Genomic DNA, 57,671 nt, shown 5'->3' with positions numbered 1-57,671 from the left:
TTGCAATTATCTTACTTTGGCACCGACCAATCGCAGGTGGGGCGCTACCTGACTGGTGAGTCGATTAGCCAGAGCCGTCTGGGTTTGCTCATGAATGGACTGCTGAAAGTGCCGATGCAATTTCTGATTCTGTTGGTGGGCGTTTTGGTTTTCGTTTTTTATCAATACAATCCATCACCCACATTCTTCAATAAGCAGGAAACCGATCGACTCAAAGAAAGCCCGTATGCCCGCGATTATCAGATTGCGGAAATAAAGCATCAAAACCTGACCGCTCAGCGTCAGCGTATCGTTGCCGACATGCAGGTTGCAGTGCAAACCAAAAACGAGGATGCTCAGGATGCTGCGGTTGCCAGCCTTCACGAAACCGATCAGGCGCTAAAAACCGTTAAAGCCGACGTTATTAAACTGATCGAAAAGAATAATCCGGCAGCCGATACGAACGATGGTAACTATGTGTTTTTGCGGTTTGTGCTGGATTATCTGCCGCATGGACTAATTGGCCTGCTCATTGCCGTCATCTTTAGTGCATCGATGGGATCGATTGCGGCAGCGTATAGCTCACTGGCATCGACAACAGTCGTCGATGTGTATAAACGATTGATCAGGAGCGAAGGGGATGATGCGCACTATCTGAACGTTTCGCGTTGGGCAACAATTGGATGGGGCGTATTCTGTATTATCGTGGCGCAGTTTGCCAACCGGCTCGGCAGTATGATTGAAGCCGTTAATATCCTGGGTTCCTTGTTTTACGGTGTTATTCTGGGCGTGTTCGTAGTGGCATTCTACGTAAAATCGGTCGGAGGCCGGGCTACTTTTTGGGCCGCTATTGTTGCCGAAATATTTGTTGCCCTTAGCTGGTATCTGAATCTAACGGCGTTCCTGTGGCTAAACGTAATCGGGTGCCTGCTGGTGGTAATTTTTGCGTGGATATTGCAACGATTCCAACGGTCCTGATCAATAAATCAAAACGGCCCGTTCACCGAGCCGTTTTGATTTACAACACTTACGCCTTTTTCTTTCCTTTTACGCCTTTTACTGCTGGCATGGCAGGCAGTTTGGCCGTATACTCTGTAATGCTTTTCTCGATACCCTCTTTGAAGAATGAGAAGGCGGCATCATTTGACGACTGACCTAACGACAGGGCTTTCTGAGCCAGTGGCAGTGCATCCGTGTATTTGCCCATCCTGGCTAGAATCTGAGACTTAACGTACAGATTACGGTACGTTTCTTTCAGCGTTATTGACTTCTCGATCCAACTCAGCGCCTGATCCAGGTTCCGGCCCTTCGAAAGATTGTAGCTGGCAGCAGCCTGCAATACGCCCGCATCGTCGGGTTTTTCGGCGACTGCCTTATCGACATTCGCGGCTGAGTTGGCGTTGACATCAACTCTCAGATCGGCACTTGCCTTCACATCGGCCCACAGGATGTTCAGTTTGGCAGTGCTGTCGGTCAGGTCGCTGAAACCAATAGTAAAGGTTTCCAATTTCTCACTGCTAGCCGTTGGTTTGAGCTGAACCCGTAAAACGTCTTCCTCGGGTTTGTAGGTTTGCTCGGTAACCGCCTTGTTACTGTTAAAAATTAATGTCCAGTCACTTTTTTCGGGAATTGACATGATCGCATAGGTTCCGGCGGGCAAGGGTTTTCCATTGATCATTACATCCGTCGACGTTGTGAAAGCAGTTGCCCCGTTCGCTCCTGTTCGCCAGACTTTGCCCGTCGGTACGTAGGCATCCGTAAAGGGTGTGCGACCTTTCAGGCTCGGGCGCGAATAGTTGATGGTAATGTCGGTGGTACCAATGGTTTGGCTTATCGTGGCTCCTGGGCTGGGTGATGGCAATTTAATCTGGGCAGTGGCTAATTGTGCTACTAAGCAAAGTGTAGCGGCTGTAACTGAAAGTTTGCGCATGATAGTCTATAGGGTATTACAAAAATCGGGTCCAAATTGCAGCTTTTTACGCACAAAAACCAACTAATGCATCGTTACCCCCTACTTAAGTTACTACGACAGCATAAGCCCACCGACCCTACCGAGCAAGCTATGACACAGGAGACCATTGCATTTGTTGAAGCAAATGCTGCCTGTTTTGAACGCTCGCTACTTAGTGGGCACGTAACCGGATCAGCCTGGATTGTTAGCCCTGATTGTCAGAAAACCGTATTGATTCATCATAAAAAGCTTGATCGCTGGTTTCAGCCGGGTGGTCATGCCGATGGCAATCCTGATATCACAGGTGTTGCATTTCGTGAGGCAGAAGAAGAGACTGGGCTAAAAACATTACAATTTGTTAATGCCGACATATTCGACGTTGATGTTCACATTATTCCAGCTCGTGGTGATGTACCGGAACATCTTCATTATGACATCCGATTTTTACTCGAAGCCGACCCTACAGAACCATTCGTACTAACCGATGAAGTCAACGCCGTTCAATGGCTCACGATAGCTGCCGTAAAGGCGTTAACTGATTCAGAGTCAGTGCTTAGAATGGTAAGAAAATTAACCAATAATTAATAATGTATACTCATTGCCGATTGTTCTTATGGTTGTAAATGGCATTTCGATGACTAAAAATGAGAATAGCTATGAAAACTGTAGGAATAACACTTTGGGGAGTCTTTGGGCTGCTTTTGGTAGCGCCAGCTTTTTCGCAAAACCGGGCTGAGGTTTATAACGATCCGACCTATTCTACGCACAATTATAAGCACCCGAATAAAGCAATAGAGGCTCAGCGTGTAGAAGCTAGCATCGGTACAAATGTGCCAGCTGCTACGAGTACCGACCGAATACTGGCTGACTATAAACCACAGATACACTCCAACTATGCCAGTGGAAGCATAACCGTCGACTATAAGTCGCCACGGAACACAGGCGACTGGAATTATAAGACCCAGCAATCGGTGCATTCGCAAACGACCACACATCGAGTAGGGAATGCGAGACACCGGTCGAATGCGAAAGTCGCTTAACTTTTTAAATCAGGTTTGATCCTCAAGGCTAGCCTTACAAGTTAGTCTTGAGGCTTTTTATTGAATAATAAGTAGAATTTATACGAAAAAATTACCAATTGGCTCAGGCTAAGTAAAATTGCCAAAATGGAAAATTATTGCTGGTTTTTGGTACAAATGCATGGAAAGTGTATGGAATAAAGCAAAATTTGAAGAATCAAGGCAAAAAATGATAAAAACTATAAATATAGTAGTGGTTTTTATTGTTTTGATAGTATTGGAAAAGGAATAGTTTTGCTGTACAACAAAACCACAGAAAGAGCTATGAAAATTGGATTCATATTATTAACGGGTTTGGGTTTGCTGGCTTTAGCCGGACAAACACACGCACAAAATGATCGAAAGCTACGCAACGATCCAACGTATTCTACCCACAATTATAAGCACCCGAATAAAGCAGCTACAGCCCGTCGTTGGGAAGAAAAAACGGGCGTTGCCGTTCAACAACCGGCACCGAGCGATGTTCGAGTGGCTGATTATAAAAAGGGATTACCAAATGCAGAGCCAGCAGGAGGAATTACTGTTGATCATACGCCTTCGGTGACCTTGGCTGAGCGTAATTATAAAATTCAGCGCGTGGGTGAGCCAGCTAGTTCGGAAGGACTCGTTAGGCAACGTAAACGCAAGACCGATAGCACCTCTGTTATCGGGAATGACTAAACTAAAAGAAGCGTGGGTAGGTAGCAGCCCACGCTTCTTTTAGTTTGTTGCAGACAGTCGCTTGTTATAAAGTGAAAAATTGTCATCATCAAAGCAGACAAAAACAATGTCCTGAAGAGTCGTTGGCTGTTTCAGAAACTGGCGAACCGATGTTATAGCTATATCGGCTGCGTCGTCTTTAGGGTAGCCAAAGATTCCGGTGCTAATGTTAGGGAACGCAATACTAACCAGGCCGTTTTCTGTCGCAATTTCGAGCGAACGGCGGTAGCAGCTTGCCAATAGGTCGGGTTCGCCGTGTGTGCCCCCGCGCCAGACTGGCCCTACCGTATGAATTACGTAGCTGGCGGGTAGTCGATAGCCTTTGGTCATCTTGGCGTCGCCCGTTTTGCAGCCGTGAAGAGTGCGACATTCGGCCAGTAACTCCGGGCCAGCCGCGCGATGAATCGCCCCATCAACACCTCCACCTCCCAGTAAACTTTCGTTGGCTGCGTTCACAATTGTATCAACTGCCTGCTTGGTGATGTCGCCCTGAATAATCCGGATTGTTGCCATTGTCTGGTTTATGGTATCGATTTTGGACGTACAGTCATCGTATCTGCTCCGATGGCAAAACCATATACCACAAACCGATCTACTGTTTTATGACCTTCATTGTTCGTTTCTTATCGCCCGAAACGAGGGTCATGAAATATAACCCAGCCGATAAGTTTAAGTTTGGCAGAACAAAAGCGGCCAGACCACTTGAGGTGAAGCTATTTTGCCAGATGATACGACCTGTCAGGTCAATAAGCGTAGCATTGAGCGGCACATTGGCCTCAATTTCGCCCCATTGAATGGCTAGTGGCTCGGCTTCACTAAACGGATTTGGGTAAACCAATAATTGACTGTAGACATCAGCAATTGTCGAGGCTCGTTCAAAATTCGGGATGCCATACCCCAGCATGTCGTCAGGAGTTGTGTATTGACTGCCTGAACGACGCAAACTTGCGGTTACCTGAGAGGCAGTCAGGCGGGGATGCGATTGCCAGAAAGAGGCTGCTAAACCAGCAATGAGTGGTGTCGCAAATGAGGTGCCGTTGCCCGATGCAACAGTCCCGCTGGGATAACCGACAATGGTGCCCTGACCTCGGGCGGCTAAATCCGGCTTTACACGACCGTCGGCAGACGGACCAAACGAACTAAAGGATGCCCGCTGACCGGTTTGAGTGACCGCGCCAATGGTCAAAACCGAAACCGCATCGGATGGCGCTGTCAGATAGTGCCAGGAGTTACTCCCTTCATTACCTGCCGCTACCACAACAACCATTCCTGTGGCCGTGGCAATCTGAGCAGCACGGGTTGAGAGCGCCGTTTTGCCATCCATATTCTGATAGGTATAGTTGGTCGATACATCGTCGAACTCGCTATAGCCTAATGATGAACTAATTACATCGACTCCGGCACTATCGGCATACTCAGCACCGAACAGCCAGTTAGCCTCTTCAATGCGACTTTCGGAATTAGCATCTTCAGTGCGTAATAAGATAAAGGACGCTTTATAGGCCGTTCCGTAAAGTTGGCCATCGGCAGTAGCTGCAATGGCAGACAGGCAGGAAAGGCCATGCGAATCGTCTTCATACACGCTGGTTTCTTTCCTGACAAAATCATAGGTCGCTAACACCCGCTTTTCATCGAACAGAGGTTTTAGAAAAGTCAGCCGGTTCGCATTCTGAAAGCCAGCGTCCAATACACCAATCAGCATACCTTCGCCATGATAGCCCTGCTGGTGCATTTTGTCGGCACCAAGCTGCTCAATCTGGGCCTGTGAACTACCATAATTCAACGGTTGAACTTCACCAAATTTTGAGAATTGATTCGCCGTGCTCACCGTTGTTTCGGCACTAACACGGGCATTGGTCAGTGAACGGCCGAATTCCAGCCCTTTCACAAATGATAATTTCTGAATCGTGGCGATTGTTGCATCGTTTGCTTCGACCAGTACGGCATTGAGCCAGCGAGAGGGAAACCAGATTTTAGCGCCTGTTTGCTGAAGTTGCGTCAGGTAAGTCGGATTGACCGGCAAATCGCGTTCCAGAATCGAAATATTCTGTTTTTGCCTGCGAAGAATGGACCGTTGCGACAGAAACTGGTCTGGCTTATTCACACTGTAAGGCGAGTTGGCCTTATCGCGCAACAGAACCAGGTATTTACGGGTTGTCTGGCCAAAGCTGTTGAACTGGACTACAATAAACAGCAGCAGCAACAAGCTTGCTCTATTCTTTGCCATACTGTTGGATGCGGTAAATTTGTCGGATGCCATAGTCAATCTGATATTTCCCTATACAGCCAGGACTCGATGAGCAGAATTGTAGTTGGGTGCGTTCTTTATATATCAAGCCTACCTGTCGCGCATAGACTTCCAGCCGTTTATCCTGCGATACAAGTGTTGAATCGTTTTGAGCAATTACCGTTATGGTTTCATCATACTGTTTATCGGAAACGCGATAAGGTTGCCTGCTATTGCGTAACTGATAATCATCATTTCCAGCCGAATTAAGGCGATTTCCATCCCATGTCAACTGATCGCTGACTGGAAATAGTAATTTAACAAAATCCAGACCATTTTCGGTACGAATGGCTTCATTATTGACTAATCGGGTTGACCAAACCGAATCGGCCTGCCAGGGTTGACTGACGGTTGATCGACGATAGCGCATCAGCCGAAAGGACTTGTTTCCCGTTACGTCTAGATAGGAGTCGCCAACAACTTCTTTTAGCTGGTATGTCCGCTGAACAGGGGCTGCATTCAGCGAATAGTGTTGTTCAGTTATGTCGTAAATAGCAAACTGTCCCGATTCAAGCGGAAAGTAATCGTAACCCGCCGAAACAGGTTCTAGTTGAGACGGCAGGCAACCATTGATCAGAAAAAGAAAGCCTATCGAAAGAATTATACTGTAACTACGTAGGTGCATAAAGTCAACAAAGAAATAGATCTTCGAAGGTAATGCGTAGATACGAAGCAGGCAAGAGGCCAGCAAAAAGAGCCGTTGCTGGTAAGATCAACTCAGAAGATGCGGCTCCAGGCAAAACGGATGATGAGTAGAAGGGCGATGAAACCAATTACCACATAGGTAAACGGAACATACGTAACGGCATAAATACGGGTGCGATCGATGATCCACAAAATGCCCATTACGGCAGCAATGAGCGTCAGGATGCTGGATAGCCTGCCAAATGCCGGAATGTAATTGAACGGAATTTTACGCCGAATGAGTAGTAATGTAATCCCCATCGTCAGAATCGGTAATGCCTGAATGGCCAGGTGCATATCCCAAATGCTTTGGCGTTCAAACAGGAATAAATAAATGTTGAGCGTTAAGGCAAAAATCCCCGGAATACAGGCAAGATAAACCAGTATGGCATAGGCGTAGCGCCATTTCCAGATTTCTTCCGCTGTTTCGCCCGACCAGACATTGACCAGAAAAGTGATAGCGGGCACCGCCATCAGAAGCAAAAAAAGGAACGTTGGTTGGCCCGAAATGGCCTCAAAAACGTCTCGGAGTGTCATGGTGAGTAACGTAATGGGGCAATGTACAAGAAATTATGGATAATGAACAACTGGTAACCGCAAATCAAATCAGAGTGACTATCTGAAAATTGAGATCCTGGTATCCATCGTTCATTATCCATTATTCCACCCTTTCCGCTAATTTATCACTTTGTGAATTCGCCGTCTACATTTCGCCAGATACCGAGCGGATTGGCGTTCTGTAAGGCCAGTGGCAACAACGCATCCGGAAAGCTCTGGTACGTGAACGGACGTACGAATCGTAGAATGGCGGCTGTTCCAACCGATGTACTGCGACCACCGTCAGTCGTGGCCGGGAATGGGCCTCCGTGAGTCATAGCCTCGCTAACTTCTACCCCTGTTGGAAAGCCACCAAAAAGCACTCGTCCGGCTTTGGCCTGTAATAGAGAAACCCAATCGAATGCCGACTGCCCAAGCTCATCGGTCGTAGCATAAAGTGTTGCCGTTAGCTGACCTTCGAGCGTTTGCAGACATTCGGCTAGTTCCGCTTCGGTTTGGCAAATGACAATGAGGGAAGTAGGGCCAAAAATTTCGTCGCTCAAGGTTGGGCTGCACAGAAAAATCGGTGCCGTTGTCGATAGCACAGCCGGTCGGCCTTCGGTACGGCTATCTTCTGAGGCTGTTTCCGATTCAGCCAGAACATGCACGCCGGGTATGATTCGGTTGTGCTGTACCCCTTTCTGATAATTTTGGCAAATACCCGCATTCAGCATCGTTGCTGGTGCTGATGACCGTATTTTTTCGGCGACAGTATCCAGAAAAACGGTTGACTGGGGAGAATCGAGCAGGAATACCAGACCGGGGTTCGTACAGAACTGACCAACTCCAAGCGTCACCGATGCGGCCAGCCCTTCGGCGACTTTCGTGGCATTTTCCTGAATGGCTCCCGGCAAAACGACAACTGGATTGACGGCACTCATTTCCGCATAAACCGGTATTGGTTCCGCCCGTTCCTGTGCTATTCGCTGCAATGCCAGACCACCTCCCCGAGAGCCGGTAAAGCCAACAGCTTTAACCGCCGGATGGGCTACTAACTGTTGAGCAACTTCGTTATCGGCATGAAGGAGCGAAAAAACACCGTCGGGCATTCCGGATTTCTCGGCCGCCGTTGCAATGGCCTGACCGACCAGCGAAGAGGTTCCGGGGTGCGAGGGATGGGCTTTGAAAATAACCGGACAACCCGATGCCAGCGCTGAAGCCGTATCGCCACCCGCTACCGAAAACGCCAGGGGGAAATTGCTGGCGCCAAATACTACTACCGGCCCCAGCGGAACCAGCATTCGGCGCAAATCGGGGCGGGGAAGTGGCTGGCGATCGGGGAGGGCCGGGTTAATGCGGGCATCCACCCATGAGCCTTCGCGAACGAGTTTGGCAAACATCCGGAGCTGACCGGTAGTACGGCCGCGTTCGCCCGTCAATCGGCCGGTGGGTAATCCGCTTTCAAGAACAGCACGCTCAATCAGCGTATCCCCCAGCGCTTCTAGTTCCGTAGCTATGGCCTCCAGAAAATCGGCACGTTGGTTCGGATGGAGTTGTTTATAACCAGCAAACGCCGAAGCTGCTTTTTCAACGGCATGATTGGCCTGTTCGCTGGAAACGTTCGTGAATTCATCGGTTAATTGCTCATGAGTTGAGGGAGCAAAGGCTTTGAATAAGTCGCCTTCACCGGCAACGGCTTCATGGCCAATGAAATTAGCCGTAGGTTGATATTGGAATGTTGACATTGTTCGGAGTAAGTTGGTCAAAAGTAGCGTCTAAGCGCTGGATTTCGTTCGTAGTCAAGAGTGATGGCTTTCGATAAGCTCTAAAAATAATCGTGCAGCGGGTTCAATCAGGTTGTCATTGAAATCATAATCGTCATTGTGTAAAGCGGGTGTGTTTTCGCCCGCGCCGATGCCAAACATCGCTCCCTTGTATTTCTGGGTAAACAGGCCAAAATCTTCACCCCATTTGAACGGCTCCTGTTTTTCAATAAATGCATAGCCTAATTTCAGGGCGCTGCTTTTCACCTGCTCAAAGGCATCTGGATGGTTTTGATTGGCAAAAAACGCTTCCGTATAAGCTGTTTCAATAGTAATGCCAGTGCCTTCGCAAAGGTTCGATAAAGTTGTTAATAACTGATTGGTTAAAGCCTCCATTCGCTCATTGTTCCGGGTTCTGAGCGTTAAATGAACTTCCCCGTACCCTGCCGAGATGCCATATGATTTTTCGCCAAGTGTCGTGTAAATGGGCGTTAAAAGCGCGAAGTCGTCTGAGTTTGGATCGGTGTTTTCCAGCTCTTTGCTTGTCAGCGTAAAATAAGCCATCAAATAGGCAGGATTGATGCCTTTTTCGGGCTCGGCCGAATGAGAAACTTTCCCGTTAAATGTCACGATCAGGCTTTTGACGGCCGGTGTAAAATCGCCCGGTTTACAGACAATTATCCCTTGTTTGTAGCCGGGTAAATTGTGCAAAGCATACACACGGTCGGGGCGAATAGCGGCAAAATTAGGGTCATTCAATACGGCTTCGGCACCTTTCCCGTTCTCTTCGGCCGGTTGAAAGAGAAGATATACCCGGCCTTTCTGTATGGGTTTATCGGCTAAATGAGAAGCCAGACGGGCTAAAATGGCCGTATGACCGTCGTGACCACATTTATGAGAAACACCTTCATGCTGCGATTTATAGTCGAATTCATTCACCTCCCGAATCGGCAAGGCGTCAATATCGGCTCTGATCAGGGTTACCGGACCATTCGGGTCTTCTCCGTATTGAAGAAGCAGGCCAGTGGTCCCTACTTTCGTTAGGTTAACGGGAGTAAACCGGCTGACAAAAGCCGCAATTCGTTCCTGTGTGCCAAACTCTTGGCAGGAGATTTCGGGAAAACGATGAAGTTCTCGTCTGAAATCAACAAAAATATCGGGATTCTCAACTGGCATAGGCAACGGAAGATCGGAAAATGAATGTAGCTCCGACAGAACTGTCAGAGCTACAGGAACAAATCCTAGGGCTAAACCATTGCGCCAACGCGCTCCAGAAGAGCTTTCGTTTTACGGATTCCTTCGTATTCGTCTACCTTATCGCCTTCATACTCAATTCCGGCAATGCCTTTAAAACCGCTATCTTTTACGATTTTCAGGATCCGGTTGTAATCGGTTTCTACACAATTGCCGTTATCATCGAATGTATAGGTCTTTGCCGATACACCTTTGGCAAACGGTAGCAACTCCTGCGTACCCTGGTAGCGGTCATATTCTTCCGAACAGGTATGATTTTCGCCACGTTTGATACAGAAATTGCCAAAATCAGGCAGTGTTCCGACATTTTTCATGTTCACCTGCTTCATCACGCCCGAGAGCCATTTGCCATTCGACGAATAACCCCCGTGATTTTCGACAATGACGTTGATGTTCATCGTTTTGGCAAATTCACCCAGTTTGCTAAGCCCTTCGACGGCTGCTTTGGAAACCTCCTCGGCAGTGCCATTCCCCGCTGCATTGACCCGAATGGTTTTACAGCCCAGATACTTGGCACACTCCACCCAGCGGTGGTGATTTTCGACCGCTTTGGTACGTTCTGCTGCGTCAGTAGCTCCCAGATGCCCCTCGCCATCAATCATAATGAGGTGATTGGAAATACCATTGTCTTTGCAGCGGGTCAGCAGGTCGTTCAGGTAAGTTTTATCCTGTGCTTTATCCTTAAAAAACTGGTTTACATACTCAACAATGCTAATGTCGAACTCTTTGCGGGCAATTCCCGGAAAATCCAGATTCGTGATCTTTTTAGCGAACAGGGCTTTATGGAGCGACCACTCGGCCAGCGAGATGTCGAAAAACATCTTTTTTCTGTTGATTTCGGCAAAGGCAGCGGGCGTAATAGTCAAAGCCGCCAGTGATCCGGCAGCTTGCTTTAAGAACGAACGACGATTCGTGTTCATAACGGAACGGGTTTGGTAAATGAGTTTTCGTGAACAAAAGACAGCTATCCCTGCCAAAAAACCAAGCGAGATTGCGGGACAGCATAGAGGAAAAGTAGACTTATCAGCATAGCTACCTTCACAAGGGTTGTTTTCTTTGTAATTTGCACCATTCGACTACTCTATTACCCGATGATTTCTTTCGATACCATTCGTGAAGCTCACGACAGAATCCGTCCCTATATTCACCGTACTGCTGTTTTAACGAACCATACGATAAACGACCGGGCCGGAGCCGACCTGTTTTTCAAGTGTGAAAATTTTCAGAAAATAGGCGCCTTCAAAGCGCGGGGTGGCTTGAACGCCGTCTTACAGGTAGCTGAAAATAAAGAAGGAGCGGCCATTACAACGCACTCATCGGGCAATCATGCTCAGGCAGTCGCCTTTGCGGCTCGGCAGGTAGGATTACCGGCTTATATTGTAATGCCGCGAACGGCCCCACAGGTCAAAAAAGAGGCTGTCAGAGGGTATGGTGCTGAAATTATCGAGTGCGAACCTACGCTCGATGCCCGCGAAGCTGGAGTGCGTGAGGTTATGGAACGAACCGGAGCCGTGCTCGTACATCCCTTCGACGACGACCGGGTGATTGCAGGACAGGCCACGGCTACTAAAGAGCTACTGGAGGATTTTGGCTTAGAAAAAACATTTGACACCATTCTGGCTCCGGTGGGTGGGGGAGGGCTACTCAGCGGTACGTCGCTCGCTACCCATTTTATGTCGCCGACAACCCGCGTTATTGCAGGAGAACCTGAAGGGGCAGCCGATGCCGTGCTGTCGTTCCGGTCTGGCCGCGTCGAAAAAGCGCCCTATATCAACACCATAGCCGATGGATTGATGACCACCCTCAGTGAGCGAACGCTGGGGATTATTCGTGAACACGTCACCGAAATTCTGACGGTATCGGATGCCGAAATTATTGCAGCCATGCGACTGGTGTGGGAACGGATGAAAATTGTAATCGAGCCGTCGTGTGCGGTGCCACTGGCAGCCGTGCTCAAACACAAGGATCAATTTGCAGGTCAAAAAATTGGTATCATTTTAACCGGTGGAAACGTCGATTTAGGCAAGCTGCCGTTTTGAACAGCAGAGAGTTTGTGATTAAAGATTTTGATTGACAGCCGTTCTTTTATGGCACTAAATCAGGCAAAAAGAGGTGCCAAGGTTTACCCATTACTCTAAATGTAACGGTGGCACCTCTTTTTGCCTGATTTAACGAAAAGCATAGCGTCAATCGAAACAAGTTCTGGTCGGCCAACTGACCTGAAAAGTGTTGTTACCATTTCTGGTTTACAACTAGTCAGCAGACTTCTCTACCGGGTTGGCTTTGCCCGAAGTTGATCTGGTTTTCTGCGCTATGGCAAATAAAAAGTAAGAGAGCGAAAAATATTGAGGTTTGGTCTATTGTTTAAAGGGACTATGGCCAAATTACTTGGCTGCTAAACGGGCTCCTTGTTCGGTGGAGTGGCTATGCTTAGGGCCAGTAAATAAAATTCAGGCTAACCGGCGCAGAATCAGTGCCTATGCTACCGACCTGCCGCAAGTAGTTAACTTTTTCCTGATTTCTTTTCTGCCATTCCGCCTTTTTTCTCGTACCTTTACATCCCGTAACGACCTAAACAGGTTTCAATCATGGCGGCTACGGGACCAAAATCCGCGAAATATATTTTTGTTACGGGCGGGGTAACTTCATCACTTGGCAAAGGCATCATTGCCTCTTCACTGGCCAAACTTCTTCAATCACGGGGGCTTACGGTAACGATCCAGAAATTCGATCCTTACATCAATATTGACCCCGGCACGCTGAATCCATACGAACATGGCGAATGCTATGTCACCGACGACGGGGCTGAAACAGACCTTGACCTCGGCCACTACGAGCGGTTTCTCAATCGTCCAACATCGCAGGCAAATAACATCACCACCGGGCGAATCTACAATAACGTGATTACCCGCGAACGGCGGGGTGATTTCCTGGGGAAAACGGTTCAGGTAGTGCCACACATCACCGACGAAATCAAGCGCAACATTAAGTTATTGGGCGAAACAGGTGAGTACGACATCGTAATTACTGAAATTGGGGGTTGTGTGGGCGACATCGAATCGTTGCCTTTTGTAGAAGCTGTCCGGCAGTTGAAGTTCGAACTGGGCGAAAAAGATACACTCGTTATTCACCTGACGCTGGTGCCTTATCTGCAATCGGCGGGCGAACTGAAAACAAAGCCAACGCAGCACTCAGTCCGGATGCTGCTCGAAAACGGGGTTCAGCCCGACATCATTGCCTGCCGCACCGAACACCCACTTCCTCAGGATATTCGCCGGAAAATTGCGCAATTCTGTAATGTGCAGGTTAGCTCAGTCATTGAAGCGATTGATGCCGAAACGATCTACGATGTGCCGCTGCTGATGCAAAAGGAACGGCTGGATCAGCGTGCGTTGTATATGCTTGATCTGTATAACGACAAAGACGCGGATCTGGATGCCTGGAAGGCTTTTCTGGGACGGCTAAAAAATCCGGGTGATACCATAAAGATTGGTCTGGTTGGGAAGTATGTAGAATTGCATGATGCCTACAAATCAATTGCTGAATCGTTTATTCATGCCGGAGCGTCGAATGAGTGTAAGGTTCAACTGGAGTGGATTCAGTCAGAGACGCTGGTCGATGAGCATCATTGTGCTGAAACATTGCGCCATTTAGATGGTGTACTGGTTGCCCCTGGTTTTGGGGAGCGGGGTATCGATGGTAAAATCAATGCCGTACGGTTTGTTCGCGAGAACAATATTCCATTCCTCGGTATTTGCCTGGGAATGCAAATGGCCGTTATTGAGTACGCCCGTAATGTGATGGGTATCGAAGATGCCCATTCGACCGAAATGGAACCGCATACGAAACACCCGGTTATCAGCATGATGGAAGAGCAGAAAACCATCACCGACAAAGGGGGAACGATGCGTTTGGGCGCATACACCTGCAAACTGAAGCGCGATTCACTGGCTCACCAGATCTATGGAAAAACGCAGATCAGCGAACGGCACCGCCATCGCTATGAGTTCAATAACGATTACCTGGATCGATTCGAGAAGGCAGGACTTCGGCCAACAGGGATCAATCCTGATACGGGACTGGTCGAAATTGTTGAGCTAAATAGTCATCCCTGGTTTGTGGGCGTACAATTCCATCCGGAGCTAAAAAGCACGGTCATGAATCCACATCCGCTGTTTGTCCAGTTTGTTAAGGCCGCCCTTGCATACAACCAGCAGAAACGCCTTACGCCCGCTCCTGTAGAAACCGCTGAGGTGGTTGATTAACCCGGCAGATTGGCGTAATTTTGCCGAAAATAGTTTTCAATCTTCGGTTTTTAGTTTTCAGTCTGATTTTCCTGACTTTTTAACTAAAAACTGAAGACTGAAAACTGAAAACTTAGAAAATGGATCGTAATCAAATTATTGGCATTGTCCTGATTCTGGCGATGCTGGTCGGTTATCAGCTTCTGGTACCGAAACCCGCGCCCGAGAAGCAGGCTGCCCAAAAAACGCAGACAACAAAACCAACAACTGGATCGGGCGTCGCTACTACCAACAACAAAGCCGAACGTAGCCCGGCAGAACTAACCCTCGATTCGGCCGCAGCCAAGGCTCAATTTGGCGACTTCGCCACAGTAGCAACTGGCGAAACCCGCGATATTGTCGTTGAAAACAAAGACATTAAAGTAACCTTCACTACGCAGGGCGGACGGGTAAAAGAGGTTATTCTTAAAAATTACAAAACGTACGAACAGAAGCCCCTGGTTCTGGTCGACGATGAGAGCAGCAAAACAGTTCTGGAACTGCCAACGAACCGGGGTAAAGTAGATGTACACAAGCTTTATTTCCAGACGACAGCACAAAGTGGTACCGTAATCGGACAGCCCCAACAAATCGTTTTTCGGGCTGAAGTAGCTCCTGGGCAATCGGTAGAGCAGGTCTATACCGTGCCTGCTGAAGGGTATGTACTGGATTATGATCTGAAACTGAACGGTCTGGCCAATACGGTTACGAACGATAACATCCGGTTCTTTTGGGAGGACAAGATGCGTCAGTACGAAAACGATTTGTCGAACAACCGTCGGGCGGCTACGATCGATTACCTCACTGCCGATGAAAACTTCGAGAAACTGACAGAGGGAGAAAGTAATCAGGAAGTTACAGTGGAAGAGCCCATTCAGTGGTTTACCATCAAACACAAGTACTTTCTGGCGGGTTTTGTGGCTAAGAACAGCCCGATGCCCAAAGCAGAATTCAAAGCCCTGGTCGATCCGGCCGATAGCAGTGTCGTAAAAACGGCGGTGGCTAACGTCACGCTGCCTATGGCTGATGTGAAGGCTGGTAAAGGACAGTACAAGTTTTACTATGGCCCTAACGATTTTCAGTTGCTGGGCAATGTAGCCCCTGAGTTCGACCAGAACGTTTACCTGGGTTATTCGATTCTGAAGCCAATCAACAAATACTTCTTTGTTCCGGTCTTTAACTTACTGGAGAAATTTATCTCGAATTATGGCCTGCTGATTATCGCGCTGGTCGTGTTTGTGAAGTTGGTGTTGACTCCGTTGACTTACAAGTCGTATGTCAGTATGGCAAAAATGCGGGTTCTGGGTCCGGAAATCAACGAGATCAAGGAGCGCGTTGGCGACGATATGGCCAAGCAACAGTCAGAACAAATGAAATTGTATCAGGAAGTGGGAGTAAGCCCGCTAAATGGCTGTATTCCAGTGCTGGCCACAATGCCGATTTTATTCGCCCTGTTCATGCTCTTCCCGAACCTGATTGAGCTACGCCAGAAACCGTTTCTTTGGGCCAGTGACTTGTCGACTTACGATGCGTTCATCACCTTCCCGACGATTCCATTTATTGGTGGCCACCTCAGCCTGTTTACCGTGCTGATGACGGCCTCGTCGATTGCCTACGCCTATTACAACAACCAGACCACGCCAACCCAGCCAGGCCCTGTAAACATGAAAGCGTTGAGTTATATTTTCCCGCTGATGTTTATGTTTGTGCTGAACTCGTATCCGGCCGGTCTGACGTTCTATTATTTTGTTTCGAACGTGGTTACGATTACGCAGCAACAACTCATTCGCCGGTTTGTGGATGAGGACAAAATTAAAGCAGTGCTGGACGAGAATCGCCGGAAAAATGCAGCTGGGCAGGGCAAGAAGCCGGGCGGTTTCCAGGCCCTTCTGCAAAAGCAACTTGCCTCTGCCGAAGAAGCCCGCAAACAGGCTGAAGAAGCACAACGGAAAGCAAAACAGAAGAAATAAAGTTTACGCTATTCGCAGTTTATGGCATTGAGCACGCTGCCCATTAACGAGCTATTTGAAAAGTGTATACTGAATACCCAACAAAAGCAACGCCCACGCGTTGCTTTTGTGCATTAACCCTGATAAACAACATGAATGGTAGGTTAAGTTGGCTTACATTGGCGGCAGTTAGTCTGCTTTGGCTTCTGAACATGCAGGTAGCTTTGGCTCAGGTTTCTCCCGATGCGTTGAAACGCTATAAAGCTGCTGTTCAGTTAGTACAGACCGGCAACTATGAGCGAGCTAAAACGGACCTGAATGCAATTATTCTGCGGGATGGCCCATTAGCGCCCTATGCTCATTACTACTATGCCGTTGCGGCATTCCGGCAAAAGAATTTCAATCAGGCCCGGTTGATGATTAAGCAGTTGATGACCCGGTATCCGGATTGGCATAAATTAGACGACGCCAACTACCTGTTCGCAGCAATTTGTATGGAAACAGGGCAGTTTGAAGATGCGCTGGAAGCCATCCAGGAAATAAAGAGCCCCACTTTGCGCGCTGACGTAACCAAGCTCGAACAGGCTTTTATCGCCCGAATCACGGATCTGAATCGACTGAAACAGTTGAATAAGGAATTCCCGGACGATCGAATCGTTGGCTTAACCTTAATTGATTTTATTCAGCGAACGGCGACGGATAAAGATGATCTGGAGTTGTCGGATCGACTGACAAACCGCTTTGGGGTTCCCGGAACTGTGGTTTCCCGAACAACGAGTACGACACCTGCGGCAACGTCGGCTACCAGCTCAACAACGGCTGTAACGCCCGTCCGAAACACTCGCTCGAAAGGGTATTATAATGTGGCGGTCATGTTTCCATTTCGGGTCGATGAATTCAATCCCGAAAAACGTCAACGTTCGAATCAATATGTATACGATCTGTATGACGGGATCAGGCTGGCAAAAGCCCGGTTACAGGATGAAGGCATCACGGTGAATCTGTTCGCTTATGATCTGGACAACGATGCCAATAAAGCGCTTGAACTGGTCAATAGCCCCGCGTTTGCGCAAACTGACATGATTATTGGGCCGCTCTATGTGGAGCCAAACCGCATTGTATCCGCTTATGCCAATCAGAATAACATACTGTTGCTAAACCCTATTGCAACGAGTAGTGAGCTGGTGGCCAATCAGCCTATGTCCTTTTTGGTGCAGCCATCTCTGAATCAGCAGGCGCTAAAAGTTGCCGAGCAGGTACGTGCGCTAAATGGTTTGCGCCGGGCCGCTATTTATTTCGGTTCCTCACGACGGGATTCATTGCTGGCACTGGCCTATCAAAATGAATTGAAACGCCAGAGTTATCAAATTGTTGATTTTCGGAAATTAACCGGCTCGGCACAGACAATGGCCGACGCCATGCAACTTACGGGAACAACTACGCCATCGCGTTCGATGAGCACCGTTACCCCTGTTTCGCTGGGTCATGTATTTTTAGCCAGTAACAATGAAGAGGATGGTGCCCGGCTCATTGATGCCTTAAGCCGCCGTAAAGTAAGTGGACCACTGATTGCCACGGCCTCAGCTTTTGATTTCTATAGAAACTCGGCCTCTACATTCACCCGCCGGGATTTATACCTGCTTTATCCTGATTTCATCGACTCTGCGCGTGAGCCGGTTACCGAGTTTCAGGAGGAATACCTGGCAAAGCGGAACACTATTCCATCGGTGTTTGCCAGTGAGGGTTATGACATGATGCTGTTTTTTGGTCGTCAGCTGGCGAAAAACGGACCGCAGCTCCGTAACCGAAATACCCTGCGTTCTGATACCGACGACTATTTACTGTCAGGATTTGATTACACCCAAACCAATGAAAACCAGATCGTTCCAATCGTGAAATATGCCGATGGGCGGTTTATAAAAGTGAAAGAGTAACAAATTGAACGTGCATTTCCCATCAAGCGGATTTCGCTCTTTCACCAATTCACTCATTCACTCTTTTAATTATGACAACAAGCGAAGAATTATTTGAGAAGGCGAAAACGCTGATACCGGGCGGGGTTAACTCACCCGTTCGGGCATTTCGGGCAGTCGGAGGCTCGCCCATCTTTATCAAATCGGCTAAAGGGCCTTATCTCTATGACGAAGACGGGCGACAGTACATCGAACTGATCAACTCATGGGGACCAATGATTCTGGGCCACGCGTTTGAACCCGTGGAAAAAGCCGTTCGGGATGCCATTCAGCATTCATTTTCGTTTGGCGCACCTACGCGCAAAGAGGTTGAAATGGCGGAACTGATTACCAGCATGGTCCCCTCCGTCGAGAAAGTGCGCATGGTTAATTCAGGCACAGAAGCCACCATGGCGGCAATCCGGGTTGCGCGTGGCTTTACCGGACGCGACAAGATCATTAAATTTGAAGGCTGCTATCATGGGCATGGCGATTCGTTCCTGATTGCTGCGGGAAGCGGAGCTATGACAATGGGCGTTCCCGATAGTCCCGGCGTAACGAAAGCAACGGCGGCCGACACACTGACTGCGCCATTTAACGATTTGGCGGCTGTAGAGAAATTACTGGACAACAATCATAATCAGGTTGCTGCTATTATTCTGGAGCCCGTTGTTGGGAATATGGGCTGTGTATTGCCAGAGCCTGGTTTTCTGGAGGGTGTTCGGTCACTATGCGATCAACACGGGGCATTGCTGATCTTTGATGAAGTAATGACCGGCTTCCGGCTGGCTAAAGGCGGTGCGCAGGAACGATTTGGTATTACGCCTGATCTGACAACAATGGGTAAAATCATTGGGGGTGGTATGCCCGTTGGAGCCTACGGTGGCCGTGCCGAAATTATGAATATAGTGTCGCCGGTAGGGCCCGTTTACCAGGCAGGTACGCTCTCCGGAAACCCCATTGCCATGTCGGCAGGGCTGGCTATGCTGCATCACCTGAACGATCACCCGGAGGTGTATACAAGACTGGAAGAAATCGGTACGGCACTGGTAACCGGTTTTCAGGCAGGGTTGCAGAAAGTTGGCCTGAATTATACGATCAACCACATTGGGTCGATGTTCACCCTGTTCATGACTGACCATGCTGTATCGAATTTTACGGAGGCAAAAACGTGTGATTTGCCGCTGTTCGGCCGGTATTTCCATGCCATGCTGAAGCGGGGTGTTTATCTGGCTCCCTCGCAGTTTGAAAGCCTGTTTTTATCCGTTGCGCTCACTGATGCTTTGGTCGCACAGATCATTCAGGCAAATGAAGAGAGTTTACAAGAGGCAATGAACGATTAACGGTGAAAGGCTGATGGATGAGTACTAGGACCGTGCCACGGTTTCTGATGATGCTCTTAATAGTGGCACGGTCTTAGTACTCATCCATCAGCATTCATCATTCTACCCATGCGATTCTCTATCATTATTCCTGTTTTCAATCGCCCCGACGAACTGCGTGAACTGTTGTTTAGTCTGACGAAACAGACCTATACAAATTTTGAAGTTATCGTTGTTGAAGATGGCTCCAGGGATAAAGCGGATGGCGTTGTAAGTGCCTTTGCCAATCAACTCGACATTCGCTACTTTTTTAAAGAAAATTCAGGGCAGGGCTTCACCAGAAATTACGGTTTTGAACGCGCTAAGGGCGATTATTTCGTCATTTTTGACTCGGATGCCCTGATTCCCCCACACTATTTTGCGGCCGTAAACCAGCGCCTTGAGTCCGGCTGGCTCGATGCATATGGTGGTCCGGATGCGGCTCACCCCGATTTTACGCCCATTCAGAAAGCGATAAGCTATTCCATGACGTCGCCTTTTACAACGGGCGGCATTCGAGGTAGTAAGAAGAATCTGGGGGGCACTTTTCATCCTCGAAGTTTCAACATGGGTTTGTCGAGAAAGGTCTGGGAAACGATCGGTGGGTATAAACTGAGCCGAATGGGCGAGGACATTGAGTTTGCTATCCGAATTATTGAGCGGGGCTTCAAGACCGGCCTAATTCCGGAGGCTTTCATCTACCACAAACGTCGAACGAATTTTGGACAGTTTTTTCGGCAGTTACGCTTTTTTGGTCGCGCGCGCATAAACATCTCGCGATACTACCCGAATGAGTTGAAACTCGTACATGCCATTCCGGCATTGTTTACCTTATTTGTATTTTCGATTCCGGTTTGGGCGATCATTAGCCCAATTCTATTTGGGCTGGCCGTCGGTGTATTGCTTCTAATTGCTTTCCTTATTTTGATTGATGCCACGCGGAAGGAGAAAAGCGTAAAAGTAGGCCTTTTGAGCGTGGAAGCGGCTTTTATACAGCTAACAGGCTATGGTATTGGGTTCATCAGCGAAGGATGGAAACGATTTTGGGAGCCTAAGGGCTTTAAAGAAACCGGAGCGACCATTGAGTATCCGTCATAGAGACAGATTTATCGAAATACTTATTACTTTGCAGGCTACAAATGTTAATCTACGCTTAACGAAAGCTTATTGCTTTACGTTATACGCATAACGTATTGACTCCTATATCCACTATGACCAAGCTTGCAAAACCACCCGGTCAAAAATTGGTTAAACGAATGAGCACACGCACCAAGGGGCTAATTGTTGCTCCGCTGGGCTTGTTGCTCTTTAGCGCAGGATTGTGCGTATTCACGATAGCGGCCGACGCAAAACACAACGGCGCTACCTTTCAGCAATGGTTCTTGTGGGGAGCCTACAGCCTGATTCTTATGAACGGAGGGCTATTGTTGTTTGGGCAGGCTGTTCGTTATCGGGCTCAGCTGGATTATCGCCGGTTTGTGCGTCGGGAACTCAAAAAACGAGACCGCGAATGGGAGCGATCCCGACCAAAACGGAAAACCTCGCCGAGTTAAGGCGAGGTTTTGTCTTATGTACTGGATAACAAGTTAATCGGATAAATAGGTATACCTTATTTGGCCAGATTATGCTGCTTTCTTCTCAGCGAATGATGCCTTGATCGCTTCAACGTCAACGTTTTTGATGACCGGCTTACGTAGCAGTTGTTTGATAGCGTTCGTCTTGTTATTCGCGATAGCGCGGTTCCGGCGGCCCTTACGCTTTAGTTCAGTTATTCCCATGACTATATCTTAGTTTACTTGTCGGTTCGAATTTTGAAGTGCAAAAGTACAGCTTTTTTAGTCAGAATTTACAGGATTAACGGATTTTTTGGTTATAATCCCTCTTTAGAAGTTCCAGGGGCTTAACAAACTGCCGAAGTTGTGTCGTTGACAAATGAGCCGCGCCGAATTCTGACTAGATTTTCTTCAGGGAATCCATTCGCAACCCATTACTACTACCACCAATTTTACAATCTTCTTCATCGGGTTCCTCTATCAGGCGGATTTTCTTGATACCTGTTCCTCATTTTAGAGTTGTTGACACTCCTTTCACTGTCACATCATTATTAATCGTTACCGAATCACTTTTGCTGAGGACAGTATCAGTTGCTGGTTTGCTTAACCTGGCAGTATACCGACAATGGTCAAGGAATTATTTCTATTTGATTGAAAAAAAATACTATAACTATTGATTTTCACATTTCTGAACTTATATCTTTGTGAGCGTTAACTTAGTGCGTTAAGTATTATGCAAAAAAACATCCGCTGGCTGATTGTTTGCCTCCTTTTTATTGCAACCGGGCTGAGTTTTCTGGATCGACAGGTACTGTCGATTGCTATTATCAAGATTCAGGAGGAGTTTCAGATTACGGATGTTCAATATGGCATGATCAATACCAGCTTCCTGATTAGCTATGCGATCATGTTTACGCTGGGCGGTTGGCTTATTGACAGGGTGGGTGGCAAAACGGGATTAGCGCTTTCGGTAGGGATTTGGTCCATTGCCAATAGTCTGCATGCTGTCATAAACAGTTTTTCTCAACTGGTAGCCTTTCGGTTTTTTCTGGGTGTGGGCGAAGGAGGTTGTTTTCCGGGAGCAGCCTGGACAGTTTATCGGTGGTTCGATAAAAAAGAGCGCGCGTTGGCCAATGGCATCGCTATTGGCGGATCGGCCATCGGAGCAGTAGTTGCTCCACCACTAACCATCTGGTTATCGGAGCATTACGGCTGGCGGGGTGGGTTTCTTATTCCTGGCCTGATAGGAATAGCCTGGGTAATTGCCTGGTTGTTAATACCCTGGAAGAAAGAAAATATGGCTTCTGGCACGGAAAGCGGGCCAACACAAGCCGATAAAGTGCCGTTTCTGACTTTGCTCAAAAAGCGCCCAACCTGGGTTTTCATTATCATTCGTTTCCTGCTCGACCCCGTCTTTTATTTTATGATGTTCTGGATTCCGAAATACCTTAGTTCGGTACGGAATGTGTCATTTGAAGAGATTGGTAAATTGTTCTGGATACCCTTTCTGGCATTGGGCGTTGCCAATGTACTGGGTGGCTGGTTTTCGGGGCAGCTCATCGCCCGAAATTTTTCGGTGAATAAAGCCCGCAAAACGGTCATGGGTATTGCCGCCTTGCTTACCCTCGCAGCACCGGCTATTGAATGGGTGTCATCGGTTGAAGTGGCGGTTGCCCTGATGTCGGTGTTTATGTTTGCCCACGGTTTCTGGATTACGAATTACATCACGTCCATCTCGGATATGTTCGGGCAGAAAGCTACCTCAACCGTTGTTGGTTTGTCGGGCACGGCGGGCGCTGTTTCGGGTTTACTGCTTAATCCGCTCATGGGAGCCATCATTCAGGAATACTCCTATCGTCCACTTTGGATCGCATCAGGATTACTTTATCCATTGGCTTTCATTTTATTGATTGTGCTGATCCCCAGCATTAAAAGCCTCTATTTAGGCGATAAACAGGAGGGATTACTACAGGATATCCCCGCGTCTGTTTAATAATCACCTTTTTTTCAACAATTGGTATACGAGAGGGGAGACTTGCTCATTTTTTAACTTAGTGCACTAACTGAATCTAATAAAGACACAAACTGAGTGTTATGGAGAATCACATACTAAATAGTGTTGCGCCGGTTCATGAAGCGGGTATTGTAAAACGAAAAAAGACACGTCCCCGAATTGGCGTGTTTGGTGTAGGCTATTTCAAATATTGGGGTCAGTTTGACGGATTATTAGACGATCTGTTGAAAAAACAGACCGTTTTTATTGAGAAAGTAGAATCGCTGAACTCGGTAGAAATCATAGATTTTGGGCTGGTCGACGATGTAACGAAAGCCTACGAGCTTGTTCCAAAACTCAATGCGGCAAATCTGGATCTGATTTTCTGTGATATGCTTACCTATGCTACGTCGAGCACGTTTGGCGTAATCATCAAAAGCATCGAAACACCGATTGTTCTGGTCGCCCTTCAGCCCGATAAAGCGATGGATTACAGTCATGCATCAACGTATCTGCAATTGTATAACGATGATATCTGTGCTTTGCCGGAGTTTGCTGGGGTAGCCGTTCGGATGGGCAAAAAAGTGCCGCAGATGATTATCGGAACGTTGTATGACGACCCCGCCGTCGATAGTGAACTCGAAGAATATTGCCGAATCGCGGCTGTTCTACATGATTTGAAAACGGCCAAAATCGGGCATATCGGTCATCCGATCGAAGCCATGCTCGATATGCACTCGGATTCGACGATGCTGACGGCTCATTTTGGCGCCCACATTGTTCAGTGCGAGGCTCATGAGATTGTTACGCAGTATCATCAGGCAACCGACGCGGAAATAGATGCCGTTAAAGAGCGTATTCTGGCTTTTTTTGATACGCCCGATCCGGTCTCCGACCCAATTTCCGAAAAACTAAGGGATTCCGATCTGCACATAGCTGCCCAGGCGGCTGTTGCACTGGAAAAATTCATTAAAGCCAAAAAGCTCGATGGATTAGCCTATTACTACGATGGCCCAGAAGGTAGCGATACGCGGGTCGTTATGTCGAATCTGATTGTCGGCAATTCACTACTCCAGGGTGCTGGGTTTCCCATGTGTGGTGAATCGGATTTGAAAACCTGTATTGCGATGCTCATCATGGAGCGGCTGGACATTGGAGGTAGCTTCGCCGAGTTCCATCCCGTCGATTTCAAGGAAGATTTTGTGCTGGTTGGGCATGATGGTCCCCACAATATCGCCATTGCCGAAGGTCAGCCAGTGTTGCGGAGCCTGAAAAAATACCACGGTAAGCCGGGTTTCGGCGCCGGTGTCGAATTTAAGATCAAAGAAGGACCGATTACGATGCTGAGCATCAACTCGACCTATGAGGGCAAAATGAAATTCATCATTGCTGAAGGCGAATCCATCGCAGGACCAATACCACCAACCGGTAATACCAACACGCGGGGTTTTTTCAAACCGGATGTCCGCACGTTCCTCAAACGATGGATCAAAGAAGGCCCAACGCACCATTTTGCCCTGGGCGTCGGCCACCATGCCGAAACGATTCAAAAGATTGCCGATTACCTGAAAATCGAATCAGTCATCATTGACGGATAAGATTGCCCTACCTCCTTAAACCCTTAATCTCTAACTTATGAACCATTTTTTATTCCATCGGCTACGGCTCCTGGTGATTGGGAGCATGTTGAGTGTTTTAGCCGTCGTACAGGTTGTGTCTGCTCAATCAACCAAAGGGTTGGTAAGTGGTAAAATCACGGCTGACGAAGACGGTGAAGCGTTGGTCGGAGCGACCATCACGGAAAAAGGAACCACAAACGGTACGACGACCGATACGAATGGTAGCTTTAAACTCAATGTATCGGGCAATGCAACGCTGGTTGTCAGCTTTATTGGCTATGCTCCACAGGAAATTGCCGTTACGAATGGCAACGGCCAACCGCGTTCGAGCATAAATGTCGCCCTAAAAACTGACCAGCAGCAATTGCAGGATGTGGTTGTGGTTGGTTATGGAACACAGCGCAAAAAAGATCTTACCGGCTCTATCGTCAACCTCACCAGTAAAGACCTGGTGCCGGTACCCTCAGCCACAAGCGTCGATCAGATGATGCAGGGAAAAGTGGCCGGTGTGCAAATCACGCAAACCTCGGGCGCGCCGGGGGGAAATGTCAACGTGATTGTTCGGGGTATCAGCTCCATTACGGGCGGTAACTCGCCCCTGTATGTGGTGGATGGATATGCCATTGGCACGGGCGGAGGAGGTTCCGATTTGAGTACTTTCAGTTCGAACTCCTATACGGCCAGTGGTATTGCCAATAGTAGCTCAACGAACCGCATCAACCCACTTAGCATCATTAATCCTGCTGATATTGAGTCGATTCAGGTGCTGAAGGATGCGTCGGCAACGGCCATATATGGCTCACGAGGTTCCAACGGCGTCATTATCATTACCACCAAACGGGGCAAGTTAGGCAAACCTACCATCAGCTTCGAACATTCGACCGGGGTTCAGGAATTGGCCAGGAAGATGAAGTTGTTAACACCTCGCCAATATGCTGAATTCGTCGCTGAAGGACGCGACAACGCCTGGGTGTTTGCGGGCGGGAAAGCGTCTGATCCGAATAATGTGCGCAGCACCGCTACCCAGGTCAAACCCGAATTCCGGAATCCGGGTCAGTTTGCTGACGAAGGCTATGGTACTGACTGGCAGGACGTCATTTTCCGAAAAGGGATGGTTCAGAATTACCAGCTGTCGGCCAGTGGCACCAGTAAGGATGTCAGTTATTACGTGTCGGGCGGCTATTTCAACCAGAAAGGCATCATCATCGGCTCTGACTTCAGCAAATTTACCCTGCGTACCAACATCGATGCCCAACTTAGCCAACGCCTGAAAATAGGCGCTTCGTTTTCTGGCGCACACTCGTACGGCGATTTTGCCCGTGCCGAAGGTCACCTGCAATTCCGGGGACTGATTTCGGCAGCGCTGGCAAGCGATCCAACTATTCCGGTGTATAATGCCGATGGAACACCTTATTCTGAGTTTTCCAGCCCAACGGGTATTCCGGTCGAAAATCCGGTGGTAATTGCCGCCGAGTTTTCGGATAAACGCAACAATACCAATGTGTTCACCAATAATTACCTGCAATTTGAACTGGCACCGGGACTTATTCTGAAAACATCGGTTGGCGTGAATTATTCCAACAATGTGACACGCTTATGGAAATCGTCGAAGGTAGGGTTGGCTACCAGTCGGACGGGGGCGGCTACAGCGGGTTCAACTGAAGTAAAAAGCCTGAACTGGCTGAACGAAAATACCCTGAATTATCGGCATAAGTTTGGCGGAAAACACGATATCGATGCCTTAGTAGGTTATACCATCCAGAAAAATTCGGATGAAATTTTGCAGGCTGGGGCAACTGGTTTTTCTACAGATTATGTACCTTTTCTGGCAGCCGGTACCGTCTCGACGGGTACGAATTACATCAGCGAATGGGCTATCATGTCGTGGCTGGCTCGGGTCAATTATACCTATGCCGGAAAGTACTTACTGACCGCAACCATTCGACAGGATGGCAGCTCGCGGTTCGGCGCAAAAAATCGCTGGGGCACGTTCCCGTCGATTTCAGCGGCTTACCGTTTGTCGGATGAGCCTTTTATGAAATCGGCCAGTTTTATCAGTGATCTGAAACTCAGAGCCAGTTTTGGGGTTTCGGGTAATAACCTGATCCCAAATTATGCCACTCAGGGATTGCTGGGCGTTGCTCGCACCGTATCGAACGGGCAGATCGTATCGGGGGTGGTGCCGAACAGTTTAGCGAATGACGAACTGACCTGGGAGCAATCCGTACAATCGAACGTCGGCATGGATTTGTCGCTGTTTCAGAACCGATTGTCGTTTACGGTCGATGCCTATCAGGCTTATAAGAAGAACCTGCTGCTGAACGTAACCTTGCCATCCGCTTCCGGCTTTAGCACGTCAGTTCAGAACATTGGCGAGGTCGAAAATAAGGGGATCGAGCTAACGGTTAACTCGCAGAACATCGGCAAAGGCCCATTTCAGTGGAATACCGATTTTAACATCAGCTGGAACCGCAATAAAGTGCTGGCGCTCAACTCCGAAGCGGCCCGAATCGTCACCTCCGATTATCAGGTCGCACAGGTTGGCTATCCGATTTCCAGCTTCCGACTCCTCAACATTTTGGGCGTTTTCCAGACTCCGGAGGAAATCAGCAAAAGCCCTATCCAGAATCCAAGAGTACAGCCGGGCGATTACAAATACCAGGATGCGGATGGCAATGGTACAATCAATACGTCGGATAAAACGATTGTGGGTAACCCCTGGCCTAAATTTACCTGGGGTCTCGGTAATCGCTTCAGTTTCAAGAATTTCGCGTTGAGCATTAGCCTGAATGGTACTTATGGCAATCAGATTTATTTCCAGGGTGGGGAAGTGTCTTTGAATGGAGCCGGGGTTCAGAATCAGTTAGCGTCGATGGCTGATCGCTGGAAGTCACCAGAAAATCCGGGTGCAGGCTTGTACAGCCGGGCTATTCGGAACGACTATGCCTTCGGCTTTAGCGCCGGAACGACCAAATACCTGTTCGACGGTTCGTTCACCCGCATTCGGGATGTTAATCTTTCCTACACATTCCCATCCACGGTCATTAGCAAATTGAAACTCCAGGCCTTATCTGTCTATGCCGATGTGACGAACCTCTACACCTTCACGAAATATCCGGGTTATGATCCGGAAGGCAGCACCGGGGGCGATAATCTGGCCAAGAGTGGCGTCGACTTTTTCTCGTATCCGAACCCACGGACCTATACCGTTGGCCTGCGCGTAACTTTTTAATCACTCCATTGATTAATTCTCCTTTTACTGCCATGAAAAAGCGAATATTGGCCATATTGTTTCTGACGGCCACTTTATCATCTTGCCAGGATTTTCTGAATCTGAAGCCAGCATACCAGATTAGTGATCAGAGTTTCTATCAGAATCAGAATGATTTTGAGACGGCCCTGGTCGGGGTTTATAGTACCTCACGGGAGCTATATAGAGGCAGTACGATTCAGTATATTGGCGAATTGTCGACCGATAACGCTGAAATTCAGTGGTCGTCGCCATCCGCCGATGAGATGCAAATGGACCAGAACGGGGTTACAGCAACCAATGCGTTTGTTCGATCGGTCTGGAATACATGCCTGTACACAATCTCGCAGTCGACCAACCTGTTGAACCGGATCGATGCGGTCAATTTCGATCAGACCGCCAAGAACCGGATTAAAGGCGAAGCACAGTTTCTGCGGGCGTTCAGCTATTTTTATCTGGTTCGTTTGTTTGGCAATGTGCCCATCACGACGCAAACCTTCAGCAGCCCGGCACAGGTAGCGGCCGCTGATTTAACGCTGAAGCCCAAAGAAGAGGTTTACAAATTGATTCTGGCCGATTTGACCAGTGCCGAAACACTCTTGCCCGCCACGCTTACTGCCGACAAAACCAGAGCCTCGCAAATGACGGTCAAAGCCCTGCTGGGTAAAGTATACCTGACTCAACTGAGTTACGATCTGGCAGCTACCAAACTGAAAGAGGTGATCGACTCAAAGCAGTATTCGCTGGTGGCCGATTATAAATCGCTGTCGACCAACGGTAATGTCAATCTGCCGGAAACGCTTTTGGAAGTCGATTATCTGTCGGGCCAGACGCTGGGCAATAACTATTCGTCGCTGTTTACGCCCGCCATTACGAGTATGGCTATCTTTCCGGGAAATGCACAGGGGTCGGGCCGTATCGTGCCAACGCTGGACTTAATCAAAGCGTATGAAAACGGCGACGCCCGTAAGGCCATATCGGTCAACGATTCGGTTTTATTGATTGGGGGCAAGAAATCATACAGTCGTTATGGATTGAAGTTTGTGGATTTTAAGGCCGTTGATCCGGGTGATGGGAGCGTTTCGTTCACGATTCTTCGCTATGCCGATATATTGTTAATGTATGCCGAAGTGCTGAATGAACAGGGCAAACCAGCGGATGCGCTTCCCTACATCAATCAGATTCGGCAGCGTGTCAAGCTACCCGTTCTGGCGGGTCTTTCGCAGGCCGATTTACGACTGGCGCTTGAACGCGAACGGCGGATAGAGTTCCTGTATGAAGGTCATCGGTGGTTCGATCTGGTCCGGACCGGGCGCGCGCAGACGGTCCTGAATGCCCATTATGCGAGTCAGAAACTTAACTTTTCGGTTCAGGATTTTGAGGTTTTATTTCCTATTCCGCAAGCCGAAATAGACCTGAATCCCAAACTGAAGCAGAATCCGGGCTATTGATCGCACAATAGATTGGTGGAAATTCGTTTGTCTATTTTTTTGTCATGCTGATGACGAGTGCATCTTAACGTAGAATCAAGAGTATATTAAACGTTACGTTGCGACCTTCACCAGCATGACAGAATTCAACCCATACCCTTTACTCATGCGTTCCCAAGCCTTACTCTTACTGTGCCTGCTCACCGTAGCCATTTTTGGTTTTACGTATTCGGAAATATCCAGTACCGATACGCCAAATCTGGACAACTCGACGCTACGAGGAAAGCCATTCAACAACATTACACTGGAAGCGTCGCTCAAACCATTCAAGAAGAACGACAAGGCTTATATTCAGCAGGTTGCTACCGAGCTTTTTACGCAATGGTCGGCTTTGTTGCGCCATACCGATACGGTTTCGGTGATGCTCTGGACATCGGATGGGTCGGAGATTCTGGATTACAAAGGCAGGCTGGATCAGCCGCTCGAATGGGCGCGTTACATCGGTAACCCCAACACCGAGCACGAAGTTGGTTCGGGACCCAAAGAATTATCGCTTCACGAACGGGCTTATGTGTACATGGAAAACCCGCCCGCATTTACGTACGGTGATTTGAAGTTCATTATTCAAACACTGAAAGAAACGGGTCAGCGAATTACCGGCAAACCCGTTCGGATTGGCGCTACGTTTGATCCGGGGCCGGAGTTTGCCAAATCAGAATTTAAGTACAAAAAACATCCGGAAATTCTGGGTGGCAACGCCATGGGGCACAAGACCATGGTCAGTTGTTATTCGACCCTGAACGCCGATGCGGATGCATATGCTGGATATCCAAAAGGTATTCCGGCCAATACGCCTTTTGGTACGTTTCTGGGTCGGCAGAGCCAGCATTTCCTGACCGATCTGGGGTACGATTTCATCTGGCTCAGTAACGGCTTTGGGTTCGGTGTCGAAGGCTGGTCATCGACGGGGGCCATCTTCAATGGGAAAGCGTTTGCGCCCGAAAAACTGGCGAATACAAAAGAATTGATTGCGGGTTTCTGGAATATGTTTCGTAAAGAATGCCCGAAATTTCAGATTCAGACGCGAGGTACCAACTTATCGACAGGGGCCGATTTAGCCCGCGACGGCGTTGATTTAAAGCAGATTTACGGCGGTCATTACAACATGCTTCCTCCGCCTAATTCGCCCTGGGCGGCCCTGGATGGTGATTTTGGCCTGGAAATGGTAGGCTACATGTCGCGAATGGCCGAGTTGCCCGACGAGCGTTATTTGTTTCGCTACTATACACATGATCCGTGGTGGGTCAATAGTCCGTGGCTGGATCGTTACGGTCAGGAGCCGCACGATATTTACCTGCCTATGTCGGTGGCGCGCATCAATGCAAAAGGCGAGATCCGTCTGCCAACGCACCTGAATTTCCTGACGGCCGATAATTCGTATGGTGAGATGCCCGCTCAGGTGCCCGATGAAGTGACGCCCCATATTCTGAAAGCGCGCTACGATTCGCCAACTGCGCCGGGCCCACTGGTTTGGGTATATCCGTTCGATGAATACCATAGCTGGGCCTACAAACAGCCCGAACGACTCCCGGAAATTTATTACGGCGACTGGCTTATCCGGCAGGCTATCAACAATGGGTTTCCGTTAAACACAATTACATCGACCGGTTCGCTCCAGAAAGTGTTAGCGTCAAAACCGGCTTATTTCAGTGAGTCGATTCTGGTTTCCATTGTGCCGGAAGCCGGTTCTTCGCTCGAAAAAACGTTGATTGATTTTGTGCAGAATGGCGGCAAACTACTCATTTATGGCCCTGCCTATCATGCCGGACCTGCTTTCCTGAGTTTGCTAAATCTCCAGAACACCACTGCTATTGACGGTGAGTTTCGGGTAAATTCAACCATAACGCTCGACGAGCTGACGAAAAAATACCCGGACAAGATTGTCCACAATGCGCTTTTTTCGGGTGGCGGCATTGCCACGCAAGTAAAGAACAAGAGCGATGCTGGTACCAAGGTACTGGCAAAAATGACGCAGGCTGCGAACGAACGCGACGTGGTTTGGGTACGCGAAAAACCGGAGTGGAAAGGCGGCAAGGTGGCTTATGTACGCGGCACCAATTCGAGCAAGTTTACGGGCGGAAAGCTGCTGACTCCTGACGACCCGGAGCAATTGTTTACAGGCCCGCTTTTGATGCGCTACGTGCTGAATCAATTTGGTCTGGATTACCGGATCGAAAAGCGAAACCCATCGGTTAAAAACCCCGTTTTGACCATTTCCCGAGGCAGTAATGGCTTTTTCTTTTCGGGTTACTGCCCCAATACAACCATTACCCATCGATTCAAACTACCGCAGGGAGCGCCCATTCTGACGGGCTACGAAACGGAGTTGGCGAATGGCTATTCGGTCTATTCCATGCCGAAAGCCTGGCATCGGGAAAGTCGCCTGTTTATTGATCAGGCTGACGGAATCGTGTCGTGTCAGGAAATGACATCGGGGGTGAAGCATATGAAACGCTGTATTCGCCTGATGGGTCTGAAAAATGCAACCGTCCGTATCTACCCGGATGAAGGCGTTACGGATGAGGGCCTGCATGTTTACACAAACACGAGCTATCCGTGGAAAAAAGGACAAACAACGTTCAAACCCGGTGACAAAAAGTACGGTAAGCATTATGTCGTGGAAAATGTAACGGGCGATCTGGTAGCGTTCTGGTGATAAACTTTTTATACGCAAAGAGCGCGAGGATTCCGCAGAGGCCGCAAAAGTTAACGTACTCTGCATAATCGTTGCGCTCTTCACGAAAAGCCTTGCGGCTTTACATTTAAACCCAACCTCCTTTCTTATGAAACGTAGTTTCTCCCTGCTGGGATTTGGGCTACTTGTGGCTATGGTTTCGTTTCATAGCATAAGACCTCAAGTCGATATAGTCACCTACACAAGTTTACGGGAAGGATTCAAAAATCCACCCATTCATGCCCGGCCCAAAGTGTACTGGTGGTGGTTGAATGGGTATGTCGATACGGTTCGATTGAAGGAAGAATTGACATCCATCAAAAAGGCCGGATTGGGTGGAGTCGATATTTTTGAAATTGGATTGCCACCCGCCAGCGATCCGAATCAGATTATCCCGGCAGGACCGGCTTTTATGAGCGACGCATCCGTAAAAACGATTCACATGGCCATTCGGGAAGCGGGTAAACTGGGGCTGGAGGTAGGCTTGAACTTGGCCAGTAGCTGGAATGCGGGCGGAACCTGGGTGAAGCCCCAGCACGCAGCCAAAACGCTTTACTTCTCCAAAACGACGGTCAGTGGTTCGAGCCAGTCGACCGTTCGGTTACCGTTTCCAGCCATCCCACCCGACAAGCAGGGCAAACCAAGGCCAATTGCGTATGGCCCGGATGGCAAACCCGCCTATCACGAAGAAGTAGCCGTAATTGCCCTTCCGGCTGGCCAGCAGGCACAACTCGACACAACGAAAATTATCAATATCTCGGCCTTTTTCGATGCTAAAAAAGAAGAACTGACCTGGAAAGCGCCAGCGGGTGAGTGGGAAGTTTATCGGTATATCTGCTCCAATTCGGGGGAGCAATTGATCCGCCCAACCCCCAATTCCGTTGGCCCTATCATCGATCATTTTGATTCGACGGCTACGCGGATGCACGTCATGTATTTCATCGACCGATTGAAACCACTCATCGGCGATTTTCGGAAGAGTGCGCTCAAAAACCTATACCTGGCCAGTTATGAAGCCAAAGAATTTACGTGGACGCCAACCTTACCGGCAGCGTTCAAAAAACTGCACGGCTACGACCTTTACAAGTTTTTGCCCGCTATTTATAATCCTGAGCATTACCAGCCGGAAGTCGCCAAAAACTTCCAGTTCGATTTCGACAAAACCCTGTCGGAGTTGATGATCAACAACCATTACCGGAAAGCGAAGGAAATTTGCAACAGCTACGGTTTGCAAATCATTTCCGAATCGGGCGGGCCGGGCCATTTACACCACATTCCGGTCGAAACGCTGAAGGCGCTGGGGGCGCTGGATGTGCCGCGCGGAGAGTACTGGTACAACCGAACGTTTTTTATGGAAAACGACAAGGATAGCCTGGTCGATATGCTTTATCTGGTGAAAGAAATTGCGGCTGCGTCGCATATCTACAAGCGAGGCATTGTTGAAGAAGAATCGTTCACCAGTTACTGGGACTGGCAGGAGGGACCATCTGACTTGAAACCTTTAGCTGACCGGGCCTTCTGCGAAGGCATGAACCGGCTGGTCATTCACGGATTTCCACACAATCCAAAGGAGATGGGTCATCCTGGAATTGCTTATTTTGCCGGCACTCATTACAATGATCGGAACACCTGGTGGCCGAAGGTCAAGCCGTTTAACGATTACCTGGGCCGTATCTCATTCATTCTTCAACAGGCTGATTTTGTGGCTGATGTGCTTCATTATTACGGCGATAATGTGCCGAATTTGATTCCACCCAAGAATACACGGTTTACGGTTGGGGCAGGGTATGATTATGAAGTGGTCAATACCGAAGTTTTAATGCGGGATCTGACCGTCGAAAAGGGCAGCTGGGTGTTGCCTGGTGTCGGGCGTTACAAGGTTCTGAGCATTGGAAATGAGGGCCGTATACCATCGGAAGCGCGGGCGAAACTCAAAAAACTGAGCGAACAGGGAGCCACATTGGTCGAACAGAAACCGGCAATGCCCGCCTTGGCGGCACTCCATATTCCACCTGATTTTAGCTATGCTGGCCAGAAAGCAGATCAACGCTATACGCCACTGGATTACATTCACTATCGGCGCGATGAACTGGATTTTTACCTGATTCGCAACACCACCAATCAATGGGTATCTAAAGAATGCCATTTCCGGCAACAGGCGAAAACGCCCGAAATCTGGGACCCAATTTCTGGATCGGTTGTGCCCATATCTGTTTATAAGCAGGAAAATGACCGAATCAATGTGCCTGTGTCGCTTCCACCTTATGGAGCTTATTTTGTCGTATTCAGCAAAACTTCGGCAACTTCTGGCCCTAAAGTCACCAATGCTGATTTTGACATACTGAACGCAACGAAACCCGCCTTGGTGTTGGATGGCCCCTGGAATCTAACCTTCCCCAAAGGTTGGGGCGCACCCGAATCGGCTACGTTTCCCAAATTAATTTCCTGGACGGAATCGGAGCAAAAAGGCATCCGCTACTTTTCAGGAACAGCCACTTACCAGAAAACATTTGACTATAAGCCCGTTGCAGCTACGGTCAGGCAGCGGGTCTATCTCGATTTAGGTGATCTGACGAAAGTAGGAGAGGTGTGGTTGAATAACAAGTCCCTGGGCATCGTCTGGACACCGCCTTACCGCGTCGATATTACTGACGCTATTAAAACGGGTGCCAACTCGTTGCGTATCGATGTTGCCAACACCTGGTCGAACCGGTTAACCGGCGATGCTATAACTGGTGAAAAATACACCAAAACAAACATCACCAAAGCTAATAAGAACCTGGTTCCCTGGGATAAATTGCCCCTGATCAAGTCAGGTCTGTTGGGGCCGGTTACGGTTCAGATCGTAAAAAACTGAGTACACAAGGCTATGAAAAAGTATGTGTGGTGCTGCCTCTTTGCGTTGATTGGGTTAATCAAACCGATTGGTTCATTAGGGCAATCTGGCCAGCTGAACGCCAAAGAGCCTGCCCGAATTCAGGACGTTATTTACGACCATAAGTTTGGTACTGCGCTTACGATGGATATTCTGAAACCCGCCAAACCCAATGGAATTGGTGTCATCTTCGTGTTGAGTGGAGGCTGGCACTCCGACATCAGCATGATTGAAAAGCGCCGTAAGCACTTCCATTATTTTACGGATCGGGGTCAAACGGTATTTCTGGTCATTCACGGATCTGCCCCGAAATTTCAGGTGAGCGAAGTCATTCAGGATGCGCACCGGGCTGTGCGTTTTATTCGGTTTCATGCTGCCGAATACGGCGTTAACCCCAATCGGCTGGGTATGTCAGGCATGAGTTCAGGCGGCCATATCTCTCTATCGATCGGTACCGGCGTAGGGCTGCCTTCGCAGCCTGATTCCATTCAGAAGGATGCCTCGGCGACCATCGATCCAGTCGATGGCGTTTCCAGTCGGGTGCAAGCCGTTGCCTGTTTCTTCCCACCCGCCGATTTGGTTAATTTTGGAAACCCTGGACGGTTGTTTGTCGAATGCGATACGGTACGTCGGTACTGGCCGCAGTTTGGTGTAGAAGGAAAGTCGAGAGACGAGAAATTGGCGATAATGCAGAAACTGTCGCCTTATCATCAGATTTCTACCGATGATCCACCGACGTTAATTTTGCATGGAACCGTTGACCCCATCATTCCTCTGGAACAGTCAGAGCGGTTTATTGCCCAGCTAAAAAAAACAGGCGTTCCGGCTCAGTTGATTATTCATCAGGGTGGTGCTCATGGTTGGGATGAGACCTGGGAGTCGGATTTAGGTGTACTGGCCGACTGGTTTGAGAAATATCTGTTGACTGAACGGAAATGATACAGCCGCTACGGCTTTAAAACTATCACGACTATGTTAAGAAAACTTTTTCTACTGATCTGTCTGCTGGGTTTATCAGTTCGGCTGATGGCTCAACGGGCCGACTCAACTACGTATTTAGCCGATATCAGAAAGGAACTGAACACGGTTTGGCCCAAAAATCGGACAATCAATCTGGTGTTTCATGGGCATTCAGTACCGGCGGGTTTCTGGCACGATCACGAAGTTCATACACTGGAATCCTATCCGAATCTGGTGCTTAAAAAATTGAAGGATCAATATCCGTATGCCGTTATCAATGTGATTGTTACCGCCATTGGGGGCGAGAATTCCATAAAAGGACAAACCCGATTTGAACAGGATGTACTGGTTCATAAGCCCGATGTTTTGTTTATTGATTACGCCCTGAATGACCGATTCTCCGAGATCGGCAAGGTAAAAGAAGCCTGGGGTCAGATGATTCAGGCAGCGCTCGCCCGAAACATAAAAGTCGTGCTGTTAACGCCTTCTCCCGACAAGCGATTAGACATTCTGGATCGGACAAACCCACTGGAGCCGCACGTTCAGCAGATTAAGCAACTAGCTGAAAAATACCACACGGGCCTGGCCGATCCTTATGCGCAATTTAAGCGGATTGCCGCTCGTGGCGACCTGGTCAACTACATGTCGCACGTCAATCACCCGAACCTGGAAGGGCACGAAATTATTGCTACTGAATTGATGAAGTGGTTTACGAAGTGACCGGATTGGCAGGGCGATAATCGTATTCAGGGCTCGCGATAACGGCAAATTTGTATTTATCGCCGTGGTAATACGATTGCTCGATTTCAACAACTTTATCGCCGGTGCAGATAACCGCACTATCCAGTACAAAAACTGGCGTTGGCTTACTCAGTTCAAAATTAGTGGTGTTGGGCTCCAGAATTTTCACACCCAATGTTTGTTGAACCTCGTTGATTTTCAGATGATAATTGTTTTCGTAGACTTTAAAATAAGAGACCTCCGTTGGTATTTTATTGATCTTTGGGCAAAGTGTCAGGGAAATGTATTTGACCTCGTCCTTGATGAGCAGCTCATCGGCATAGCGAAGTTGATGCAGTTTTAGAACAGGCCCATCAATGATAAAATGCCGCCCATTTATCTCCGATGAAATTCCATCCTGTAGCACTGTTTTCTCCAGTACTATATTCTTTGGCGTGAACCCTTCGGCAATCAGACTATCGTGAAAACCTCGCCGGGTGGCATAGATGGAACCGAGTGTGCGTAATAAATGGTGGTCTTCCGTTCGATTAAGCACATACGTTCCTTTCCCCTTTATGCGTCGGGCCCAGCCTTTGGATTCGATGGCAAGCAGCGTTTTTCGGGCCGTTGTATTGCTTATTTTAAAGGTTTTAATGAGCTCATTTTCAGACGGAATCTGATCGCCTGGCTTTAACTCACCAGTTTTTATCTTTTCAATAATGATCTCGCTAAGCGCGATGAATTTCGCTTTATCGGTTGCTAGTAGAGCCGTTGCCCGTTTTTTTTCCATCAATTCAATAGACCGGTCAATGAGCTGCAAATGCTTGAGTTGAGTATTGTTCTGTTGATCAAACAGAAGAGGGCATTCGCACGTTGGTCAGTTTGTAAATATACAATGTTCCTTCTTATGATTAAACCTGATGTAACGTGAGAAGCAGCGGATTGACGGTGTTTATATCCGTAATGAGTAAGCAATTGGCAACTTTTGTGAATTAGAAAACTTCGGGAGTTGCTTGCTGACAATCTGTTGCTCATTTTTGCTTCTATAAGCGGACAAATACCGTTTTGATTACCAACCGGAAGCGTTTATGAACGAGCAATCACGCAGAACATTCGTTAAAAGTAGTGTCGCGGCAGGCTTAAGTGCTGCTATTCCCGCAACGAGTATGGCTGAAATGGCCCCCAAAGAACTGTTTGTGCACCATGTGCTTTTCTACCTGAAAAAGCCAGATAGCGCATCCGACAAGGCCAAACTGCTGGAAGGGTTGAATAAACTGGCGAAATGTCCTACCATTAAACTAGTGCATATTGGTACTCCGGCTGGCACAACCCGCGATGTTATTGAGCGGAAATACGCCTATTCCTGGCTCTGTTTTTTCGATAGCCCTGCCGATGAGGAGAGCTATCAGAAACACCCGATTCACGATGATTTTCGAAAAAATTATTCATCGCTGTGGGAAAAAGTTGTCATCTACGATTCAATTGGGCCGAAGCGATAGAAAGTTATACTGGACGACCTTACATTTAGAGGTCGTCCGGTTCCTAAGCAGTGGCTCCCGGCACCGTATTGCCCGAATCGATTGACGGGGATGGCAGTGGCGTAGTGCCGCGTGTAAACGAAATAAGCGCGCCCATCAATACCAGACCTGTCATTGTGAGGTAGACATAATGCATGCCCAGAAGTTGAGCAACGGCGCTTTCCGGTGAAACAGAATGGGCTACGCCATATCGATTCCGGAGGCTATACCAAACAGCGGCAGCCAGAGCAATACCGACTACAAACCCTAGATTGCGCATAAAGGCAATCATACTGCTGGCAATTCCCCGCTGTGTCAGCGGTGCGGCATTGAGGGCGCTACTGCTGTTTGGCGATTGAAACAGGCCAAAACCTAAACTGACCAGTGAACTTCGCCAAACCACGTCTGTCCAGTCCCAGCTAGTATCCAGAAACGAAAAGGCGAAATAGCCACAGGCCGTAATCAGTAAGCCCGTACTCGATAACCAGCGGGTGCTGACTCTACTCGATAAATAGCCACCCAGCGGGGCAATAATGCTGAGTGTTAAAGGTCCGGCCAGCAGCACTAGCCCTGCCCGTTCGGGATTTAGTTCCAGCAATTGCTGCAAAAAGAAGGGTATAACAAACAGATTGGCTCCAGACGCAACAAATCCACAAAAGGCGGCCAAAATGGCGGCCGTAAAGGGTTTAATTCGGAATAGGCCGAGCCGTAACATGGGTTCGCTAACCCGCATTTCCCAGAGCAGAAAAAACAGGATCAGAACTACCCCGATTGACAGTAGTGCGATGACAAGAGGGTCATTCCAGCCATAATGTGGCTCAGGGCCAAAATCCAGCCCGGTCAGTAGTGTCGTAACGCCCACTAGAAAAAGACCAGCGCCAACCAGATCAAAGCGTTGTCCGGTAACTTTTGGGCTTTTGGGGAGTATTGTCCAGGCGCGCCAGATTGCCAGTAAACCAATCGGAACATTCACGAAAAAAATACTCGACCAGCCAAATTTGCCGAGTAACAGGCCCCCAATTACGGGCCCTGCACTGGAACCCGCTGCCACAACCGAGCCCATTAAGCCCAGAGCCTGACCACGCTCGCGCGGGGCGAAAGCATCACTGATAATGGCTGGTCCGATGGCGTAAATCATGGAGGCACCTAACCCCTGTAACACCCGAAAAGCAACTAGCGACCAGAGGCTCCAGGCAAGTCCACAGAACAATGATCCTACTACAAAAACACTAAACCCCGTAATGTATAGCTGTCGGCGACCAACCCAGTCCGACAATTTGCCCATGATAAGCAACGTACTGGTTGTGGTTAGCAGGTAACAAAGCACGACCCATTCAACGCTGTCGCCAGCGGCTAATTCACGGCGAATTGTTGGTAGGGCAATATTGACAATGCTACTATCGAGCGTCGACATGAACGTTCCGAACATGACTGTGCCCAGAATGATCCATTTGGTTGGAGCCGATGAGTCGACGGCAGAAGAGGGAGAGGTCACAGGCAAATGAAGTTCCATTTAGGGTTTAACTGGTGGAATAGACTGGTTGTTTGGGCCAGACTCAACTAAAATTGACGATAAAACGAGGACGAAGCTACTACTTCGCCGTTGATCTTTTATCTTGAGGGACTCTTAATCATACGCTTCAATCAACAATACAACCCAATGAAAACATCCAGACGTAAATTTCTACACAAAACAACCCGAAACGGCCTGGCGGCTCTCTCGTTGGGTGGCATCACCACTGACGTATCCAACCTGATAACTGGTCATGACGCGGCTCCGGCTGAGCCATCCCTGGAGTCTATGTTACTCAAGCCTGATCACGTTGTTCGATCGTTGCCGGAAAATATGGTTTACGGCTATTTTGGGGCTGATGTACCGTCTGTCTATAAAGTAAAAGATGGTGATGTGGTTGAAATTCAGACCGTAAATCCGTCGGGTGTTAGCCGGACCAATCCGGAAGAATTTTACGCCAAGAATCAGTTGCCTGTCGATGCACACGCGCAGGAAGTCATTGCGATCATGAAAAATGTGAAACCCGAACCATCAGGCATTCGGGGTCATATGCTGACTGGTCCGGTATACATCGAAGGGGCTCAGCCCGGCGACAGCCTTGAAATTCGCATTCTTGACCTGACCTTTCCGGCTGGTTTTGGCGTAAACAGTGTCTGGCCAGGCGGAGGTGGTATACCGGATGAGGTTAAAACCCGTGAGACGTTCGTATACCGCTATGATGCCAAACGAAAAGTCGCGTTATTAAAAGAGGGCGTCGAGATTCCACTGAGGCCATTTATGGGTGTTATGGCCTTGTCGCCACCGGCGGAAACGGGCCGCGTTAGCTCAATCCCACCCGGATTTTTTGGTGGAAATCTAGACATCAAGCACCTGACAAAAGGAACGACATTACACCTGCCGGTGTCGGTTCCGGGTGGTTTGTTTACCACGGGTGATGGCCACGGAGCGCAGGGAAATGGCGAAGTGAGTGGCGTTGCGATTGAGACGGCAATCACGCTAACGGTTAAATTTATCGTTCACAAAGGAAAAACGCTGAAACTGCCCCGCGCCGAAACGCCAACGCATTTCATTGCCGTTGGGTTGGATAAAGATTTGAATAAAGCCATGAAAAATGCGCTTTCAGAAGCCTGTGCATTCATTCGGGACGAACTGGGCTTTACGTTCAACGAAGCGTTATCGATTGCCAGCACCGCTGTTGATTTCGAAGTAAGTCAGGTAGTCGATCAAACGCTGGGTGTCCATGCCATGATTCCCAAATCGATTTTTACGAATAAGAAATTCGCCTATTGGCAGTAGCTTATATGACTTCGCTCATCGGTGTAGAGAGGCCCCACGATTATTGGTAGCAAGATTAGAAACCGTGGCACCCCTTTACACCGATGAGCGAAAGTCCTGTATTAATTGATTGGGTGTTCGTAGGTGAAAGCACACAGGCTATAAACCCCCAAAATTTATTTACTCACAACCTGAACCACGTACGTTTTCTTCACCTGTCCGTTACCTGTGTCGCTGGGTAGTTTTTCAGAAAATACAACATTTGCGGTGCCGACGGTGACGCCTTTTAGTTGAAAAATAGTTGGTTTTGACTGATTTCGTTGGAGTGTATCAACCGCTGGAGCCAACTCGGGCCGCGATACCTCGACTACTTCCTGATTATCGGACGTACCGATTAATTGCAGAGAACCGTCGCCACGATTGGACAGCGAAACTTCCTTGATTTCACCCACCTGTAACCGAATTCGTTGGCTGGTACCAGCGGTTTTAGTCGCTCTACAGGAAGCCAACCCAACCAGAAACCCTATCAGCAGAATTTTCGGTACGACTAGCCAGAACTGGTTGGTGCTGCTTTGCAAAAAGTGAAACCGTTGAGTGGATCTTGTTATCATACCGTCTATAACTACCTGATAGCATGAACAGTTTGGGAATTGCAGGCAACGGTATCATTCAGACATGAATAAAGCCAAACCAGGGAGTTTTGAGCAAAGGATTCCTATAAGCCAATATGTTTTCCGACGACATAGCCAGTTGTCCAGGCATTCTGAAAATTGAACCCACCTGTGATGCCATCTACATCGAGGACCTCGCCCGCGAAAAACAGACCTGGTTGTGCCTTGCTTTCAAGCGTTTGCGGATTCAGACTTCCGAGCGGAACGCCCCCGCACGTGACGAACTCCTCTTTAAAGGTACTTTTACCAACTACCTGGAACTGGCTATTGGTTAGCCGTTCGGTCAGGCGATTAAATAATTTGGCGGGGAGGTCGGCCCATCGCTGACTTTCCTGAATACCTGACTCGGCGGCTAGAGCCAGCCAAAGCCGTGATGGTAATCCAAACGGATTTTGTGAGCTAACTTGTTTTCGACCATTCTGCTGTCTGAAATTCTGCAAGGCCGTCCGTAAATCGTTTTCAGAGAGTGTAGGAACCCAGTTTATCCGTAGGGTGAACCGGTAGTCGACTGCTGCCAGATCGCGGGCTGCCCAGGCCGATAGCCGAAGTACAGCCGGGCCACTGAACCCCCAGTGAGTTAATAATAGAGGACCGCGTTGCTGCTGCTTCGTGCCAATCACATAAACCCCCGCATCGGGCACGGCTACGCCCGCCAGTGGCAAGAGGTAACTGGCTGGTACATTGAATGTAAACAGCGAAGGTACAGGTGTTATTAAGTCTTCGGTTTGTTGTGGGAACCAGTCATAAGCGGGTCGTTGCGGATAGCCGCCGGTAGCTACAAGTACACGGTCTGCGTAGAGGGTTTCGCCGGTGAGCAACTGGATTTGCCAGCCTGATTTGTGTATCTGTAAAGAGTTTACCCCACAACTTGTGTGAATCTGTATGCCCAGGTTTTGCGCCACATGGAGCAGGCAATCGATGATTGTTTCGGAAGTGTTTGTTTCAGGAAACATTCGTCCATCAGCCTCGGTTTTTAGGCGTACTCCATTCCGTTCAAACCAGCGTACGGTATCGGCGGCATCGAATTGATTGAGCAGTGGACGCAAGGCCTTTTCTCCACGAGGATAGTGTTTCACTAATTGACGATTGTCAAAGCAGGCATGCGTAACATTACAGCGTCCGCCACCCGAAATGCGGACTTTATTCAGGACAGTGCGGGTCTTTTCCAGAATGGTGACGGTGGCACCCGGAAACGTTTCGAGGGCGGTAATGGCCCCAAAGAAACCGGCTGCACCTCCGCCAATAACGGTAATGGCTAACGACATAATTTTTGTATGACAGAACTTTCACCGGGAGCCGTGTCAGGGTTTCTGGTGGTATTAAAACTAGCCCCGGCCTATTGCGTGTTGACGCTGTTTCGGTGAAAGTCGTGTAACAGCAGTTTGGCGTTTGTGGTTCGTCGGCTGGAAGAAGGCATTAACCAATCTATACCTTACTAATTCTTGCCGACTGACAACCGGGTTATAGTCAAACTCTGTAGTTTTACAGTTATGTTTTTCAAGCCTCGATTTAATACTAAAAACTATTCACGACAGGGATTTCGACTACGGGGCAATACCCTTGGGCTGCTATTCGTGTTTTTTCTGATCGGTTTGTTTCTTCACTATGGTGGTAAAACAAAACCTGTTGTCGCCTTCTGGAACGATGTCCGCGAAATTGTTGGCCTGGGACGCTCGCATTCAGAAAAAGAAGGGTCCAATCCTTATAAAGCTCCCGAACCTAACCCTGACGTTGCCACTGATGACCAATCGCCTTCATCGACAGAAAGTGAAGCGAGTGATAACAAAAGTAGTAGCTCGTCCGAAACGAATCGGGCTTCTAAAACCGTACGTTTCGATTTCGAGAAGCAGGTCGATTTTTTACTGCCTGTTTCTAAATCATCGGATGCTGAACTTATTCGTCATGAAGGCTACTCACTAAGTTATCGCGACGAATACAAAGATCCGGAATGGGTGGCCTATCCGTTACTTGACTATGAAACAACCGGTGATGCCGATCGGAAAAATGAGCAGTTCAGACCTGATCCTGAAGTCAGGAACGGAACCGCTCTGCCATCCGACTATACGCGTTCCGGTTATGATCGGGGGCATTTGGCGCCAGCTGCTGATTTTAAGTTTTCACAGCGAATGATGCGCGAAACATTCTTTATGAGCAACATCACACCTCAGGCCCCCGAGTTTAACCGGGGTATCTGGAGTGATCTTGAAAATCTGATACGAACATGGGCCCGGCGCGACAATGGGCTTTATGTAGTGACCGGTCCAGTGCTCAAACCCGGTTTGCCGACCATTGGAAAAGCGAATGAGGTAAGCGTTCCCCAGAAATTTTACAAGGTTATTTTATATTGCAACAAGCCAGACATTCGCATGATTGGTTTTTTGCTCGATAATGAGTCCTCCAATAGTTCGTTAAAGCAGTTTGTGGTTCCAGTAGACCAGATAGAGCAGTTGACGGGACTAGATTTTTTTCCTAAAATCCCGGATGATCTGGAGCGAAAGCTGGAAAGCAAAGGTCGTTCTGAAATGGTGGAAGAATGGTTTAGCAATTAAGCAAAAAGGCGAGCAACGGCTCGCCTTTTTGCTTAATTGCTAGGTTTTTTGCTTCTTCTTCTTCGCTGCCGGGAACAGAATATTATTCAAAATAAGACGATAACCCGCCGAGTTGGGATGTAAATTGAGATCGGTTGGTTCTTCCCCAATTTCGTGCCGATAGTCTTCCGGGTCGTGACCGCCGTAGAAGGTAAAGAACCCGCGACCGTAGGGGCTATGGATATATCGAGCCTCACCCGCAGAACGATTTTCGGCCATGATGACTACTTCAGGCTTAATCAAATTTTTCTTGAATGCCGTTGTTTGCCCCATAAACCCTTTAATGACGTTCAGATGGTTCTGGGTAAGCATCGTCGGAATAGGGTCGTACTTCGCTGAGAACTGAAACAACGTGAAATAATCATTGTGTTCACTCAGACCCCGTTCTTCGGGCTGGTTGTCAATATTCGAGAATTCGATCAGGTATGGATTGGTATATACCTGAAAGTTCCGGAAGGCAAATGTCTGACTATAATCCAGTTTACTGTTTGCATTGGGGTCTGCTGGATCGCCGTCGTAGAACGCATCGACAATGTCTGTATTTTGAGACGCCAGCGCGATATCATACGTATCGGTAGCGTTACACATGGCGAAAAGGTAGCCTCCACCAAGCACAAAATCGCGAATTTTCTGGGTAACGGCCCGCTTTAGTTGAGGTACCTTTGTAAAACCAAACTTACGTGAGATGCTTTCGGCTTCCTGCTTTTGAGCAATGTACCACGGTTGATCCTTGAAGTGGAAAAATTTGCCGTATTGCCCCGTAAAATCTTCGTGGTGCAGGTGCAGCCAGTCATATTCAGGTAATTTGCCATTCATTACCTCCTCGTCAAAAACAATGTCATAGGGAATTTCGGCGTAGGTCATAACCATCGTTACGGCATCATCCCAGGGTTGTTTCGTTTTTGGGGAATAGACTGCTACTTTGGGTGGTTTTTGCAGCTTTACCGCGTCCATATTGGCATCGGCCGCTGCAATTTCTGACAGAATCTGGGCAGATTGAGCATCGGAAATAACTTCATAGCTAACGCCCCGAATCACCATTTCGTTGATAAAGGCCTGGCTTTGGGGCATCAGGAACGAACCACCACGGTAGTTGAGCAGCCAGTCAATTTCGGTATCGTGCGTTTTTAGCACCCAATAGGCAATGCCATACGCTTTAAGGTGATTCTTCTGGGAGTCATCCATTGGAATCAGGATCTTGGAGGCCCATACATGACCCGTCAGTATCAAAATTAGGATAAGCGGTAACAGCAGCCGTTTCATTGGTTTCCCCGTTAAGAATGCTAATGGTAGTTTTGTGATAACGAAAGATAAGCAAATTTTGTGCAGAAAATTAATTGTGAATGAATGATTGGGGCATTAAACTTATAGTCTGCCCGTTGCTCAGTTACCTGTTCGTCCATTCCCTGATTGGCAAATGAATTTTATCGAAAATATTCGCGAAGGACTGCGCTCGATTGCAAGCAATCGGCTTCGTACCATACTGACCTCGCTCATTATCGCTATCGGTATTACATCGCTGGTTGGTATTCTGACGGCTATTGATGGAATACAGAATTCTGTAGCGAGTAGTTTTGCGGGCCTGGGCGCCAACACCTTTAGTATTGTTGCTCGTCAGGATGCATTTCGGCGGGGTGGGAGAGTCCAGAAACAGGATGAACCAATTGATTATCATGATGCTGTTCAATTTAAACAACGATTCCCATACGGCGCTACCATTGCCCTCTCAACGGTAGCTGCCGGTGCCGCACAGGCTAAGTTTGGCTCGAAAAAAACAAATCCGAATGTACAGGTAATAGGAGGAGATGGCGCTTATATTCCGGTGAAAGGATTCACGCTTCAGAGTGGTCGGAATTTTACGGAAAACGACCTTACTTATGCCCTTAATGTGGCCATTTTAGGAAGCGAGGTGGCCAATACGTTATTTGAGAAAAAACTAGAGCCGGTCAATCAGGTCATTCGGGTAGCTGGTAATCAGTATAAAGTTGTAGGTGTGCTGGCCAAAAAAGGCGGTCTTACGGGTGGAGACGAAGACCGCATTGTGCTTATTCCGTTAGACAATGCTCGTGCGATGGCCGGAACCCAACGACAAACGTTTAACATTACGGCCTCTGTGCCTACGGTTGCGGATCAGGACGAAGCCGTGGGTGAGGCCCGTGGCGTGATGCGGCAGATTCGGCGGGACCCATTGGGGCAACAGGATTCGTTTGAAGTTGAGCGCGCCGATGATCTAGCCAAGGAGACCGAAAATATCACCGGGTATCTTCGCATGGGAGGATTCGGGATTGGGTTCATAACCTTACTCGGAGCTTCTATTGCCTTGCTCAATATTATGCTCGTATCCGTTACAGAACGTACCCGTGAAATTGGTATCCGAAAATCACTCGGCGCTACTCCGAAACGCATTCGTGAGCAATTCCTGATTGAAGCCATTGTTATCTGTATTCTTGGCGGACTGGGTGGTATTGTTTTGGGACTTGGCATTGGCAATCTGATTGCTATGCTCATTAGCGGGGGCGAAGGTAGTTTCGTGGTGCCGTGGGCATGGATGGGCCTTGGCATATTAGTCTGTGTAACGGTAGGCCTGTTTGCCGGTATTTATCCGGCCGTACGAGCGTCAAAACTCGATCCTATTGAAGCGCTTCGGTATGAATAAGTGCTAATAAATGAAAAATTTTCGTAGCACTCTTTTGCCGTTACAGCTTTCTCCTTACTTTTGCACCCACGTTTGACAAACGCATCTCTGGAAACGGAGACGATTCTGTCGCCGGGATGGCGGAATCGGTAGACGCGATGGTCTCAAACACCATTGTCTGCAAGGACATGCCGGTTCGAGTCCGGCTCCCGGTACCATGAAGGACTGATTACGTGAACTTGTAGTCAGTCCTTCTTTTTTGTTTCCGTTATGTGTTGATGGTGAGCACATTAGCTCAATAAAATAATTAGTCTCGGTGGTTCGATAATTTCCATCCTCGTAAATCAACTTATTGGGGAATATCGAACCAATTATCTTTTGTTGCACTGGCAATTGCGATTGAGCATAATATTTAGGCAAATTTCCCAGTAAGGTACAGCCATAAGACAGGTATTTAGCGAAGGTATCTTCTTGCATATATAAAACCCGTAACGAATCACTCAATACCGTTAACTCTGCTTTGTAAGCTGCACGTTTTTGAACGTACGTATCCTTCTCAATGAGTTCATCCACGAACTTGTCTGTCAGTGCTGAAAGTCGTTTCTCTGCCAACCCTATCTGTCCTTTTAACTTGGCAATCTCAACTTCCTTCCTAGCCGCATCAACTCCAAAAGTGTCCTTCAGAATTACATTATATAGATCGATCACCTCTTTAGGAGGGACCATGCTATCGAGGAATTTGACAAAATCACGATTAGCTGTATCCGCTCGGAAGCGCTCTTTACACCCATGTTGACAGTGGTAATAGAAATGACGATCTCCATTACGGCTACGAGAAGCGCTACCCGTTAGCTTACTCCCACAGCACTTGCATTGGAGAAAACCTCGCAATTCTAGCTCCTCCCGACGTGTAGCACTCACCGAAACCTGTTTCCGCTTTTTACCATGAAGGGTATCTTGAACTAAGTCAAAAAGCTCCTCACTCATTAACGGCTCGTGGATTCCCTGAATAATTTCTTCGGGCTGATCTTTCCAAGCTTCAAGTCGAAATCGACCCGTATAAAATGGGTTTTCGAGCATACTTAGAAAGTTTGTTTTGCTGCAAATAAGTCCCTTCTTACGCATCATCAGCCTCACTTCCTCGGCTGCGTACACACCTTTTCCGTATAGCTCGAAAGCTTCTATGACAAGTGGGGCTACAGCTTTGTCAACAACGATGGTTTTGTGAACCGAATCATTTTTATACCCAATAGGAGCTCGCCATACCCAGCGTCCCTCTCGAGCAGCTTGCCGCATACCCGATTTGGTATTTAGGCTACGTCGTTCGTTATCAACTTGAGGTAAGAGCAGATTAAGCATAAAAGGGATTAATGCTTCTGGTGAATTCACATCTGTATGATTTTCAAGCGTTTGTAGCTTCACCCCGAACGACTTAAATGTCTGTAACATAGTCCAGCTCTCCATCATATTGCGAGAGAAGCGATCCGGCCGTACACAAAGAAAAAGGTCTGGCTTGATCGTTTTAGCCTTTAGTTCGCGTAGGAACTGCTGAAAAGCGGGACGGTTAAAGTTCTTAGCAGAGTGGTCATCCTGATAGTGTCCGATAATCTCTATGCCATTTTGCTGACAGTATTTACGCAGTCGCGCTTCCTGGTCCTGTAGGCTGAATCCATTTTCCTTTTGGTCCTCGGTCGAGACTCGTGTATATATGATCGCTTGAGTTTCCATTGCTTATAAAAGCATTTTGTTGATTTAACTTAAATTGCTGATACTCTACTTCCGCCAATTGCAGTAGAGTCTGGCGAATCAACTCTACTTGGTCATCAGTCATGGAAAGTCCATTTCTAGTTAATAGCCGACGACATTCTGCTATGCTTATCATTGATTTATTGGTAATAATTACTTTTGCTCAAACTCAGTTTTTGAGGGAGCATAAAATCATTCAGTCGGCAGCATCATCACTACTCGAAAACGAGGTTGTTGTGTTACCTATCATGTAAGTTATCTTTTGGTAATCACCTTTGACCATGCGTTTGGCAAGGTATTGAGCAACTTCTTTTGTTACCTCCTTAGCAACTGGTAAAACCTTTGGCTCCTGTCCATTTACCTCTACCATTAGCTCTTTTATAATGCCTATGTACCTCAGGTGTTCGACCAAAGTCCCTTCTGGATTCGTCAAGAAGCCTTTCCACATTAAATCTTTGCCATCTCCTATCCGAATTCGGCCCACGATAAAATCGGTTAAAAGATCCCAGAAATCTATTTGAACGAACGACTTAGAATCGACTTCCAAATGACTATCAGTAGAAACGACTAGTAGCTCATTCCGCCACAGTTGACAGACCCCTTCCCTATGTATGCGAAGCTGGTACTTCGCCTGAGTTAAAATGCTATCGACAATTATCTCGTTTAGGGCCTGATAAGCATTAACTTTAATAGCTTTAAGAACAGCATTGGCTTGACTACTTTGAACCACCTCTGAAACTATCATACCTTGTAGTGGGAGAGCAGCTAGACAACGGATGATCTTGCCTACGTTACCCTCTTTGCCACTCTGACCAGTACCTTGGGAAATGCTTTTTTTACTAACTCCTAGATCAGACATGCAGAGTAGGATCTTGATCCAGATATAGTCCAAGAAGGAAAATCTCGTCCGTTTTTGGGTACTACTTCGAGCGCTTAACAAGTAGTCGTCTTCAGCCCATCGAAAGATATTTCGGGAGGTAAATCCCCATTCGTCAATATCTCCCAGATGGTATTGTTCCTGACCTATTGCAAGTTTTACATTTTGAATTTTACTTTGCTCGACCTGATTAAAGTCTCTAATCTTTACTTTCATATAATTAAAACCATTATCGTGATTTATAGGTTCCATATATATGGATGTTAATGAACTATATATGGACAAAAGAGGTTATTAGAGTAGTTGCCAGTCATTTACATAAGGTTAATGAGTTAGAGCGGCCAAATTTTAAACAAAATGTTAGATAAAAAAACAACCCAAGTAGTCAATATGACTACTGACGGACAGCAGGTGAAGAGTTTACACCGAGCCTATATAAGTGAGGACATTAAATCAGATAGTTCTGTAGTCGTTCCCAAACAAGAGGTGAGTTTATCAAAAGTCTTAGCAGAAATAAACTCTAGTCAAAACAAGGGCCTTCGGGTAATTACTGTCAAACAGCTAAAGAAACTTAACTTCAAAGAAGTACCGACACTGCTTACTCCCTTCTTTCCTCAGGTTGGGGTGGCAGCTTTAGCTGGAAGTTCGGATACTGGCAAGAGTTCATTATTACGGCAACTGGCTTATTCAATTGCCAATAAAGAGTCTGAATTCCTGGGATTCCCGCTAAACCTTCGATTCGGAAAAGCACTGTATATCAGTACAGAAGACAATGATCAAGCGATGTCAGCCTTATTTAATCGTCTACCTAGTGATTCTAGTTCGGATGAGAATGCCGATGAAAACCTTGGTTATGTATTCGAGACGCCTGGATTAGCATCAGACCTCAATGACTATCTACAAGATCATCCAGTGGACTGCGTGTTTATAGATGCTTTCTCGGACATTTATGATGGTGATTTGAATGCGTTGAATAGGGTCCGCTCTTTTATTCAGATCTTTTCTGAAATTGCTCAGCGGCACCAATGTTTAATTCTTTTCCTCCACCACACCGGGAAGCGAACCGATCTCTTGGTACCTTCAAAAGATAATGTAATCGGAAGTGTAGGCTTTGAGGGCAAGATGCGGGCGCTACTTGAGCTTCGCCGGGATCCAAATGATCCAAGCCTGCGTCATCTGTGTGTGCTCAAAGGCAATTATATTGGCCAGGAGCACAAGAATGAAAGCTATGCTTTACGTTTTAACGAAGAGTCTATGACCTTCCAGAATACAGGCCAACGAGTAACCTTTCAAAATTTAGCTAAACGTAGCTCACAGGCGAATGAGGCCAAACAGCAAGCTACAGATTTAGCAATTGCTTCGTATTTTCAGGAGAACAAATCAATTCGGGAAATTCAGGCATTGTTTGAAAGCCGAGGTTATCCCTGGAAGCGTTCTACAATTCATAAGATAATAAATGATCATAAGCAATCTAAGGCGGTTGCCCAAGCTCCAATAACGTTTGTAGATACGGTCCAACCAATCAATTTAGCAAGTCAGCAAGGGCTTCGGTATGAAATGGACCCTGAAAGTCATTTTGAGGATTAAACGCTAACTTAAGTATGAAAAGGCTGATTCTGAAAATGAATCGGCCTTTTTTTGTAGCCAGCTTATCAAACAGACTTCAGCGGTCGAATTTTGTACTCTCTTGGTTAACGGACGGAAGTAAATGGATGAGCCTATTCAATACAGTATTTCATTTAGAAGTAATAAATGGTTAGCCGCATCTACTTGTGTAAATGTTATCTACCGTATCAGTACCTAGGCATTATTCATCATTTATTGCAATCTGTATAATTACAGTCTTTATCAACCCGTGACGACTTTAGTTATTGATTATAGAACATTTGCCTACGCTATTGATCTTATCGCAAATGATAGCATTCACAAGTATGAATTATTCAAAATAAGCCCAACCAGCCATGTCCGTCTGTCCGTTATCCTATACTGTTGTGGATGGACGGACAAACTCAATCATTCCCTAAACCACAGAAATACTATATTTTTGATGAACGACGTAAAGTATTTTCTTAAATCCGTAGCAATATAAAGGCACTAGGTAACTGTAAGGGTATATTCCTTCCGTCTATCCATTTACTCCTATTTTATTTGCAGTCGGGTTCAAAGGGGGACGAGAAGTGTAACCCTCAAAAGTAAGTTAACCTGCTGTCTGTCCACAAAATAACTCTAGTAATTGTGAATGGACGGACAACACCAAATACCTTATGGTTTTGTTTCATTCGTCACGGGCCAACTTCGGAAAAAATGAAGGAGTTTGCATTGGTCCCTAGACCGGATACAGATACTTCTTCTCCGTATTTATCCTTAGCCCAATCAGTTTAACATATACTAAGCCTATCTGTAACTGGTAGAGGGACTTCCCATCATTATTGCCTATAGCATAGTCAGGAGTTATCTACCTTCAACAAGCCTATATCCGCTAGCTGACAAAACATCAGTAATAACTCGTAATTGGTTTAGTATTATCATAAGCCATGCCAACGTTTCATCAGACAGGCGATGAATGAGTTACTGGAAGCTGTAATTTTTCCGTCCATTTATGAATACTAAGAGGTTACGGACAGTGGACAGCGTCAAACTTCCGCCGAATTTTGATATGCTTGGTTGCTGTATGATCTTGCTAAGTTAAGCAAGTCCACTGCGGCAATTAGACCAACTCAGTGTATCGAATTAATTTTCGTAATGGGAGATACTCCAGATTGTACATTCTAAGTTGCTCAGAACAGGATTAACACATGGTAGTTATTATAGCAAACTTGGCATTGATCACAGTGCACTTAAGGCTAGGTTTACCCATCTCTCATCATCTAAATAAGGCCCCTTTCTATTGCCAGAGGATTTACTAAATCCCGTTACGAATTACATAGTCCCCTTTCGTGTGATGATATTCGGCTCGTGTTATTCCTTAGCTAACCCTATTTGACATCAGAGTTAAACGTACAAAAAGCTTCTATAATCTTGCGCATAGAGCTCTAAGCACAGAAATACAGAGGAAAATGTACAAACTGATCAGTGGATTGACGGGTATAGCAATCTTCGACACATAATCAGAAATGCACATCTATACTCCACTGCTGTGTTTAGCTAGTTTTTGGTTTCCTTTACATTTAGTACGATGTAACTATTATTTCAGGGGGACCCATTCATCCCGGAATAACTACATATGTACGCAAAAAGAAGACTCCTAGACCAGAAGTTGAATCTGGTTTATATTCATATGATAGGTCTTAGAAGAACACCTTATGCTTAGATTGTTCAAGTGTGATCGAACTAAAGTCTAGGATGTTTATGTCGTTATGGGGAAATTATGGCTCCACCTAATTTACTGCTATATTTCTAGTCTATAGCATACTCAGAGTCTGGATATTTTTGTCCAGGCCGAAGTCTTTACTTTATATCGTTAAAGGACGTAATTACTATCACTGACGTGCAATATTAGCCCGTAACAAGTAAGATGTCCCATTGACTACTGCACTGATTCCCTAGATAGAATATAACGACAGGTAAGATTTAGCAGGAATCAATAACTTATCTGTCCGTCCGTAATATTATAGGGCTCGCGGACAGCGGACAAGTGTTACTCTGACAAATGATAACTAATTACCTAAAGAATTAGAAAAGTTTATTAGAAGCTTGGGCCGCTAGATGAACTTTTAGTACGAGCATTAATGATAGCATCCTTCTCAGCACGAGTAAATGCTTGGCCACAGGTAGTACAAATATAGTCTTCCGTATGCGCACCAAGATAGTATTCCCTATCAAAGTTTAGGTGTTCGCAGGGCTTATCTCCCCACGCTCGCCTCAACAATATTGCGTCTGATGTCTGCATAAAACATTAGTTTATGTTGATAAAAGTATACGCTATTTTATTATTACTCAGAATCTACTGGATATATATTGAAAGGGTACCTCGTTTAGAAGTCTCCCCGGCCTAAGTATTGAGGTCTACGTACCCCCCAGCCTCTGTTTTGACAAAGTGGGTCCCCTTCCGGAATGACTGCTAATATTTGTGTTGATTCACACAGATAATTATAGCGGTTTCGGGCATGTTGAACTTGTTTGACTATCTCACTGCATCCTAATCTTAAAGTATGCTCAAAGCCTTAATTCTTCTTTTCGGCTCTCGTCATCCCAACGTCTTAGTCAGCTTTCAATACCTGTTTTCTCTGGTGGAGGTACTTCATTTCCTACGTTTCACTTAATCAATTCTACTATGCAACTCAGAAAAGCCGAGCGACGGCAAATTCGCTTCAAAGTGGGGCTTCAAGGGCCCTATGGCAGCTGTAAAACTTCAGCTTTGCTCATTGCTGTATCGGGATTACACTAAAGTAGCTATGATGGATATCGAAGCTCGAGCCGCCGATTTACTAGGATCGTACAAGGTTTTGCCACTGGATTCGCAATTTACTCGACCTAAGTTATCCAGGTTTGTATAGAGGTTGAAATGGAAGTTGTTATCCTGTATTCGATTAGCCAAGATGGGAATTTATCTTGGAAACCCATGAAGCTACTACCGGGAATAGCTATACGAACTGGTCTTAGTTCACTCCCCGCCACAATGCCTTTATTCAAGCTATTCTGCAAAGTCCTTATCATCTGATTACCAAGATCAGAGCTAAGCAGAATTATATCTTGATTGAGAAGAATAGCAAGCAGACTCCTCAGAAAGTGGGACTCAAAGAGGTCACACGGGAAGGAATGGACTACGAGTTTACCCTGCTGTTTGAATTAGATGTGCGCCATCAGGTACGAGCTACTAAAGATCAAACGGGCTATTCAGTAATCAACCCAAGTTTATTCCCATGCTAGAAACAGGCCACCAGATTCTAGCATGGTGCCAATTGCGTACTTCTCGCCAACAGGTCGAGAAACTAATCCAACAGGCTACCAACATCCCTACGCTGGTAGTAAGTATCTACAACCAATATCCTGAGTTCAGCCAGGTACTCAACGTCTGCTTTGTGCAGCGTAAAGAGCGAATCAATGCCAATCAATTCTCTAACCAATCAAACAAATAAGTCTATGGAAACCCCAATGCTTCTTTTACCAACCGTTGGTCAGCACGTCATCACTCCTCAGGAAACTTCGCCTGAAAATACATTTATCGTCGCGAATACCTTGCCAACTTCGTTAGGGGAAATTAGAGACCAACACATTATCCCCGTGTATAGCAAGGACAATGAACCTCTAATTTCCCATGCTGACTTTATTGAGGCTACTTTTGAAACGCTTTATCAGTTCTTTCCACAGGAGGTTATTTTGGAGCCCTTAGTGCGTGTATCCCATCCCATTAAGGGTAGAATCCCATCAGCCCGAAACAAGCCAGCCAAAGATTTAGCGGATTGGGAAAAAACCCTTTATTATGAGCGGGCTGCTTTTGCCATTGAAATACCATCCATTCAAGGACAGGTAGGTGACAATACGTTATCCCTGACCATTGGGGGCGTGAAAGCTTACAATTTAGACAGTCTGCATAATCGTAAGGGGTCCGACGAACATTTCAAAGTTTTTATTGGCTTCCAAAATAAGGTATGTACTAACCTGTGCATCTGGACAGATGGGTATTTAGCCGATGTTCGGGTAAAGAGCGTAAAGCAATTGATAGAAACCATTCAAATGCTGATTCAACGCTATCAGGCCAGTCAACACCTACGTGCCATGCAGGAGTTGACGCGTTACTTTCTAACTGAGCAGCAATTTGCTCAACTCATTGGCCGGTGTCGTTTATATCAGTATTTGCCCCCAGCTCAGAAAAGGGAGATTGCACCCTTGCTGATAGGGGATGCGCAAATCAATACTATCGCTCGGGATTACTATCGGGATGAGTCATTTTGCCGAAGTGAAGACGGTACGATCAGTCTATGGAATGTCTATAATCTGTTTACGGGAGCTGTTAAGAGCAGCTATGTGGACACCTTCTTAGATCGAAATGTAAACGCTTTCCAGCTCAGTCAATCCCTATTAGAGACCGTCCTTGGAGGTACCAGTAACTGGTACCTGCATTGATGAGAAAGTGGTTCAGGTTCATTTTGGCGGTAAGGTCCCTATAGGAGTCGTTGGGCAGTTATGGTGTTTACTGATCACAGCTTTTGAGATGGTTTCTGCTTACTCTAAAGTCGCCGAAAATGGCGGCTTCGGCTCCTTATCTATTGTCAATAATGGTCATAAAGTGCTGTATTCGCTTACAAGCTTGTGGTTCCTTTTCGTTATTTCAATACGAATAGTAACTTGCAGAGGTAAATACTAACCAGCACGGAATGGCTTAAATAGTAGCATTCATACATATTGTCTTAGCGTTGAGCTTCTAATCCTGTCAATCGAAACCTGAGAAATTTCAAGCAAAGCAGGGAAGCGAAGATCAGCGCCTACGGTCCGCGTAGGCGTTGCTTCGTTTTGCTTTGCAGGCTTCTCAGGGCCTCGATTGGCAAACGGGTGATGTCCTACGCTTTTCCATGTTTAAACAACCAACTAAAATGGCAATTAATAATCTACATAGTCGCTGGTTTACTAAAGAGAATTGCGACTGTATACTTAACCTTCTTTATAAGAATTCTGAAAAGTTAGATACACAGCTTTTGAATAAGCATTATATAAGAAAAGCATTTGGAGGGAGTCGCTTGTTCTCAATTGGAGTATTTATATTTTCTTTATTTACTACCTCAATAACAGACTTGCAGGCTCAAGCACAAGTATTATCAATATCTTCTCTTTTAAAATTAACTGACCTTAGTCGCGATGAAATAGAAGATTTTATAATGAACAAGGGATATACATTTTACGATGTAAAAGCGCTAAATAGCAACTATATGCTTTATACTTATACTAGTAAATTGGGCATGGCTAATACAAGAGTTAAATCAGTAATGTTAGTGTATTATCTCGATAATACACTGGTACAAGCTGGTTTTTTAACAAGTAGTAGAACAGAATATTTAGAATTAAAACGGCAGATTAAGGAATTAAAGTATGTATTTAACTCATCTAAGATTGGTAAAGATGATTGGTTAACTAATTTTTATAGTAACCCTAAGAAGGGGAAATACACAATAAAGACTCGACAGAAATACCTCGAACAAATAAATTCTAACGAATTTGTTATAGAAGTAACACTGGTTAGATTGTAGATTTGCCAAGTTTCGTTCAAAGTAAGAAATATAACTGTTTATTTTGTTAAACAATCTGAAATATTGAAGCTGCTTAGGATAATGTAAAAGACTTACAAAGTAGGGAGAAATTTGAATTGAGAAATACAAATTTTGGGAGTACTCGAGACTGCTCGCTAAACTGTGTCACAGGTGAATGAAAGGAGTAAAACCTCTAACTTTCACTATCATGACTAACGAGTTCGATTTTGAAGCCTTTAAACAGGCAGCCATCAAAGGCCTTTATGAAGGCAAACCTTTAACGGGCGAAAACGGTCTGTTCGCTCCCTTGCTTAAGCACTTTCTGGAGTCTGCTTTGGAAGGGGAAATGGATGGCCATCTTACCCAAACCCGGCTCACCGAGCAAAACCGTCGCAACGGCAAAACCACCAAGCAAATTAAAAGCAGTGCCGGGCCTTTGGAGTTACAGACCCCGCGTGATCGCACCGGCAGCTATCAACCCCAGATAGTTCCGAAGCGACAGGTGGTACTGACACCTCAGCTCGAACAGAAGGTAATATCACTTTACAGTGTGGGCAATAGTTACGCTGACATTAGCCAACACCTGTCAGAGATGTACGGCTATTCACTGTCAGACAGCGAGTTAGCTGCTATTACAGACAAAGTCATCCCGGCCATGCGGGAGTGGCAGAACCGGCCATTGGAAAGTCTGTACACCTTGGTGTGGCTAGACGGCATTTATTACAAAGTGCGTCAGGATGGTAAAGTGGTCAC

44 protein-coding genes, 1 tRNA gene and 1 pseudogene (1 of these 46 running past the window's edge) are annotated in these 57,671 nt (G+C 47.1%); 30 read left to right on the top strand and 16 right to left on the bottom strand.

What is annotated here, in order from left to right:
* Positions 1-957: the 3' portion of a sodium:solute symporter gene (locus GJR95_RS06370; protein WP_162385074.1), read on the top strand. Its footprint begins 726 nt before the window's first position; 957 of the gene's 1,683 nt are visible here — the last part of the coding sequence; the start codon falls outside the window, past its left edge; it ends in the stop codon at positions 955-957.
* 49 nt (positions 958-1,006) lie between these two features.
* On the opposite strand, the gene GJR95_RS06365 is transcribed toward GJR95_RS06370, so the two are convergent.
* On the bottom strand, positions 1,007-1,909 hold the full coding sequence (locus GJR95_RS06365; protein WP_162385073.1) for a DUF2911 domain-containing protein: 903 nt from the start codon (positions 1,907-1,909) through the stop codon (positions 1,007-1,009).
* A 66-nt stretch (positions 1,910-1,975) separates the two neighbouring features.
* Between GJR95_RS06365 and GJR95_RS06360 the strand changes: the two genes are divergently transcribed.
* The 3 genes from GJR95_RS06360 to GJR95_RS06350 all read left to right on the top strand — a co-directional run bounded on the left by GJR95_RS06360 (position 1,976) and on the right by GJR95_RS06350 (position 3,669).
* The gene (locus GJR95_RS06360; protein WP_162385072.1) at positions 1,976-2,515 is read left to right on the top strand and encodes an NUDIX hydrolase; all 540 of its coding nucleotides are present in this window, start codon (positions 1,976-1,978) and stop codon (positions 2,513-2,515) included.
* A 71-nt stretch (positions 2,516-2,586) separates the two neighbouring features.
* Positions 2,587-2,970, top strand: a complete 384-nt coding sequence (locus GJR95_RS06355) for a hypothetical protein (protein ID WP_162385071.1) — start codon at positions 2,587-2,589, stop codon at positions 2,968-2,970.
* Positions 2,971-3,273: 303 nt separating this feature from the next.
* Positions 3,274-3,669, top strand: coding sequence for a hypothetical protein (locus GJR95_RS06350; protein WP_162385070.1), 396 nt, complete (start codon positions 3,274-3,276; stop codon positions 3,667-3,669).
* Between the two features lie 39 nt (positions 3,670-3,708).
* Here GJR95_RS06350 and GJR95_RS06345 read toward each other — a convergent pair whose 3' ends face one another.
* The 7 genes from GJR95_RS06345 to GJR95_RS06315 form a co-directional block, all read right to left on the bottom strand.
* Positions 3,709-4,221: an O-acetyl-ADP-ribose deacetylase gene (locus GJR95_RS06345; RefSeq protein ID WP_162385069.1), complete on the bottom strand. Its 513-nt coding sequence runs from the start codon at positions 4,219-4,221 to the stop codon at positions 3,709-3,711.
* A 79-nt stretch (positions 4,222-4,300) separates the two neighbouring features.
* On the bottom strand, positions 4,301-5,935 hold the full coding sequence (locus GJR95_RS06340) for a S8 family serine peptidase (RefSeq protein WP_162385068.1): 1,635 nt from the start codon (positions 5,933-5,935) through the stop codon (positions 4,301-4,303).
* A complete protein-coding gene (locus GJR95_RS06335; protein WP_162385067.1) occupies positions 5,922-6,620 on the bottom strand; it encodes a hypothetical protein in 699 nt (232 codons plus the stop codon). Before GJR95_RS06335 ends, GJR95_RS06340 begins: the two co-directional genes overlap by 14 nt.
* A gap of 92 nt (positions 6,621-6,712) precedes the next feature.
* Entirely contained in the window at positions 6,713-7,216 is a 504-nt protein-coding gene (locus GJR95_RS06330) for a hypothetical protein (protein ID WP_162385066.1), read from the bottom strand.
* A 146-nt stretch (positions 7,217-7,362) separates the two neighbouring features.
* Positions 7,363-8,961 (bottom strand): aldehyde dehydrogenase (NADP(+)), encoded by a 1,599-nt coding sequence (locus GJR95_RS06325; RefSeq protein WP_162385065.1) that lies wholly within the window; start codon positions 8,959-8,961, stop codon positions 7,363-7,365.
* 54 nt (positions 8,962-9,015) lie between these two features.
* Complete coding sequence (locus GJR95_RS06320) at positions 9,016-10,155, bottom strand: amidohydrolase (RefSeq protein WP_162385064.1); 1,140 nt, start codon at positions 10,153-10,155, stop codon at positions 9,016-9,018.
* 71 nt (positions 10,156-10,226) lie between these two features.
* Positions 10,227-11,153, bottom strand: a complete 927-nt coding sequence (locus GJR95_RS06315; protein WP_162385063.1) for a sugar phosphate isomerase/epimerase family protein — start codon at positions 11,151-11,153, stop codon at positions 10,227-10,229.
* A 171-nt stretch (positions 11,154-11,324) separates the two neighbouring features.
* Here GJR95_RS06315 and GJR95_RS06310 point away from each other — a divergent pair, with 171 nt between their 5' ends.
* The 7 genes from GJR95_RS06310 to GJR95_RS06280 all read left to right on the top strand — a co-directional run bounded on the left by GJR95_RS06310 (position 11,325) and on the right by GJR95_RS06280 (position 21,331).
* Entirely contained in the window at positions 11,325-12,272 is a 948-nt protein-coding gene (locus GJR95_RS06310) for a threonine ammonia-lyase (RefSeq protein WP_162385062.1), read from the top strand.
* 549 nt (positions 12,273-12,821) lie between these two features.
* A complete protein-coding gene (locus GJR95_RS06305; protein ID WP_162385061.1) occupies positions 12,822-14,498 on the top strand; it encodes a CTP synthase in 1,677 nt (558 codons plus the stop codon).
* Positions 14,499-14,617: 119 nt separating this feature from the next.
* Entirely contained in the window at positions 14,618-16,486 is a 1,869-nt protein-coding gene (gene yidC, locus GJR95_RS06300) for a membrane protein insertase YidC (RefSeq protein WP_162385060.1), read from the top strand.
* 131 nt (positions 16,487-16,617) lie between these two features.
* Positions 16,618-18,399: an ABC transporter substrate-binding protein gene (locus GJR95_RS06295; RefSeq protein ID WP_162385059.1), complete on the top strand. Its 1,782-nt coding sequence runs from the start codon at positions 16,618-16,620 to the stop codon at positions 18,397-18,399.
* Positions 18,400-18,470: 71 nt separating this feature from the next.
* On the top strand, positions 18,471-19,760 hold the full coding sequence (gene hemL / locus GJR95_RS06290) for a glutamate-1-semialdehyde 2,1-aminomutase (RefSeq protein ID WP_162385058.1): 1,290 nt from the start codon (positions 18,471-18,473) through the stop codon (positions 19,758-19,760).
* Between the two features lie 108 nt (positions 19,761-19,868).
* Positions 19,869-20,876, top strand: coding sequence for a glycosyltransferase (locus tag GJR95_RS06285; protein ID WP_162385057.1), 1,008 nt, complete (start codon positions 19,869-19,871; stop codon positions 20,874-20,876).
* A gap of 113 nt (positions 20,877-20,989) precedes the next feature.
* Entirely contained in the window at positions 20,990-21,331 is a 342-nt protein-coding gene (locus GJR95_RS06280) for a hypothetical protein (protein WP_162385056.1), read from the top strand.
* Between the two features lie 69 nt (positions 21,332-21,400).
* On the opposite strand, the gene GJR95_RS41670 is transcribed toward GJR95_RS06280, so the two are convergent.
* Complete coding sequence (locus GJR95_RS41670) at positions 21,401-21,556, bottom strand: hypothetical protein (RefSeq protein WP_174260191.1); 156 nt, start codon at positions 21,554-21,556, stop codon at positions 21,401-21,403.
* Positions 21,557-22,064: 508 nt separating this feature from the next.
* Here GJR95_RS41670 and GJR95_RS06275 point away from each other — a divergent pair.
* The 8 genes from GJR95_RS06275 (at position 22,065) to GJR95_RS06240 (ending at position 36,912) form a co-directional block, all read left to right on the top strand.
* A complete protein-coding gene (locus GJR95_RS06275) occupies positions 22,065-23,324 on the top strand; it encodes an MFS transporter (protein WP_162385055.1) in 1,260 nt (419 codons plus the stop codon).
* Between the two features lie 101 nt (positions 23,325-23,425).
* The gene (locus GJR95_RS06270; protein WP_162385054.1) at positions 23,426-24,922 is read left to right on the top strand and encodes an L-fucose/L-arabinose isomerase family protein; all 1,497 of its coding nucleotides are present in this window, start codon (positions 23,426-23,428) and stop codon (positions 24,920-24,922) included.
* 37 nt (positions 24,923-24,959) lie between these two features.
* A complete protein-coding gene (locus GJR95_RS06265; RefSeq protein WP_162385053.1) occupies positions 24,960-28,175 on the top strand; it encodes a SusC/RagA family TonB-linked outer membrane protein in 3,216 nt (1,071 codons plus the stop codon).
* A gap of 32 nt (positions 28,176-28,207) precedes the next feature.
* The gene (locus GJR95_RS06260) at positions 28,208-29,644 is read left to right on the top strand and encodes a RagB/SusD family nutrient uptake outer membrane protein (RefSeq protein ID WP_162385052.1); all 1,437 of its coding nucleotides are present in this window, start codon (positions 28,208-28,210) and stop codon (positions 29,642-29,644) included.
* A 145-nt stretch (positions 29,645-29,789) separates the two neighbouring features.
* Positions 29,790-32,339 (top strand): hypothetical protein, encoded by a 2,550-nt coding sequence (locus GJR95_RS06255; protein ID WP_162385051.1) that lies wholly within the window; start codon positions 29,790-29,792, stop codon positions 32,337-32,339.
* Positions 32,340-32,466: 127 nt separating this feature from the next.
* Positions 32,467-35,214 (top strand): glycosyl hydrolase, encoded by a 2,748-nt coding sequence (locus tag GJR95_RS06250; RefSeq protein WP_162385050.1) that lies wholly within the window; start codon positions 32,467-32,469, stop codon positions 35,212-35,214.
* Positions 35,215-35,226: 12 nt separating this feature from the next.
* Entirely contained in the window at positions 35,227-36,171 is a 945-nt protein-coding gene (locus GJR95_RS06245; RefSeq protein ID WP_162385049.1) for an alpha/beta hydrolase, read from the top strand.
* Positions 36,172-36,204: 33 nt separating this feature from the next.
* On the top strand, positions 36,205-36,912 hold the full coding sequence (locus GJR95_RS06240; RefSeq protein WP_162385048.1) for an SGNH/GDSL hydrolase family protein: 708 nt from the start codon (positions 36,205-36,207) through the stop codon (positions 36,910-36,912).
* Here the strand turns inward: GJR95_RS06240 and GJR95_RS06235 are convergent.
* On the bottom strand, positions 36,902-37,732 hold the full coding sequence (locus GJR95_RS06235) for a GntR family transcriptional regulator (protein ID WP_232541102.1): 831 nt from the start codon (positions 37,730-37,732) through the stop codon (positions 36,902-36,904). The two genes, GJR95_RS06240 and GJR95_RS06235, sit on opposite strands and share 11 nt — an antisense overlap.
* A 268-nt stretch (positions 37,733-38,000) precedes the next feature.
* Here GJR95_RS06235 and GJR95_RS06230 point away from each other — a divergent pair, with 268 nt between their 5' ends.
* On the top strand, positions 38,001-38,411 hold the full coding sequence (locus GJR95_RS06230; protein WP_162385047.1) for a Dabb family protein: 411 nt from the start codon (positions 38,001-38,003) through the stop codon (positions 38,409-38,411).
* 43 nt (positions 38,412-38,454) lie between these two features.
* Here GJR95_RS06230 and GJR95_RS06225 read toward each other — a convergent pair whose 3' ends face one another.
* Positions 38,455-39,942: an MFS transporter gene (locus GJR95_RS06225; protein WP_232541101.1), complete on the bottom strand. Its 1,488-nt coding sequence runs from the start codon at positions 39,940-39,942 to the stop codon at positions 38,455-38,457.
* Positions 39,943-40,230: 288 nt separating this feature from the next.
* Between GJR95_RS06225 and GJR95_RS06220 the strand changes: the two genes are divergently transcribed.
* Positions 40,231-41,238: an acetamidase/formamidase family protein gene (locus tag GJR95_RS06220; RefSeq protein WP_394369999.1), complete on the top strand. Its 1,008-nt coding sequence runs from the start codon at positions 40,231-40,233 to the stop codon at positions 41,236-41,238.
* 155 nt (positions 41,239-41,393) lie between these two features.
* On the opposite strand, the gene GJR95_RS06215 is transcribed toward GJR95_RS06220, so the two are convergent.
* Both GJR95_RS06215 and GJR95_RS06210 read right to left on the bottom strand, forming a co-directional pair.
* Complete coding sequence (locus tag GJR95_RS06215) at positions 41,394-41,828, bottom strand: hypothetical protein (RefSeq protein ID WP_232541100.1); 435 nt, start codon at positions 41,826-41,828, stop codon at positions 41,394-41,396.
* 104 nt (positions 41,829-41,932) lie between these two features.
* Entirely contained in the window at positions 41,933-43,156 is a 1,224-nt protein-coding gene (locus GJR95_RS06210; RefSeq protein WP_162391601.1) for a BaiN/RdsA family NAD(P)/FAD-dependent oxidoreductase, read from the bottom strand.
* Between the two features lie 222 nt (positions 43,157-43,378).
* Here GJR95_RS06210 and GJR95_RS06205 point away from each other — a divergent pair, with 222 nt between their 5' ends.
* Positions 43,379-44,437 carry a DNA/RNA non-specific endonuclease gene (locus GJR95_RS06205; protein WP_162385045.1) on the top strand — a complete coding sequence of 353 codons (1,059 nt, stop codon included), beginning with the start codon at positions 43,379-43,381 and terminating at the stop codon, positions 44,435-44,437.
* 39 nt (positions 44,438-44,476) lie between these two features.
* Here the strand turns inward: GJR95_RS06205 and GJR95_RS06200 are convergent, their stop codons facing one another.
* Positions 44,477-45,739 carry an asparagine synthetase B gene (locus GJR95_RS06200; protein WP_162385044.1) on the bottom strand — a complete coding sequence of 421 codons (1,263 nt, stop codon included), beginning with the start codon at positions 45,737-45,739 and terminating at the stop codon, positions 44,477-44,479.
* Between the two features lie 154 nt (positions 45,740-45,893).
* Here GJR95_RS06200 and GJR95_RS06195 point away from each other — a divergent pair, with 154 nt between their 5' ends.
* Both GJR95_RS06195 and GJR95_RS06190 read left to right on the top strand, forming a co-directional pair.
* A complete protein-coding gene (locus GJR95_RS06195) occupies positions 45,894-47,132 on the top strand; it encodes an ABC transporter permease (RefSeq protein ID WP_162385043.1) in 1,239 nt (412 codons plus the stop codon).
* A 110-nt stretch (positions 47,133-47,242) separates the two neighbouring features.
* Positions 47,243-47,329: transfer RNA gene (locus tag GJR95_RS06190), tRNA-Leu, on the top strand.
* A gap of 739 nt (positions 47,330-48,068) precedes the next feature.
* Here the strand turns inward: GJR95_RS06190 and GJR95_RS42730 are convergent.
* Positions 48,069-48,839 (bottom strand): annotated as a pseudogene (locus tag GJR95_RS42730) (recombinase family protein); the annotation flags it as partial.
* A gap of 214 nt (positions 48,840-49,053) precedes the next feature.
* Positions 49,054-49,986 (bottom strand): hypothetical protein, encoded by a 933-nt coding sequence (locus GJR95_RS06180; RefSeq protein ID WP_162385042.1) that lies wholly within the window; start codon positions 49,984-49,986, stop codon positions 49,054-49,056.
* Positions 49,987-50,091: 105 nt separating this feature from the next.
* Here GJR95_RS06180 and GJR95_RS06175 point away from each other — a divergent pair, with 105 nt between their 5' ends.
* The 6 genes from GJR95_RS06175 to GJR95_RS06150 all read left to right on the top strand — a co-directional run.
* Entirely contained in the window at positions 50,092-51,321 is a 1,230-nt protein-coding gene (locus GJR95_RS06175; protein ID WP_162385041.1) for an AAA family ATPase, read from the top strand.
* Positions 51,322-54,426: 3,105 nt separating this feature from the next.
* On the top strand, positions 54,427-54,603 hold the full coding sequence (locus tag GJR95_RS06170; RefSeq protein WP_162385040.1) for a hypothetical protein: 177 nt from the start codon (positions 54,427-54,429) through the stop codon (positions 54,601-54,603).
* A 32-nt stretch (positions 54,604-54,635) separates the two neighbouring features.
* Positions 54,636-54,812 (top strand): hypothetical protein, encoded by a 177-nt coding sequence (locus GJR95_RS06165; RefSeq protein ID WP_162385039.1) that lies wholly within the window; start codon positions 54,636-54,638, stop codon positions 54,810-54,812.
* A gap of 4 nt (positions 54,813-54,816) precedes the next feature.
* Positions 54,817-55,800: a DUF3871 family protein gene (locus tag GJR95_RS06160; protein WP_232541099.1), complete on the top strand. Its 984-nt coding sequence runs from the start codon at positions 54,817-54,819 to the stop codon at positions 55,798-55,800.
* Between the two features lie 377 nt (positions 55,801-56,177).
* Positions 56,178-56,918: a hypothetical protein gene (locus tag GJR95_RS06155; protein ID WP_162385038.1), complete on the top strand. Its 741-nt coding sequence runs from the start codon at positions 56,178-56,180 to the stop codon at positions 56,916-56,918.
* A 208-nt stretch (positions 56,919-57,126) separates the two neighbouring features.
* Positions 57,127-57,671 (top strand): transposase (locus GJR95_RS06150; protein WP_198424814.1); only part of this gene is annotated, 545 nt, incomplete at its 3' end.

It is taken from the genome of Spirosoma endbachense (assembly GCF_010233585.1).
Classification (GTDB): domain Bacteria; phylum Bacteroidota; class Bacteroidia; order Cytophagales; family Spirosomataceae; genus Spirosoma; species Spirosoma endbachense.
Note: the sequence above shows the minus strand (reverse complement) of the source record. Positions and strands in the feature narration are given on the sequence as shown.

Coding starts and splice junctions, on each gene's coding strand:
- GJR95_RS06305 (WP_162385061.1), top strand. CDS start 12,822: ATGGCGGCTACGGGACCAAAATCCGCGAAATATATTTTTGTTACGGGC.
- GJR95_RS06200 (WP_162385044.1), bottom strand. CDS start 45,739: ATGAAACGGCTGCTGTTACCGCTTATCCTAATTTTGATACTGACGGGT.
- GJR95_RS06275 (WP_162385055.1), top strand. CDS start 22,065: ATGCAAAAAAACATCCGCTGGCTGATTGTTTGCCTCCTTTTTATTGCA.
- GJR95_RS06365 (WP_162385073.1), bottom strand. CDS start 1,909: ATGCGCAAACTTTCAGTTACAGCCGCTACACTTTGCTTAGTAGCACAA.
- GJR95_RS06160 (WP_232541099.1), top strand. CDS start 54,817: ATGGAAACCCCAATGCTTCTTTTACCAACCGTTGGTCAGCACGTCATC.
- GJR95_RS06355 (WP_162385071.1), top strand. CDS start 2,587: ATGAAAACTGTAGGAATAACACTTTGGGGAGTCTTTGGGCTGCTTTTG.
- GJR95_RS06245 (WP_162385049.1), top strand. CDS start 35,227: ATGAAAAAGTATGTGTGGTGCTGCCTCTTTGCGTTGATTGGGTTAATC.
- GJR95_RS06195 (WP_162385043.1), top strand. CDS start 45,894: ATGAATTTTATCGAAAATATTCGCGAAGGACTGCGCTCGATTGCAAGC.
- GJR95_RS06225 (WP_232541101.1), bottom strand. CDS start 39,942: ATGGAACTTCATTTGCCTGTGACCTCTCCCTCTTCTGCCGTCGACTCA.
- GJR95_RS41670 (WP_174260191.1), bottom strand. CDS start 21,556: ATGGGAATAACTGAACTAAAGCGTAAGGGCCGCCGGAACCGCGCTATC.
- GJR95_RS06285 (WP_162385057.1), top strand. CDS start 19,869: ATGCGATTCTCTATCATTATTCCTGTTTTCAATCGCCCCGACGAACTG.
- GJR95_RS06240 (WP_162385048.1), top strand. CDS start 36,205: ATGTTAAGAAAACTTTTTCTACTGATCTGTCTGCTGGGTTTATCAGTT.
- yidC (WP_162385060.1), top strand. CDS start 14,618: ATGGATCGTAATCAAATTATTGGCATTGTCCTGATTCTGGCGATGCTG.
- GJR95_RS06205 (WP_162385045.1), top strand. CDS start 43,379: ATGTTTTTCAAGCCTCGATTTAATACTAAAAACTATTCACGACAGGGA.
- GJR95_RS06320 (WP_162385064.1), bottom strand. CDS start 10,155: ATGCCAGTTGAGAATCCCGATATTTTTGTTGATTTCAGACGAGAACTT.
- GJR95_RS06175 (WP_162385041.1), top strand. CDS start 50,092: ATGTTAGATAAAAAAACAACCCAAGTAGTCAATATGACTACTGACGGA.
- GJR95_RS06255 (WP_162385051.1), top strand. CDS start 29,790: ATGCGTTCCCAAGCCTTACTCTTACTGTGCCTGCTCACCGTAGCCATT.
- GJR95_RS06220 (WP_394369999.1), top strand. CDS start 40,231: ATGTTACTCAAGCCTGATCACGTTGTTCGATCGTTGCCGGAAAATATG.
- GJR95_RS06350 (WP_162385070.1), top strand. CDS start 3,274: ATGAAAATTGGATTCATATTATTAACGGGTTTGGGTTTGCTGGCTTTA.
- GJR95_RS06215 (WP_232541100.1), bottom strand. CDS start 41,828: ATGATAACAAGATCCACTCAACGGTTTCACTTTTTGCAAAGCAGCACC.
- GJR95_RS06265 (WP_162385053.1), top strand. CDS start 24,960: ATGAACCATTTTTTATTCCATCGGCTACGGCTCCTGGTGATTGGGAGC.
- GJR95_RS06360 (WP_162385072.1), top strand. CDS start 1,976: ATGCATCGTTACCCCCTACTTAAGTTACTACGACAGCATAAGCCCACC.
- GJR95_RS06325 (WP_162385065.1), bottom strand. CDS start 8,961: ATGTCAACATTCCAATATCAACCTACGGCTAATTTCATTGGCCATGAA.
- GJR95_RS06250 (WP_162385050.1), top strand. CDS start 32,467: ATGAAACGTAGTTTCTCCCTGCTGGGATTTGGGCTACTTGTGGCTATG.
- GJR95_RS06330 (WP_162385066.1), bottom strand. CDS start 7,216: ATGACACTCCGAGACGTTTTTGAGGCCATTTCGGGCCAACCAACGTTC.
- GJR95_RS06335 (WP_162385067.1), bottom strand. CDS start 6,620: ATGCACCTACGTAGTTACAGTATAATTCTTTCGATAGGCTTTCTTTTT.
- GJR95_RS06280 (WP_162385056.1), top strand. CDS start 20,990: ATGACCAAGCTTGCAAAACCACCCGGTCAAAAATTGGTTAAACGAATG.
- GJR95_RS06295 (WP_162385059.1), top strand. CDS start 16,618: ATGAATGGTAGGTTAAGTTGGCTTACATTGGCGGCAGTTAGTCTGCTT.
- GJR95_RS06345 (WP_162385069.1), bottom strand. CDS start 4,221: ATGGCAACAATCCGGATTATTCAGGGCGACATCACCAAGCAGGCAGTT.
- GJR95_RS06310 (WP_162385062.1), top strand. CDS start 11,325: ATGATTTCTTTCGATACCATTCGTGAAGCTCACGACAGAATCCGTCCC.
- hemL (WP_162385058.1), top strand. CDS start 18,471: ATGACAACAAGCGAAGAATTATTTGAGAAGGCGAAAACGCTGATACCG.
- GJR95_RS06315 (WP_162385063.1), bottom strand. CDS start 11,153: ATGAACACGAATCGTCGTTCGTTCTTAAAGCAAGCTGCCGGATCACTG.
- GJR95_RS06340 (WP_162385068.1), bottom strand. CDS start 5,935: ATGGCAAAGAATAGAGCAAGCTTGTTGCTGCTGCTGTTTATTGTAGTC.
- GJR95_RS06260 (WP_162385052.1), top strand. CDS start 28,208: ATGAAAAAGCGAATATTGGCCATATTGTTTCTGACGGCCACTTTATCA.
- GJR95_RS06180 (WP_162385042.1), bottom strand. CDS start 49,986: ATGGAACCTATAAATCACGATAATGGTTTTAATTATATGAAAGTAAAG.
- GJR95_RS06230 (WP_162385047.1), top strand. CDS start 38,001: ATGAACGAGCAATCACGCAGAACATTCGTTAAAAGTAGTGTCGCGGCA.
- GJR95_RS06270 (WP_162385054.1), top strand. CDS start 23,426: ATGGAGAATCACATACTAAATAGTGTTGCGCCGGTTCATGAAGCGGGT.